Consider the following 55,667-nt stretch of genomic DNA (forward strand, 5'->3'; position numbering starts at 1 on the left):
CGGGCGCGCGCCCTCGCGCACCAGCTTCATGCCGTTGTAGTCCATCGGGTTATGGCTGGCGGTCACTTCAATACCGCCGTCCACGCCAAGGTGGAACGTGGCGAAGTAAATCTCTTCGGTCCCGGACATCCCGATATCCAGCACGTCGACGCCCGCATCCTGTAACCCTTTCGCCAGCGCCAGCTTCAGGGATTCGCTGGTCAGACGCACGTCGCCGCCCAGCACGATGGTTTTCGGTTTTAAATATTCGCCGTAGGCGCGGCCAATCCGCCACACGATATCTTCATTGAGCTCTTCGCCCAGCCTGCCGCGAATGTCGTAGGCCTTGAAACAGGTTAATTTTGTCATGTTCTTACCCTTCTTCAGGCAACAGTTAGCCCTGGCCGTAAATGGCCAAAATCGTTATTGTTGTTCATTGCCGGACGGCGCGTTGCGCTTACCGGGCATAATTTAAGGCGTCAGACCCGCCCGTAACGGTCCTCGAACCGCACCACGTCGTCCTCTTCGAGATACGAACCAGAACGCACTTCAATTAAATCGAGCGGTATTTTTCCCGGATTTTCCAGGCAGTGGGTCGCCCCCAGCGGAATATAGATGGACTCGTTTTCACCGAGCAGCTTAACCTCGCCGTTGATGGTGACTCTGGCGGTACCCGCCACCACCACCCAGTGCTCGGCGCGGTGATGGTGCATCTGCACCGACAGTCCTTCCCCCGGCTTGACGGTAATACGCTTCACCTGATAGCGCTCGCCCGCGTCGATGGAGTCGTATTTGCCCCACGGACGGTAAACCTCGCGGTGCATGTGGTGCTCATGGCGTCCGTCGGCCTTGATCTTCTCCACCACCTTTTTTACGTCCTGCACCGCGTGGCGATCGGCAATCAGCACCGCGTCTTTGGTCTGCACCACCACCAGATCCTTCACGCCGACGGTGGTCACCAGGCCGGATTCGGCGTAAACGTAGCTATTTTCCGTTTTATGGCTGATGACGTCGCCGTGATGGACGTTTCCCTCCGGGGTGTGGGCGCTGATTTCCCATAGCGAGGACCACGAGCCGACATCGCTCCAGCCCGCGTCCATCGGCATCACCACCGCGTCCGCCGTCCGCTCCATCACAGCATAGTCAATGGACTCTTGCGGACAGGCGAGGAAGGCCTCTTCATCCACGCGAATGAAGTCAAGATCCGGATCGACGCCGCGCATCGCCTGTTCACAGGCGGCCAGAATATCGGGGCGGAACTTTTTCAGCTCTTCCAGATAGCGTCCGGCGCGGAACAGAAACATGCCGCTGTTCCAGTAGTAATCGCCGCTGGCGACGTAGGCCTGGGCGGTTTCCAGCCCCGGCTTCTCAACGAACTGCGCCACCTCAAAAGCCACCGCATCCGTCGCGCCCGGCACGACATCGCCGCGCCGGATATAGCCATAGCCGGTTTCCGGCAGATCCGGCACGATACCGAAGGTTACCAGTTTGCCCGCGTCGGCATAGGGCATGGCGCTGCGCACCGCGTCGCGGAAGGCCCCTTCATTGGCGATCGCATGATCCGCCGCCAGTACCAGCATCAGCGGATCGCAGTCCGTATGCTGGCGCGTCGCCGCCAGCGCCGCCAGCGCAATCGCCGGCGCGGTATTGCGCCCGGCGGGCTCAAGAATAATGTTCTCCGTCAGCTTATTGAGCTGGCGGAGCTGTTCGGCGACGATAAAACGGTGCTGTTCGTTGCAGATAACCACCGGGCTTTCGCACTCCACGCCGTTCAGACGGCAAATGGTGGTTTGCAGCATGGTGAGATCGCCTTTCAGGCACAGAAACTGTTTTGGGTAAAGCACGCGAGAGAGCGGCCACAACCGGCTACCGGAGCCTCCGGCCATCACAACCGGGTAAAGTTTTGTCTGACGCATTATCATCCCCGAATATCTGCAATAAATTGGCTTAGTACATTCTCTTTATTGAGCGTGCGTTCGGCGTATTCACGTGCCGTCGTGTTGTTTTTCGGCATGGCGAGCACCTGGCTAATCCCGTCGACCAGCGCGTCGGCCGATTCCGGTTCCACGCAAACGGCGATGCCCGGATAGCGCGCGCAAAGTTGTCCTAATTCGGTGTGCGGCTCAGCGGTAATCACCGCGTTGCCGCCGACCGCCAGAATGTTCGTCAGCTTGGAGGGCAGTACCGCGTCCGCCGCGCCGCGCTTTTGCACCACCAGATGACAATCGCCCATTTTCAGCAACGCGGGCAAGGCGTCGTAAGGCTGAAGCGGGAGGAATTTAATATTTGCCAGGCCGCGTTCGCGGGCCATGTTCTCCAGCCGCGCCTTGCCGCCCCCCTGGCCGACAATCGCAAAAATCAGTGGTCGATCGCGTAATCGCTCTGCGGCGTCAATCACCTTTTCCAGTCCTTGCTTTTCGCCGATATTGCCGGAATAGAGCACGATTTTGTTGCCCTCTGGCAAACCAAGCTGCTGACGCAAAGCCGTCACGTCAGCGTCATTAACGTCCTGAAAGCGCGCCACTTCCGACCAGTTCGGGAAAAAGAGGATTTTTTCCGCCGCGACGCCCTTTTCCCGAGCTTTATTCATCATGGAGCGAGAGATGGTCGAGACGTTATCAACGTTACGCAGCGCGCTGCGTTCAAAGGCCGCCGCTAACCGCGCTACGCTGCCGCGCTTGCCTTTTCCCGCCATCCCTAAGCCGAGCATGGCGTCCACTTCGTAATCCTGAATATGCAGTACGGTACGCGCGCCGGAGAGTGTCGCCAGCAGGCGCATTCCCGGCGTACAAAAGAGCGTCGGTACAACGCCGATAATCCGATCCGGCTTCCAGCGACGCTGCGCCATCAGCGGGAAAAAACTGCTCAATGCAAAGCTCCCCAGATGAAGCAGCCGTTTTAAGGTGGAGGGCTGTTTCGGCACATACAGCGGGCAGCGCCAGACGGTAGCCTCGCCCTCTTCCCGGCAATAGCGCCAGGCGGAATAGCGCTCGCCAACCTTCCACTGCGGGTAGTACGGCGGCGCAGTGATTACCCGCACTTCATGGCCTTCCCGCGCCATCCACGCCACCATTTCGCCGGTATATTTGCCGGTACCGGTCAGTTCCGGCGAATAGTTAATGCCATAGACCAGGATCTTCACAGTCCCACCGCCGGCGCGTCAGGAAAGAAGTAGGCTCGACTGTTCTCATGAACATTATCGCCTGCCAGAAGCTGTTCCGGCGTCAGCCAGCGGTAACCGCCATGCTGGGCGTCAGGCAGGTGTAAATCGCTCTCCGCCATGCGCAGACGAAAGCCGAGCACGATGTAGTGAGTTGAAAAATCCTCTCCGGAAAAGTTGTCGTCATAGAAGTGTTGCCACACGCCATAAAACGTCCCTGCCGCCAGCGGCAGACGCACGCCCAGTTCCGCCTGCGTCAGGCGTTCGAAGGCAGCCTCCAGCGTTTCGTCTTTGCACACCCGTCCCCCCGGCACAAACCAGTAGCCCTGCGCCGGACGGTTGAGACGCTGGCCCAGCAGGATTTCCCCCTGGTCGTTTTCCACGATGAAATCGAGGGCAATAAGGGGCGTGGTACGCACCACTGCGGCGAAATCTTCCTTGCGTAAAAACATTGTCACCCCCGGAACCGCTGCTGATTATCAAGGAACCACTGGTAAGTACCGGCAAGCCCTGCCTCCAGTGAAATTTCGTGATACCAGCCAAGCTGGTGCAGGCGCGTGACGTCGAGCAATTTACGCGGCGTGCCGTCCGGCTTCGCGGCGTCGAACACCACCCGGCCTTTGTAACCCACCACCTTCGCGATGGTCTGCGCCAGCTCGCGGATAGTGCAGTCCACACCGGTGCCGACGTTAATGTGTGACAGCATCGGGTCGGTGTTCTCCTGCCACACTTCGCGCGCCAGCTCCATCACGTGAATGCTGGCCGCCGCCATATCATCAACGTGCAGAAATTCGCGCATCGGCGTTCCGCTGCCCCACACCACCACTTCCGGCGCGTGGCTCTGCGCGGCCTCATGAAAGCGACGCAGCAGCGCCGGGATCACATGTGAATTGTCCGGATGGAAATTGTCATGCGGGCCGTACAGGTTGGTCGGCATCACCGAACGGTAGTCGCGACCGTACTGGCGATTACACGATTCACACAACTTGATACCGGCAATTTTGGCGATCGCATACGGCTCGTTAGTGGGTTCAAGCACCCCTTGCAGCAGCTCACTCTCCGCCATCGGTTGCGTTGCCAACTGGGGATAAATGCAGGAAGAACCGAGGAACAGCAGCTTGTTCACGTTATTGCAATGTGCTGCATGAATTACATTGCTCTCAATCATCATATTTTCGTAAATAAAATCGGCAGGATAAGTGTTATTTGCCACAATCCCGCCCACTTTTGCTGCCGCCAGGTACACCTGATCAATACGTTCAGTAGAGAAGAACTGACGCACCGCACTTGCGTCCAGCAGGTTAAGCTCATTACGGGTACGCAGCACCAGTTCAACATTATCTCGATGCACCAGTTGTCTAACGATGGCGGCCCCTACCATCCCACGATGGCCCGCCACAAAAATACGTTGTTTCATCATTTTCAATATTCCTGAGCAATAGCAATTTCGTAACCGTGAGATTTCAGCAGTGAGTGTTTTTTCGCGGCCTCCAGATCGTTCGCCACCATCTCGGAGACCATCTCCGACAGGGTGATTTCCGGTTTCCAGCCCAGTTTCTCATGCGCTTTAGACGGGTCGCCCAGCAGGGTTTCCACTTCCGCCGGACGGAAATAGCGCGGATCAACGGCCACAATCACATCGCCCGGTTTCACGCCCGGCGCATCGTGTCCGGACACGGATACCACGATCCCTTTCTCATCAATGCCTTCGCCTTCAAAGCGCAGTTTTATCCCCAGTTGCGCTGCCGCCAGCTCCACAAACTGGCGTACGGAATACTGCACGCCGGTGGCAATCACGAAATCTTCCGGCTGCTCCTGCTGTAACATCATCCACTGCATCCGCACGTAATCTTTCGCATGGCCCCAGTCGCGCAGCGAGTCCATGTTGCCGAGATACAGACAGGACTCCAGTCCCTGGGCGATATTGGCGATGGCGCGGGTGATCTTACGGGTGACGAAGGTTTCGCCGCGACGCGGAGATTCGTGGTTAAACAGAATGCCGTTACAGGCGTAAATACCGTAGGATTCACGGTAGTTGACAGTGATCCAGTAGGCGTACAGTTTCGCCACCGCATAGGGGGAACGCGGGTAGAACGGCGTGGTCTCTTTCTGCGGGATCTCCTGCACCAGGCCGTACAGTTCAGAGGTGGAAGCCTGATAGAAACGCGTTTTCTTTTCAAGACCGAGGAAGCGGATCGCCTCCAGCAGGCGCAGCGTGCCCATCGCATCCACATCGGCGGTATATTCCGGCGACTCAAACGACACCGCCACGTGGCTCATCGCGCCCAGGTTGTAAACCTCATCCGGCTGCACTTCCTGTAAAATGCGGGTCAGGTTGGAGGCGTCGGTCAGGTCGCCATAATGCAGATGAAATTTCGGGTTGCTGCTGTGCGGGTCCTGATAAATATGGTCCACGCGCTCGGTATTAAACGATGACGCGCGGCGCTTGATACCATGCACCTCATAGCCTTTTTCCAGCAGAAATTCTGCCAGGTAAGACCCATCCTGTCCGGTTACGCCAGTAATGAGTGCGACTTTTGACATTTTCATTTCCTCAAATAGTCCCGTTAGGGAGTAACTTTCTGAACGCGCTGGCGCGTTACCACTGCGGGATTGCCCCGACAAATCGCATTTGCCGGTAATGATTTAAATACGCTGCTACGCGCGCCGACGACGGTGCCATAACCTATCGTCACGCCGGGCGCGACAAAAACATCGGTCGCCAGCCAACATTTTTCGCCAATAACAATCGGCGCGGCGTTAATATCGAAATGGGCGCTGGTATAATCATGGCTACCGGTACACAAATAACCTTTTTGTGAAATGACCGCATGCGCGCCAATATTAATTTCACCCAACGTATATAACACAGCGTCGTCGCCTACCCAGGCATAATCGCCGACGGTTAATTTCCACGGATAGGTAATTTTTACTGACGGTCGAATAACCACTTTTTTTCCGATTTTGGCGCCAAACAGACGCAGTAAAAAGGCTCGCCAGCGATATAATATTTGCGGCGACCCTGCGAATAATGTCGCCTGTACCACCCACCATAATTGTACTTTTAGCGCATTAGCGCCGCGGAACCCCTTCGGCACCGTAAAGCCGCTAAGATCCTGCATAATAACTCCTGGTGATTAGACTTTGTTATACCGCGCTTTTGTTTTACCCGTCGTTTTCAGACGTAATAAATAGGATAATTGCGCCCAAAAGCCTGGCACACGTAATATTTTTCGCTGTACGTTTTTTGCATCCTGACATAATTCCAGATTATTCGAGGTTGACACGCCGCCCATCGAAAATTCAGACACCAGTCCATTAATTCGCCGGAAAGGATAACCTGTTTTATAGAGACGGGCCGCCAGCGCATAATCTGAAGAGACATTATATTGCAGATCATAGGGATGCTTTTTTAACCCTGCCGTCGGGAAAAATATCGCCTGATGGCTGGCTGGCAAACTATGGTAGATATAACACCCGGGTTTAGCCTTCCGGCGTATTTTATGTCCGCCGCCAAAATCCAGCAGCGCGTCGCCAATATACATCGCCTCGCCCGTTTGCCGCACCAGTTGGCGGACAAACAGCGCAACATCATCATGAAACGTATCACCGGAATTAAGAAACAGGGTATAGCGCCCCTGCGCCAGCGCTATGCCTTTGTTCATAGCATCATAAATACCGCGATCTTTTTCACTGACAAAACGCAGGTTAAACTCACCGTGACGTTTTTGCAGAAATTCGCGCGTGCCGTCCTCCGAACCGCCATCCACTACGATCCATTCAAATGACAGACCCGGATCGCGCGCCAGATTGCGCAGCGAGCGCCAGGTTTTTACCACCCCTTCGTAATTGCGAAAGGCGACGGTAACGACGCTTAAAAACATACAACCACCCCGTTATGAAATTTTTAACGCCTTGCGCAAAATGAACGGACAGACGATTAAAAAAGCATATTCCGGGCTAAATATTGAACCGGTAAAAAACAGCGACACCGGCATAAAAAGATAGAGCTGCACCCGAAAATTGCGATTATCGCCAAACGCATTTAGCGCCATTTTTAAAACTTTCCCCATATACCACAGCGTCATCAGCACTGCGAACCAGGAAAAATAAATAATCAGCAGATACAATCCATTGTCTATGGTTTTCCCGACATCCGCACCGTTAAAGATTCCGAATGATGCAACATATTCATAAAGTGAGCCAAATCTGACTACACCATCAATATGGGTCAAGGAATATCCGACCATGACTAATGGTCCCACAATACGATAATAAGAAGATGAGCCTTCCGTCCCTAAATCACCAAGTCGTGTCGCAATATAAGGAAATGCAATAATTACCCCAACCAAAAACAGGGTTAATGAGACCAGCGCCAGTGGAAGTTTTTTCTTTATCGCATCCTTATTCAAATATTGGAACGCCCACTCCAGAAGGTAAAACAGGATAAAAGTCATGACCCCTGAAAATGATCCTGATAATATTATTCCTGCCAGAATCATAGCATCGCTTTTCGGTGTTTTGATACCAAACTGTTTGATGCTCAGCCAAATTGAGATTAGTGCCAAAGCAAAAAATGCCGGTTCAAAATAAAGTGCAGTAGTACGCTTACCGCCAAATTTTATGAAGTTCAGTACATAGCTATTACTGTAAATAAGATATTTCGAAATTCCTTCCATAATACTGCTGCCGCCGGTGAGGATAATTTGCGCCATCTCAACCGCGGCGAGCGTTACTACGACACCCACTACCAGATAAAAAAAACGCAAAACCTTTCGGTGGTTATGCGCGGAAATGGTTTTGAAGCGAATACTCCAGACCATCCCGATAATGATCACAATATAGACAAACAGCATTGTGGACGTGACATATTTACCGGCATTCAGCGACTGGCCGAACAGGAAGTTAAATGCCGTAAGCCCCGCGCCGATGCCTAAGGCGATCATCAATTTTTTTACGCTGATGCGTTCCACAAATAACAGCAGCAACAGCGGTAAAAAAGTGACGATGGTAATGGGAAAGCTTTCCCCCAGTTGGGCGATTTTGACGTTGACCAGTAAGTAGATTAGCGGCAGCAGCAGGTAGCTACAGATTCTGATAGAACGAGACATATTCCTCCAGCATCTGTTGACCGCTGTACGCGGCACGGCTACGCACGCGAAAGGCGTCCAGCGTTGCGCCAAATACCGCCTGAGCAATCTCCGGCTTACGCCGCTGCGCCAGGCGTAGTACATCTGTAGCGGCAAAGGTTTGACCGCCGGATTTCGCCAGCACCTCCTGCGCCGCCTCGCTGTGGGTAGCGATCACCGGTACGCCGATCGAGAGTGCTTCACACAAGATCAGCGGATAGTTATCGACCCGCGAGCTAAAGACCAGCGCATCCATCTCATTGAGCGCACTCATTAATTTACGCTTATCGGTTTCAAAACCGTGATTAACGACGTTCTTTCCGGTAAAAGGCGAAAATTTACCGAAGGTGTGCAGTTCAATTTTTTCGCCCAGCGCCATCATGTCGTGTACCAGACGCTGGTCGGTTTTACCGTCGTAACGTAAGTCATGTGCCACAATGGCGATCCGCGGTTTGTCCGCGATCTGCGGCGCAGGCGAGAGTTCCGCGAGAATCGCCTCGGTCGCCAGATCGATACCGTTGTTAATAATCCGGCAGCGCCCCGCGCCATAAACGCTGTTAAAGGCCTCGGCCACGTGCTGGCTCGGCGAAATAAACCGGCAGTCCAGCCGCAGCATGTCACGAAAGCGCTGACGTTTTCCGTCAACAAGCTGGTGCGCCCGATCCACCTTGACCGGCGGATAATTGCTTAGGGTCGGGCATTTTTGGCAGCCGCTTTTCCAGCCCTCGCAACCGTCGGTGAAGGCGCAACGCCCGGTGACGCTCCAGTGATCGTGCAGCGTCCAGACCAGCGTGACGTCCGTTTTTTGCATTTTGACTTTTTCGCAAAACGTCACGATGTCCGCCAGGTTTAGCCAGTAACTGTGGAGAACATGAAAATGCAGCACCAGCGGGCCGGATGTCTGGATAACCGTGCGGTAAAGATTATCGAGATTGCCAAACAAGTCGCGATTCACGAAACGAAACAACGCAATATTAGCGATTGCCGTGCCGCGCGGCGTCTGTTTTATCACCTGCGGATAGCGGTGGTGACTGACGCTTTTTTTTCCGCCTTTGCCATAACCATAGACAAAATGCGACGTCAGTCCTTTTTGCAACGCCCGCAGATGAAGATCCAACGCTACTCCCGCTGCGCCGCCTTCCGCCAGCCGTACATTAAATTGCAGAATATTCATGTATTGACCTTCACCCGTGCTTTTTCTCCCACCACCAGCGCATGGTCCGGAATACTGTCAAGCACCACGCTGCCAGCGCCAATCGTGACGTGATTACCGATAGTAATATCGCCAAGCAGGATGACATTCGCCCCCAGCTCGACGCTGTGGCCAATTACCGGACAAGCCAGACTGTCCGCGCCGCGATTGCCGATGGTGACGCCGTGGCGAATGGTAAAATCGTCGCCTGCGACGACATGTTTGTTGATCACTACCGCGTAACCATGATGGATAGTGAACCGCCGACCAATGGTCGCCGCGGCCTGGATTTCATACCCGAACAGGCACTCCGTGATCACGCGATACAGCACCAGCACCGGCGCGGCCCACAGATTATTCAGCACATTCTTTTTGCGCCAGACGGAACAAAAATGAGCGATACGATAGGCCAGCACCATGCAACAGGGTCGTAAGCTCCAGCTATTCGCGCGTAAGTCTTCCAGCATCGTTATCGCCCCCGCAGCCCGGCCGCCAGACGTTTGCTATTACGCACGGAGAGCAACGTCAGCAACGTGCGCCAGGTCATTCGCTTATTGCGAATTTGATACAGCGTAAAAAGCTGGTATTTTTTGCTGGCGCGATCGAATTTATCTTTGTGCTTACGATAAAAATGGAAATAGCCGGAGAATTTTTTCGGCGAAGAGGTAATCTGCATCTCGCCGTGGTTGATATGTAAAATTTGCGTCGCCTCTTCGACTTTCCACGGTTCGCCATACTCCACCACCATGCGCAGAAAAATGTCGTAATCCTGCGCCGCCTTGAGTTCGGTATCGAACAAACACGCTTTGAAACGCCAGGCCCAGGTAAAAACCTGATTACCAATAATATTGCGCTTGTAGAACAAGCGGCGTGAATAAGGGGATTTCGGATACAGCGGCAGACTGGCAGGCTGAGAGTAGACCTCGCCCTCGCACACATAGTCGTTGGCATACAAAAAGGCGTGCGTAGTCAACTGATGCTTATGGGCCAGAAACACGCTCAGACGGTTTGGCGTCCATTCATCGTCATCATCAATACCGGTAATGTAGTGGCCTTGCGCCTGCATAATGGCCTGGTTGCGTACCGCGCAGGCGCCGGTATTCCTGGCGTTATGGGTATAACGGACGCGCGAGTCGTTCAGCTCCTCAACAAATTGTTGTAGCTGCTGATAAGACGAAGAGCAATCATCCACGATGATCATCTCCCAGTGGCGGTAGTCCTGACGTAGTACTGATTTAATCGCCCGGATAGCCAACTGCTGCCTGTTCCAGGTTGGCATATAAATTGAGATCAGCGGATTGTCTGTTGTCATGCTTGTTCCCCAGATAGTTTTGCCGCATGGCGCTGTGCTTATCCGGCCTACAGTCGCAGGCCGCGCCATCCGGCACGCCTTATTTTTTATTTGGAATCTGACTGGTATTCATACTCGTAATAGCCATAATCCTGGTAGCCCGTCGCCCGGCGGAAAATGGAGTTGAGGATCACGCCTTTAACCTGAATGCCATTCTGTTCAAAACGGCTCAGACTGGTTTCCACCTCTTTTAAGGTGTTGACGGCATAACGCGCCACCATCAGCGTCGTCCCGACGTGACGACCCACAATCGCGGCGTCCGTCACAGCCAGAATCGGCGGCGTGTCGATTAATACCAGGTCGTAGTGGCTGCTTGCCCAGGCGATCAGCTCGCCGAAGCGCTCGCTCATCAGCAATTCCGATGGATTAGGCGGTACCTGGCCGCGCGGAATAAGATCAAAATTAGCGATCGCCGTGGGTTTCGCGCAGGAGGCTATCTCGCCTTTGCCCGCCAGAATGTCAGATAAGCCGTCCACGTTATTGGTGCCGAGCAGTTCATGGGTGTAGCCCTTGCGCATATCGCAGTCGATCAGTAATACCCGTTTATGCGTCTGGCTGATGACTGCCGCCAGGTTGGCGCAAACAAAGGTTTTACCGATAGAGGGGCTGACGCCTGTGAGCATGAGTACATTATTTTGCGCCTGCATCATGGCGAAATGCAGGCTGGTGCGCAGGCTGCGAATCGCCTCAATCGCCAGATCGGTCGGATTGCCCACCGCCAGCAGTTGGCTCTGCTTGTAACGCTTAATCCCTTTAATGGTTTTGACGCTATCGCGCGCTTTTTGCCATTCCGACAGCGGAATACTGGCATAGACGCTGATCCCATGCTCCTCCAGCGCCTGCGGGCTTTCGATACCACGATTAAACAGCGAGCGCAGCAGCACGCCGACAATCGATAACATTAATCCCAGAATAATGCTGCCGAGAATAATCAACGCCTTTTTCGGCTTCAGCACACCCGGCTGGGTAATCGCCGGGTCAACGATGCGCACGTCGCCAACGGTGCTGGCTTCGGTGATTTTCAGCTCCTGCTGTTTATTAAGCAGTTGCATATAGACCTGCTGGCCAGACTCCACATCGCGGGTCAAACGCACAATCTCCTGCTGGGTTTTCGGCATCGCCGTCACCCGCCCGTTCAGTTTGGCTTTTTCATCTTCCAGCGCTTTACGTTTTTCCAGCAGGGTGCGGTAAGCCGGATGCGCTTTGGTAAAGAGCTTGGAAATTTCCGCCTCTTTAAACGTCAACTCATTCAACTGGGCGTCGATATTAACCATCGAATCGAGCACCGCCTTCGCTTCCAGCGGCAAATCCACCGAGTCTTTATCCTGGCGGAAAGCGTTTAGCTTGTTTTCCGCCACATCCAGACGGCTGCGGACTTCCGGCAACTGTTTTGCCAGAAACGCCAGGCTCTTCCCCGCCTCTTCAGATTTCCGCGCAATATCCTGTTGCAGATAGTTACGGGTAATACTGTTGAGAATTTCACGAATTTGGTCGCGATCCTCTCCCGTGAACGTCAAACTCAGAACCCCGGTGTCTTTGCCGGTTTCCGTCACGGTGAGGTTATTTTGCAGATTATTAATCATGCCGAGCGTTGAGAATTTACTCACCGTAAATTCCGTATCAGGTCGGGCGTCAATCGCCTCTACCCGCATCGTCACACCGTCTTTATTGAGAGTCTGGCCCACAACGCTCTGCGCGCTAAATCCGCCGTCGCTGACCAACTGATAACGTTTGTCGCCCAGCACCTTAAGGGTGAAAATCTGTCCGCTCATCGTCTCTGGCCGGGTGAATGTTGTGACTTTCACCATTTCATTCTGACGCCCCATCAGCCGTTCCCACCCGGCGCCGAACAGCGGAAAGGTGTTCTTGGCTACGGCAATATCCAGATCCAGATCGTCAACCGTCTTTCCCAACACCAGACGCGATCGGATTAACTGAATTTCCGCATCGGAAGCCGGCGGCTTATTCGCTAATGCGCTGTTGATATCCTGTACCAACGAATTACCGGTGTTTTGTTCAATCTGCACCAGCGCATCGGCGCTATAAATGGGCGTGGCGAAGAGCGTATAAGTCATCGCGCACAGCGCAAATATGGCCGTCGTTCCCAATACCCACCAACGCGCTTCAACCACCGTTCCGACCAGACGCCCGATATCGATTTCATCGCTACCCGTTGCCGCCGCAGATTGTTTTACTTTTTCTGTCATGGTTTTCCCTGCTCTGCATTCAGTACCTGCGCCCACTGGCGGGCAGACCTTTCCAGTAATGTGTACACCGCCTCAAACGCATCGCGGCTTTTGCGATACGGGTCCGGTATTTCACGCTCGCTGTCCCAGTGACCAAACAGCATTACCTTGCCGCGCATTTCCGGCGCAATGTCGCACAGGGCGGCGATGTGACGTTTCTCCATCGTCAGAATCAGGTCATATTCCCGGCACAGACGCGCGGAAATTTGCCTTGCGCAGTGTTTTTCCAAAGACAGATCGTGGGCGCTCGCCACGCTCGCCGCCGCAGGATCGGCTCCTTTGCCGACCAGCGCGCCTAACCCGGCGGATGCAACCGTCAGCGAGGGATGAAAGCGCTTTAGCAAACGTTCAGCCGTCGGGGAACGGCAAACGTTCCCCACACAGACCACTAAAATTTTGTTAAACATAACGATTACCAGGAATGAATGTCGCTGGCCGTATCCGTCATATAACGGACACCGCTAATGGTCGGCAGCAACTGATTGATCAGACGGTTCCAGCGAGCAACCGGCGCGGTCGTGACGTACACCACATCGTAAGGCTGAAGTCGGAATTCCGTCGCCATCACCAATGAAGTGGCGTCAGACATATCAAGCTGGTAGATATTGGCGATCTTGCCGCCACGCCCACCCTCGCCTTTCAACGGACGAATCACAAAGATGCCGCTGGCGTTGGAGGTGGTCAGATCGATGCCTTCCGCATTGCCTAATGCTTCGGTGAGCGTCATGCCGCTGAAGTCCATTTTGAGGGTGCTCTGTTTTTTCACTTCGCCCATGACAAAGACTTTCAGATCGTCATTGCGCGGCACATACAGGATGTCGCCAGGGTAGAGCAAGCGGTTCTGGCTAAGATCGCCATTTTGCATTAGCGCCTGTAGCGAAATGCGCTGTTCTTTGCCGTTATGCGTCAATACTACGTTGCGCCAGTCCGCCATATCGGTCAGGCCGCCCGCAGCGTTAATCGCATCCAGGACGGTTAGCGGTACGTTAGTAATGGCCTGCTGGCCGGATTTATTCACCTGGCCGGAGATATACGCTTTTTGCGAACGGAAAGCGGCAATATTGACATCCACCTGCGGGTCCGCGATGTACTTCGCTAAACGCCCGGTAATATCGCTGCGAATCTCTGACAAAGTTTTACCGACGACGCTAACCTTGCCGATGTAGGGATAAAACATGGTGCCGTCCGGCTGTACCCAGTTGCCGGTATCGCTTGAGCTACGGTACTGGCCTGCTGGCGTGGTCAATTCAGGGTGATCCCAGACGGTGACATTCAGCACATCGCCAGGCCCAACGCGATACTGATAACTGGCGATCTCCTGGTCCAGCGACATATTCGGTTGCGCGACATTGGGCCGCGGGCGTAATTGCTCAACCAGCCGTGGCGTCAGCGGATACACATTGACCATCCGGTCGAGATCAAAATCAGCGTCTTGCTGTTTGATCACATCTTTCCCCATCGTAGACATATTGCTGCCCGGAAGTACTGTGCAGCCACTTATCAAGCTGAGTGACGCCAATAATGGCATCAATTTCATTTTGGATTTCATCATTGATTATTTATCACTTTGGCAGAGTAATTATCCTGTGCAATTTAAATAGCGGCTTCGTCCGTGCACATTTACCTTGCAGTTAATGGAAGCGAAAATTAACTGGCATCATTCTGAAAAAAAATCAATTCATCCGCAGGCTATTGACAGAATAACAAAGGCTTATATTCAGGCTTTCAGGCACGCTACCGCCCCTGGCTTCTTAGCTACCAATGCACTGATTATTTTAAATTTTTGCACTTCCCTCCGATTTCATCCTCATTCAGATAAAAATCTTCAGCGAAATAAAGGTTACGTATTAATAGTTTTCTTGATGTCGTGACAGGATATTTAAGAGCGCTACCTTAATCCTGCAAGAATTGTTGCAGCTAACCTAATGACAGGCAAGGTAACAAACCGCCATTCTATATTTTTAAGATTAATATTAAATGAATTAACAGATAATTTTAGGATTTTATTGATGTTGACAATATTTATTTGCCTCACCCTACCTGCGATATTTCCTAAATATATTTTTAATATTATTTAGTTTCTGACAGAAACATTACGGCTATTTTAAAGTTATTTTATAGCCCCATAACAAAGAGAAATTGCTCTGCGGCATTGCATTTTCCCGCCGTATTATCCATGATCGAATTGTGACAATTGTCATATTACAGAAGGTATTGCTCTTACTATGGAATGGATTGCCGATCCGTCAATCTGGGCCGGACTAGTAACGTTAATCGTTATCGAACTTGTTCTCGGCATTGATAACCTGGTCTTTATTGCCATCCTCGCTGAAAAACTACCCCCGGGGCAGCGCGACCGCGCGCGCATTACCGGCCTGATACTGGCGATGATCATGCGCCTGCTGCTGCTGGCGTCAATCTCGTGGCTGGTCACCTTGACTAAGCCGCTCTTTAGCGTACAGGCGTTAAGCTTCAGCGCCCGCGATCTGATTATGCTGTTCGGCGGCTTCTTCCTGCTCTTTAAAGCCACCATGGAGCTCAACGAACGGCTGGAAGGGAAAGATAGTGCTAACCCTACCCAGCGTAAGGGGGCGAAATTCTGGGCGGTGGTCGCGCAAATCGTGGTGCTGGACGCTATCTTTTCTCTCGACTCCGTGATTACCGCCGTGGGGATGGTCGATCACCTGGCTGTCATGATGGCGGCAGTGATAATCGCCATTAGCCTGATGCTGCTCGCCAGCAAGTCACTGACCCGGTTTGTGAACAACCATCCGACCATTGTGATTTTGTGTCTTAGCTTCCTGCTGATGATCGGCTTTAGTCTGGTGGCGGAAGGGTTTGGCTTCCATATTCCGAAAGGGTATCTGTACGCCGCTATCGGCTTCTCGGTGATGATCGAGGCGCTCAACCAATTGGCTATTTTTAACCGCCGCCGTTTTCTTTCCGCTAACCATACGCTGCGCCAGCGCACAGCGGAAGCCGTGATGCGTCTGATTAGCGGTAAAAAAGAGGATGCCGAACTGGATGCGGAAACCGCCGCGATGCTGGCAGACCATGACGACAGCCAGATTTTTAATCCGCAGGAGCGCAGGATGATTGAGCGGGTGCTGAATCTCAACCAGCGCACCGTGAGTAGCATCATGACATCACGTCACGATATCGAGCATATCGATCTCAACGCGCCGGAAGCGGAAATCCGCGCTCTGCTGGAAAAGAACCAGCATACGCGTCTGGTCGTGACCGGTGAAAATGACCAGGAAGATTTACTCGGCGTCGTCCACGTCATCGATCTGTTGCAACAATCGCTGCGCGGCGAACCGCTCAACCTGCGGGCTCTGATTCGCCAACCGCTGGTTTTCCCGGAAGTATTGCCTCTGCTGCCTGCGCTGGAGCAGTTCCGTAACGCCAGAACCCATTTTGCCTTTGTCGTAGATGAGTTTGGCTCGGTTGAAGGCATTGTGACATTAAGCGATGTCATGGAGACTATCGCCGGTAATTTGCCGAATGAAGCCGAGGAAATTGACGCCCGCCACGATATTCAGAAGAACCCGGATGGTTCCTGGACGGCAAACGGCCATATGCCGCTGGAGGATTTGGTGCAGTACGTGCCGCTACCGCTGGATGAAAAACGGGAATATCATACGATTGCCGGGTTATTAATGGAATATTTGCAGCGCATACCGAAAACCGGTGAAGAGGTTCAGGTGGGCAATTATTTGCTGAAAACATTGCAGGTAGAAAGCCATCGTGTGCAGAAAGTGCAGTTAATTCCGCTGCATAACGATGAGCCAGAATACGAGGTGTAACGCCTGTTCACCTGTCCCGGCCTACTTGCCAGGTAGGCCGGAAGCGCGTTAGCGTCGACATCCGGCACTCCCCTTTGGCCAAAAACTACAGCTTATCCAGCAGCTTCTTCACATCTTTACCGTTGCGGGTATCTTTATTGCGATCCGCCCAGTCGCTGAGCCGACGCTTCGCTTCATCCTGCAAATGCTTACGTAATAACTGATCAACTTGCAGGGTGTAGTTCAGTTCCTGCCACTTGCCATAGACGCGCAACGGCACCGGCGTCTCTTTCAGGAAGGTGATCAGGTTGCTATCGCCGTTCCAGCCGCCCAGCACACGCAGATTAAATTGCGTATCGCAGCTCTGCTTAACCAGGTCCAGAGTTCCACTGCCGGTTAACGCCAGCATAGAAGATTGCCCGGACATATCGTCGAGCCTCAGCGTGCCCTTGTTTAGCATCAGATTGGTCGTGAAGCGGTCCAGTCGGGTCGCGTTGTCCATATTTTCCTGCGACTGCTGCGCGTCGCCGCCGCTTCGCTCTACGGCCTGCTGCACCAGTTGCTGGAAATTCATTCCTTCGAGTCGCGTATTGCTCATATCAACATGCGCTTTTCCCTTCCAGTTGTGGCGAAATGCCTCCGCGTCAATATCTGCCCCGGAGAAATCGCCAACCAGCGACATTTTACCGGTCAGGCTAATCGGATAATTAAAGGCTTTCAGGATAGTTCCAATCTCAACATGGTTGAGGCGAGGATGGAATATGATGCGCGGACTGGCGGTGCGGGCATCCAGCGTGCCGGGCAGCGACATCTGTCCGTCGGCCAGCTTCCCCTGTAACTCGGTGATATCCAGCAATCCGGCCTGATTAGACATCTTCGTCGAAACCTGGGTAAAGTCCATTCCCCGCCAGCGAACTGAATCCGCCTGCAAAGAAATCACCGCCGTAAAGCTTTGCAACCCCTGATAAGGCGGCGCATCAACACGCGATGCGATAACTGGCCTGGTCAGGGGGAGCGTATTTTGCCCCTGCGACGTCGCGCCGTTCGTCTGTGCCACGGTGTTATGATGCGGCAACAGGTTATCCAGATTAAGTCTGCCGGACTGGAGGTCAATTTGCCATTCCGGCCGCTCCGCCAGCGTCACCTGAACGTGCCCGGTCAGAGAACTGTCATTCGCCGTTAAATTTAAGTGATTAAATGAAAGGCGTTTTTGCGCCTCCTGCCACTGCGCCTGAAATTGTCCTTGCCCCTCAATCCCCTGCGCCGGTAGATCCGCGCCCTGCAATTGCCAGCGCAGTTGTTCAATACCGGCGGTTAAATTATGCGGATAATCGGAAGCATCCACCGTTCCGCTGAACGATAACGCAAGATCCCGCTGATCGCGATTCACGCGTCCCGAAAAATCAAACGTGCCGCGATGTTCGGCATCTTGTTCCATATTCAGATGAATATCGCGCACCGTGACCTGTTCATCATTTTCATGCTGAAAAACCAGCACGCTGTCGGCAACACGCAGGCTACGAATATCAAACGACCAGCCGCGATCTTCCGCTACGTCCGGCAATGTATTGTCTTTCGGCGCGACTGGCGCATCATCACTGCGTACCGCTTCCGTTTGCGGCGTCAGTTGTATCACCCCGCCTTTCAGCATAACCTGCTTAACATGAAGCTGATGGCTCAATAGCGGCCATAAAGCGACGTCCAGGCGCATATTGTCAGCCCGCACCAGCGGTTCGCTGGCACCTTGCGCCGTCAGCGTCATTCGCCCGGAAAGGATGCTGAGCTGCGGCCATACGTGCCAGCGCAACGGCCCGTCCAGTTGCAACTGATACCCACTACGCGCGGCAACCTGCTGCACCATGTAGGCGCGGAAATCATTCGGATTGACCAACAATACCAACGCAGAAAATCCGGCCACCAGCACGACCAGGAGAATCATCAGCGTCGTCAGAAATCGTCTCATGCTACCCTCAATGGACCGGCAGTATTGCGCCGAATGGCTCAGTCTTTATCAATCCGGCTGGCAACGGCGCCCTGCTGATCGCGATATTTGGCATCCTGACGGCGGTTATAAGGCCGCGCCGCCGGGCCGGACAGCGGCTCAAAGCTCAACGCGCCGATGAGCATACCCGGACGCAATGCCAGCGGCAATTTCCCGGAGTTGTAAAACTCAAGCACAATGCAGCCCGACCAGCCTGGATCGATACGGTGCGCCGTCACATGCACCATCAGCCCCAGACGCGCCAGCGAGGAACGACCATCCAGCCAGCCCACTAAATCCGGCGGCAGGGTAACAGACTCATAGGTTACGGCCAGCGCCAATTCGCCCGGATGCAGATAAAATGCCTCGCCGTCCGGCAAAACGATTTCATCGCTCATCACGCGATCCAGCGCCGCGCTCACTTCATCTTTCGGCCCGCTCAGATCGATAAACGCCGCCGTATGACCACGGAAGGTTCGAAATTTATTGCCAAGACGTACATCGACCGTCGCGCCGTTAATGCGCTCTACGGGAGGTCGCGGGGTGATAGACAAACGGCCTTCATCCAGCCAGGCTTCAATATCTCGGTCGCATAAACGCATGGCACTTTCTCCTTTCGCGCATCAAGCCCTTAAATCAAGCACATCAAGGGCTAACCAGGTTATCACTGAACGGTACACAATTCGCCAGATTTATTCAAAGAACTGGCTGATTTTCGCTTTCAGAATATCAATAGCGATGCGGTTTTTACCGCCGCGCGGCACGATAATATCCGCATATTGTTTGGAAGGCTCAATAAATTGCAGGAACATCGGACGCACCGTTTTCTGATATTGTGCCATCACCGAATCCATTGAGCGACCACGCTCGTTCACATCGCGTTTGATACGGCGCATCAAACAGATATCCAGCGGCGTATCGACAAAAATAGAGAAGTTCATCTCTTCACGCAAACGCGCGTCGGTCAGTAACAGAATACCTTCAAGAATAATCACTTTCTTCGGTTCTACGCGAACCGTTTCCTGCATACGGGTATGCTCAACATAACTGTATACCGGTAATTCAATCGCCGAACCGCGCTTGAGCGCCTGGAGATGCTGAAATAGCAGGCTGTGATCCATCGCATTCGGATGGTCATAGTTGGTTTTTACGCGTTCTTCCATCGACAGATGGCTTTGATCTTTGTAATAACTGTCTTCGGGAATAACGCCAATATGTTCGTCACCCACTTGTTCACGCAATTCGCGGTAAAGGGTACTGGCAATAAGACTTTTGCCGGAAGCCGATGCGCCAGCGATACCGATAATGACGCACTGATGAGACTGATCAGTCATAAATTTAGCGACCTGATTAACCTGGATGTAAGGAAGGGGGGCGCCGAAACGCCAAACGCGGCAATTATAGGGATTTCAGCGGCGCGATACCAGTCCGGCGCTATACCACGGTTAATTTGTTGGCGGTGCATTCGACGTTGCGACGTAAAAGCGTTCAGTTTTAACGCGGACAGCGGATTTATCGACCCGTCTGGAGGAGTAATACGCCGGGAACCACAATTTATATCCAGCCAGCGTATAAATCATTACGCGTTTATACTAGCATAATCACAGAGTAAACTGACGCGTCCGGTATTCCGCGACGTTACCGGCGATTCGGATAGAGTGGTAATGAGTAAACCATCCCAACATGTTTTCGTTACCGTCCCCCACCCGCTGCTGCGTCTGGTCAGTTTAGGCCTGGTCGCGTTTGTCTTTACGCTCTTTTCGCTCGCGTTATCGCGTTTCGGCGCCCAACTCGCGCCGCTGTGGTTCCCCACCTCCATTATGATGGTAGCGTTTTACCGCCATGCGGGCCGTCTGTGGCCAGGGATCGCCGTCGCCTGCTCGCTCGGCAGCATCGGCGCCTCACTGACTTTATTTCCTGCCGCCTCGCTTAACTTTAGCTGGACGGCAATAAATATTATCGAGGCGGCCACTGGCGCGATACTGCTGCTAAAACTGCTCCCCCGGTATAACCCCTTACAAAATTTGAATGACTGGTTCCGTCTGGCTATCGGCAGCGCCGTGATTCCGCCGCTACTCGGCGGCCTGTTATTTTGGCTGATAGCGCCGGAAGCGGTCGCCTCGAAAGCGTTTCTGATTTGGGTATTATCGGAAGCCATCGGCGCGCTGGCGCTGGTGCCGTTAGGTTTACTGTTTAAACCACACTATCTGTTGCGTCATCGCGACCCGCATCTGTTGCTGGAAACGCTATTGACGCTGGTCATTACGCTGGCGCTAAGCTGGCTCGCTATGCGCTATATCCCGTGGCCGTTTACGTGCGTTATCGTCCTGCTGATGTGGAGTGCGGTGCGCCTGCCGCGAATGGAGGCGTTTTTAATTTTTTTAGCTACCGTTATCGTGGTCTCGCTCATGCTAGCCAATGATCCCACGCTGCTCGCCACGCCGAAAACCGACGTGATGGTCAATATGCCGTGGCTGCCTTTTTTAATGATCCTGCTGCCCGCTAATATGATGACGATGGTGATGTACGCGTTTCGCACGGAGCGCAAACATATCACCGAGAGCGAATCCCGCTTTCGCAACGCGATGGAGTATTCCGCCATTGGCATGGCGCTGGTCGGTACGGAGGGCCAGTGGCTACAGGTCAATAAATCCCTGAGCCATTTTCTTGGCTATAGCCAGGATGAATTACGCGCGATGACATTTCAGCAACTGACCTGGCCGGAAGACTTGAATAACGACCTTGAACAGCTAAACATGCTGGTGCGCGGCGACATCAACAGCTATTCCATGGAAAAACGTTACTACACCCGCAACGGCGATGTCGTCTGGGCGCTGCTGGCCGTCTCGCTGGTTCGTCATAAAGACAATCAACCTCTCTATTTTATTGCTCAGATTGAAGATATTAACGATCTCAAGCAAAGCGAGCAGGAAAACCAGCGGTTGATGGAGCGCATTACGCAAGCGAACGAAGCGCTGTTTCAGGAAAAAGAACGGTTGCACATCACTCTTGACTCTATCGGAGAAGCGGTGGTGTGTATCGATGTCGCTATGAATATCACCTTTATGAACCCGATCGCCGAAAAGATGAGCGGCTGGCGGCAAGAGGATGCTTTAGGCGCGCCATTATTAACGGTTCTGCGCATTACGTCAGGTGATAAAGGGCCGCTGCTGGAGGATATTTATCGCGCCGACAGGTCACGATCGGACATGGAACAGGAGGTAGTGCTCCATTGTCATAACGGCGGCAGCTACGATATTCATTACAATATCACGCCGCTCAGCACGCTTGACGGCGATAAGATTGGTTCGGTTCTGGTTATCCAGGATGTCACCGAATCACGAAAAATGTTACGCCAGCTCAGCTACAGCGCAACCCATGACGCCCTCACCCATCTCGCCAACCGCGCCAGTTTTGAAAAACGGCTTCAACAACGCCTGCAAACAATACAGGAATCGCCTCAACATCATGCGTTGGTGTTTATCGATCTGGACCGTTTTAAAGCGGTTAACGACAGCGCGGGTCATGCCGCCGGCGACGCCTTGTTGCGCGAGCTCGCGTCGCTGATGCTCAGTATGCTTCGCTCCGGCGATCTCTTAGCCCGTCTGGGCGGTGACGAGTTTGGGCTGTTTCTGCCGGATAGTAATAGTGACAGCGCGCGCTTTATCGCGACGCGGCTTATCAACGCCATTAATGAGTATCATTTTATGTGGGAAGGACGCCTGCATCGGATCGGCGCCAGCGCCGGGATCACGATGATAAATGAACATAACTGCCAGCTTACAGAGGTCATGTCTCAGGCAGATATTGCCTGCTACGCCGCGAAAAATAGCGGCCGCGGCCGTCTGACCGTGTACGAACCGCAGCACGCATTATCCCCCTCAACGGGAAAGATGCCGCTGGAAGAACAGTGGCATATGATTAAAAATAACCACCTGCTGATGCTTGCCAGAAACGTCGCACCGCCGCGTACGCCGGAGGCCACCAGCTTTTGGCTGGTCTCACTCAGGCTGTGGACCAGCGAAGGGGATGTTCTGGAAGAACGTGCATTCCGGGCAGGATTAGTCGACTCCGCGCTGCATCATGCGCTCGACCGACGGGTATTCCATGAGTTTTTCCATCATGCGGCGACCGCCGTCGCCAGCAAAGGATTAAGCGTCGCGCTGCCGCTGTCCGCCGCGGGATTATGCAGCGCTACCCTTATTGATGAACTGCTGGAACAACTGGAACATAGCCCGCTGCCGCCACAGTTGTTACACCTGATTATTCCGGCTGACATTATCGTTAAGCAGGCACAGACCGCCATTGCGACTCTGCAAAAACTGCGGTTACGCGGCTGCCAGGTTATTCTCAGCCATGTCGGGCGCGATTTACATCTGTTTAATTTACTGCCCCCGGATATCGCCGATTATTTACTGCTGGATAGCGACCTTATCGCCAACGTTCATGAGAGTTTAATGGATGAAATGCTGGCCTCGATTATTCAGGGACACGCCCAGCGTCTGGACATCAAAACGCTCGCCGGACCGGTACAAAACCCACAGGTGCTGGATACGCTCTCCCGTATTGGCGTGGATCTGATTTATGGCGACACCATCGCCGAAGCGCAACCGCTGGATTTGTTACTGAATACCAGCTATTTCGCTATCCATTGACGGTTGCCAGCCGTGGGTATACCAGATATGCAGTAGCGCGTAGGAACGCCACGGTTTCCAGCGCTCCGCGTAGCGGCGGATTTGCGCGGGTGTCATCCCGACGAAGCGCTGCTTAATTAAGTAATCATCGGGCAAAAAGATATCTTTTGCCTGCCAGCCGCGCAGGGCGAAATAGTTCGCCGTCCAGCGGCCAATTCCCGGAAACGTTTGTAAATTTTTAACACCCTGCTCAATGTCCGGCGGCGCGGTGAGCGCCAGTTTTCCCGCAAGCGTCGCCTGCGCCAGATGAATCAGCGCTTCGGCGCGCCGGAGCGGCATCCCCAGAGCTTTCAGCGCCAGCGGATCGGCCAACGCCAGCGTTACCGGACCGGGAAAACAGACATAATCGGGCGCATCCGGCAACGCCTCGCCATAGCGGCGCGCCACTTTCGCCGTCAACCTTGCCGCCATCGCGACGCTCACCAGTTGCCCCAGTATCGCCCGCACGCCTTGTTCAAACGTATCAACTGATCCCGGTAAACGCAGCCCCGGTCTGGCCTCGCCCAGTGGCCCCAGCACGGCGGCAACCTGCGCAGGCTGACAGTCAAGATCAAACAGACGCGAAACCTTCGCCAGACACGCCGGCGCGACGGGAAGTAATCCGGCGCTCACGCTAACCCGCACAGTGTGGGTGGACAGATTGGGCCTCACGCTGACCAGCCCGCGATGCTCGCCCACAACCAGGCTGCGCGCATAAAAGCCCTCGCCTACCGTTTCCACGCCGTCCACCGCACGCGCGGCAAGAAAACCCAATATCCACGACCAGTCGTAAGGCGGCTGCCAGCTCAGGATAAACATGCTTTTCTCCTTTATTTGACCTTTCAGCATAAACGCTAATCGCACGTAACGCCTTGCTTTCATATTCCAGTTGTCGCCGCGACGACATTTCGCTAAAGTCACGCCCCTTCTTCACTGGCATGGGGATTTTAAGGTGTTTATAGGATTTGATTACGGTACGGCAAATTGCTCGGTCGCTATTATGCGCAACGGACGTCCACAGTTGCTGACAATGGAAAATAACAGCACATTGCTGCCGTCTATGCTGTGCGCGCCGACGCGCGAAGCGGTGAGCGAGTGGCTGTACCGCCATCATGATGTGCCGACAACGGACGAAGAAACCCAGGCGCTGCTACGCCGCGCGATACGCTACAACCGCGAGGAAGATATTGAAGTTCGCGCGCAAAGCGTACAGTTTGGTCTGGCGTCGCTGGCGCACTATATTGACGATCCTCAGGAGGTTTGGTTCGTCAAATCGCCGAAATCCTTTTTAGGCGCCAGCGGCCTGAAGCCGCAGCAGGTTGCGCTGTTTGAAGATTTGGTCTGCGCCATGATGGTACATATTCGTAATACGGCGCACAGCCAGTTACCGGAGGCCATTACCCAGGCGGTGATCGGTCGCCCGATTAACTTTCAGGGACTGGGCGGCGATGACGCAAACCGCCAGGCGCAGGGTATTCTGGAGCGGGCGGCAAAACGCGCCGGTTTTCAGGAGGTGGTATTCCAGTACGAACCGGTCGCGGCGGGCCTGGACTACGAGGCTACGCTGCGGGAAGAGAAGCGTGTGCTGGTCGTGGATATTGGCGGCGGCACCACCGACTGTTCTATGCTGCTGATGGGGCCGCAGTGGCGTCAGCGCGCCGATCGTGAAAACAGCCTGTTGGGGCACAGCGGTTGCCGCGTGGGCGGAAACGATCTGGATATCGCGCTGGCCTTTAAAAATCTGATGCCTTTGCTGGGCATGGGCGGCGAAACCGAAAAAGGCATCGCCCTGCCGGTGCTGCCGTGGTGGAACGCCGTCGCGATTAACGACGTCCCGGCGCAAAGCGATTTTTACAGTAGCGCGAATGGTCGTCTGTTGAACGATTTGGTTCGCAACGCGCGTGAAGCAGACAAGGTCGCGTTGCTGCTCAAGGTCTGGCGTCAGCGGCTTAGCTACCGCCTGGTACGCTGCGCGGAAGAGAGCAAGATTGCCCTTTCCGGACAAACGGATGTTACGGCGAGGCTGCCATTTATCAGTGATGAACTGGCGGTCGCTATCAGCCAGCAAGGACTGGAAGCGGCGCTGGATCAGCCGCTGGCGCGTATTCTGGAACAGGTGCAACTGGCGCTGGACAGCGCGCAGGAAAAACCGGATGTCATCTATCTGACCGGCGGCAGCGCCCGTTCGCCATTGATTAAAAAAGCGCTTTCCGAACAGCTACCGGGCATACCCATCGCTGGCGGCGATGATTTCGGCTCCGTCACCGCAGGACTGGCACGCTGGGCGGAGGTTGTTTTCCGCTAAGCGCCTCGCAAGCTCAGCGCTGATGGATTGACATTATTCTTGATGTGGCTTAACGTCAGGAATGAGGGTAAGGGAGGATTCCTCCTCCTAAATACACTCTTTAAAATCAGTATGTTATAAAAACATCAGTCAGTTAATGCCCAGCCTGATAGCAATAATCAGAGTGTTATTGCTACAGTTTGGGCAAAAACTGGACACTTTAAAAGGCGGTCAAGGGGTTGTATTTCACGGCGTCGATCAAGTGATCGGGGCTGAAATGGGCGTATACCATCGTTTGTAAAATATTGGAGTGGCCTAGTATTCGTTGCAGGGTAAGAATGTTTCCGCCGTTCATCATAAAGTGACTAGCAAAGGTGTGACGCAGCGAATGTGTTGCTTGCCCGGATGGTAAATGCGGAACAACAATTTTAATCGTTTCCCTGGCAAGATCGTAATCAGCATCAGGGAAAAGCCGCCCACTCCTGCCCTCCAGAACTTCAGCTATAAGTGCAGGCTCTACCGGAATCGTGCGATTTTTCCCATTCTTAGTTTTGACGAATGTCACGCGATCTTTCATAACATGCGTTGCCATCAGCATTGCCGCTTCATTCCATCGAGCACCAGTAGAAAGGCACAATTTGGCAATCAGCAAGTTATCGCCCTTCATCACCTCAAGCAATCGCGCGATATCGTCATGCGTCAAATAACCCATTTCGCTTTTGGTCAGACGGATAAGCGCCAGGCCTTTCAGCGGATTAGGTGACGGATAGTGACCCAACGAATACAGGGAATTAAACATCGCGGCAAGATGCTCCTGTTCCGTGTTAAGCGTTTTGGGTTTGATGCCTGCCGTCGTTCGCCGGGCGCGGTAATCAGAAAAAAGTTTTGGCGTTACATCGCACGCCAGTGGATGACCGAGTGCGCGATCGAGCACCAGTAACTTATTGTGCGTACGCTCCCCGTCCCGCATCATCTGCCCTTTAACTTTCCACCAGATTTCTATCAACTCCAGCAGATAACGATCATCGACAACAGGCGCTTTCCACTCTTTGGTGTTATAGCGAGCCATCGCCCACCGCTCATAGTCTTTAGCCTCCCCGCGTGTGGTAAATTTTTTGCGTATACGCTTTCCATCGCTTCCGCTGGGACGAAGATCCATCAGGTAACGGCCATCGGGTAGTTTACTGATACTCATGGGCGCTACTCACTACTGCCGTCTTTCAGGTCGTCTTTGTTTAAGTTAGCCTGCGCGAACGCAGCGCTAACCGCCTGCATATTTAACCGCGCCGCCTCATTCATGGCGCGATAGTTTTCGAGCAGGGCTTTTTCTTCCTGGTTTTCTGTCAACCGCACTTCCCCAAGCAAGATATATTGAATGTCTGCCCCCGCCTCAGCAAAAGAGAATAATACTTCCCCTCCTGGTACCGCTTGGCCCCTCTCATACTTCCCCCACATTTCGCGAGAAACACCACAAATCATGGCTGCTTGAGCTTGCGTAAGGCTTAGCCGGGTTCTTTCTAATTTGATGCGCTCAGCGCAAAGAGAATTAAAATTCACATTCACCTCTTGACAGTGATAACTTGAGTTCTCATAATGAATTTAACAACCAGATAGAGAGAGCAAATATATCACTATGGAGCAATCAGCACACGAAGACCGCTCTCGTCTACCGAAAGCGGATGCACCAAGAAGGCAGATTTCCCTGCGTCTAACGGAAGGCGAACGGGAGGAACTAGAGGCTTTGGCAAAAAAAGATGGTCGTTCACGTTCAGGAATGGCTCATCGGTTATATATGCGTGGCCTGGCAGAAATTAAAAACGAAATGCAGAAGGGGGAGTAATGGCAGACAGACAATCACGCGCCCCGAAATACGAAATGACCGTAAGCGACATCAGGCGTAAAGAAGCCCATGAGCGCGAAATTATGGTTGTGGAGGCCGTGGCAAAGGTATTTATTCAGGAAAAGATAGAGCCGCAAATGACCCTTAAAAAATTTGCCGAGCGTTACCGTAACGGCGATTTTCAAAGTGTGATTGACGATGCGAATAGGGGAGAATTGACGCTCATCAAAACTGAAAAGAATAAATTACGCAAGGTTGACATGATCGCCTATTTCGCTGACGGGCTACTGAATTTTTTCAATAACCAAAGTCAGAGAATAAAAGCATGACCGACTTAAAAAGCCTGTGCATAGATATTTTAATGATTATTGCTATTGCCTGTTTAGGTACGGTTTTAATGGCTGCAACCATTAAATTTATTATCACTTACCTTTTTTAACGAGGTACAAAATGAAAACTATTCTTAGCGATGTACAACTGGCAGTGACAGGAGAGGGAAAAGACGGACGCGTTATCGGCGCTGATATGTTGCGTAATATTGCCAGTAACTTTAATGGTAATCACTATCCTGGAATATTTAAGAACTCACCGAATAAATCACAAATACACGAATTAATCGGGTACGTAACACACGTATATTTAGTGGAATCAAATTCCGGAGTGGAATTGTACGGTTGTCTTGAGTTTACTGAATATTATGATATGGCAACATTAAAAGACACTCTTGATAACAGAGTTTATATTGCTATAGAAGTGCTGCCAGTACAGCCAGGATATGAATCACTGAAAAGTATATGGTTCATTGACGGTAAATTCACAGAACAACAGCAGCCGGTTAACTTCCGCAAATGCGAATGTATCGGGCGTGAAGAGCGAGTACAAAAAAGACTGGAACCAGAAATAGCCGCATCATTCAGCAAGAAATACAACAATGCAAATAGCGGGTATGTTAGCACCGTTACACCCAAGAGCGATAAGAAAATCCATTTCAATGAAAACGATACTTTGGAAATAGAAAAAGGCTATCTGATTTTTAATACAAAGGACACTGTAACAGCGGTTAAAATCAGTGAAATAGAAGCAATAGAATCGATAAAAAACAAAGATAAAACAGAAAAAGTTTTCATGCGTACAGCGTCCGGCACCTACGCGGAAATGAGAAACAGTAATATAAGCGTCAGGGATTTGATAGAAATTCTAGAACAATACAAAGAAAGCCAATTGCTCGCGCTAAAAGCATCCTAACCATGAGGTAAGTATGCTTATTCAAGCTTTACTAGTCCTGTTAATTTTAATTCTGGCTATTGGGCTTTTTAGACTTTCTTTTGAAATGCTTCCAGCCGGTCATTACCTGGAAGATATACAGCTAGCCAGCAAGAGAAAAAGTAAACCGAATTCCCAACCAACGCGACCAAAGAAAGAGGAAAGCGAAATGAAAGAAGAAAATGAAATGAAATTCAAAGAACCAGAACACCATCCCTACTATGGCGATGATTTGAGAAATATCTTTATTGAGATTAAAGATAAATATTCACCATGTGGCGATCTTTTGTTCAGGCTTGATCACCTGACAGCAGTCAAGCGCACTGGTGAGCAGGCGTATTTCTCCGTTTTATACATAAAAAACGACACCTATGAAGGAAATGTCCCATACGATGCATTTATGTTTTTCCTTAAAAGGAAATTTGACGAGATTGCAGCAATGCCCATTGAGCCGGGTAAGCCAGTAATTCTTACATTCACGGTGACAAAAGAAATGGCAACCTCAAAGATAAGGTTACCACAAGAAGGATAGATTAATGGAAGCAGAAATTACTTAGGAAGCACCCATGTGCTTTTGTGCGGTGATACCTCAATCTCGGAGTGGCAACCATGACATTCAAAATATTTTCTGTACCCCTGACCTCTAAGATAGAGTGTTTTTACTTTGTTATCTTCCGCGCAATCTGGACAAATGTATCTGATTGTCTTATTTCCCTTAACGATTACCTCATTGCTAAGTACGAGCACGCCGGGTGCTACCTCAGTAAGTTCATACTTAGCAATCTCATTACGTTTATCCATAAGCTCATCAAGTTTTCGTTGCAAAGAATGGCGGGACTTATCGGACTCGGCATAAAGGTTAGATAATTCTATGGCTTGTTGATTCATGTTGAGTATCTCGCTGAGAAGCGCCTTTATTTCTTTAGTGTGCTCATTGTCTTTTTTAGCATCCCTGGCTTCTAAAAGAGTCTCGCACGTAGTTTTTGCAAGAGAGTAGCTACCTGATATGGAGGAAAGAATATCCGATACCTTAGCCATAACTGGCCTCCTGATTGTGTGTAGATAGTCTGCGCCCGTCATGCCTTCGAAAACGTAACGGGCGTAGACAACATAACACAAGCTGCTCGCCGTTCGCAGCCTAAACCACGGCACCCAACCGGGCGGGCAATCACGGTATTTTTTCACACTGCGAGGATGATGTTATGAGGAAAAACACGGCAGAACAGGTAAACGAGTTCTTACAGGGATACTACTTCGATAACGAAGCCAATCCCCGCCAGAAAGGGACACATTTTGACGTTATGAAGCACGGTATCTTGAGTGTCCGTAACACACTTTTTTATTCAAAAGACACAAGCGCCAGTAAAGACCTAAAAGAACTTAACTGGATGGCGAAACAGCTAACTGACGGAGTCGTACCCGAACCCGCCAGAATTACGGAGTGACAGAAATGAATATTAGTTATTCATTCACTATACCGGAATCAATAGCCGTTATATCACTGGCCGCATTAGTTATGTTTCTGGCCGTATGGATATTAATGTTCATTGATACATGGAGACAAAAACGAAAATATTCGCAACTAAAAAAACAAATAAATTCAACCGAAGAAAGGAAAACGAAATGGACACCACCGCAAGGCAAAGAATTGTAGCAGCCGGAATTATCGCGAAAGCGGCGGAAACGCTGCAAATTGCCAATATGAGGCTTGCAAATTATGAATATCTGGTTGTCTCCGCAGAACTGATGGAAACCGCCAGGAGTTTAAAAACAGTGGCTCGACAGTTAAGGGAATTACACGACCTGACTGAATAACAGATTAATTGACCTGATTCATTTAAACACCGCTCACGCGGCGGGATTCGTACAACCTGAATAAAGGAAAACACAATGATTAACCCAAATAAAAGCCTTGCCCAAAAAGCCTTAGCCGGTGCGCAAATTTTGCGTATACACGCCGAAGCAAGCGCTGCCGACGCCGATTTTTTTATCGCGCTAATGTCTGAGCCTTACACCATCGCCGCCAGCGCCATCGAGCAGCTCGTTGAAGAAAACGAAAAACTCCGCGCCCAGCTCGTCGCTTTCCAGAGGACGGCCAACGCCGCTGTTGCCGTTGACCCAGCAAGCGGCCCGGACACTACAGCCTATTACACATCTCTCTTAAAAGGCACTCGCGTACGCCTGAAGACAGCCCCTTACACGCGCGGAACGGCGGGCCTAACAAAAGTTAATGAACGCGGCATCCCGTTCTGTTCTGTGCATTTTGAAGCCCCGTATGAAGACACCCGATGGGTAAAGGCAGAGCGCCTGGAATCAATCCCCGACGAATGAAGCTGATTATCCCCGGACGTTACCGCCAGAGCAGAAACAAGCCACGGGGAAAGCTTGAGAAGAAAGCACGGGCGGCATTTGACCGCCTGAAAAAAAACGACTGGTCACATGTGCGACGGCTGGAACGAGTACCCCGCGCCCGCGTGATCAACGTGGACAGTTACCGACTGTTAAGCCTGAACGAGGGCCGGACATGGGAACTACTCAACCACAACGAATACGTGAAGAGGATTAGACGATGCTACAGATGAAATTTCACCCCCGCTTCATTGAAGCATTCCACAGCGGGCAGAAGATAACCTCACTGCGCATGCTGGATTTTAAATGCCGTTACTACGAAGAAACAGACGATCAGCAGGCTGTTTATTCCCATGACAGTAAACTGAAACACAACACGTATGTAGATTCTATTGGCGGCATAACTGTACACCTTTTATCAGGAACAACCGTTACCCAATTAAGCGACCTTGCCGGACTTCTGGAAAGACAGCCCTACAAGCCCGGCGCCGAAATCGAACTGGTCACAGAAGCCGTAGGCGGCGAATGGGTTCCGTTCGCCACCGCTATTGTTGCTGACGTTTCCGTTATCAAGGGCGACAAAATAGAAAACATTGACGCCATTCATGACGGCTTTAACCCTGACCGTGACCCGCTAGCCGAACTCCATGCATTCATGCGGGATGTTTACCACACCGCAGACCCCGCTAAAGAGATGTACTGGCTGTACACCTTCACCAACGTGCAGATGTTGCCGCAGTGGGGAGGTGAAGCATGAAACTCGGTGCTATCTGGATTTCCTACATCAACGATATCGACGGAAAGCGCTATCGCACGCGTGAGCAGAATATCAATTTAGACCGCTCACTACTGGACGATATCAGGGGCCAGGACGAAAAACGCTTCATCTTTTTCAATGACGGATCGCAGGTATCTGCCCGCAATATCTGCCGTGAAATCATTCTGGAACCCAACACCTACACCCCGAAAAAACAACGAGGGGGCCGCTCATGAAAAAGCCATCTCTCATCCGTTCCCCGCTCAAATGGGCGGGTGGTAAACGCGAAGTTGTGCCGGAGCTGCGCAAGCATTTACCCAAAGCGAAGTGCCTGATTGAGCCGTTCGTTGGCGGCGGTTCCGTGTTCATGAATACGGACTATGACCGCTACGTATTGTGTGACAGCAACGCCGCGCTGATGAATTTCTACCGGCACATGACGTATAACACGGCGGCGTTAATCGATCTCGCGTGGAAACTCTTCAAGGATGACGGAAACCAGGAAGCCTACAAGCGCAACCGCCAGGCGTTTAACACGATATCCACTGCCTATAACAGATCACGCCGTACCTCGCTGGTTTGGGCGGCGCTGTTCCTGTACCTGAACCGCCACGGCTTCAACGGCGTGTACCGTACCAATCTGAAGGGTGAATTTAACGTCCCGTTCGGCAAGTACGATCAGCCGTACTTCCCCTATGTGGAAATGCGCCTGTTTGCCGAAAAAGCCCGCGATACCGGAACCCGCTTTGTTTGTTCGGATTTCCGCACAACGATTAGAGCGCTTACGGGTATCTGTCCCGATATCTCATTCCATGCCAATAAAGTAAGCGATGCGGTTATTTACTGCGATCCGCCCTATCTGCCACTCAGCGATAAAGACAGCTTCACCCACTACAACGGCAAATCGTTTACCGAAAACGACCACCGGGCGCTTGTCGCGCACCTGATAGAGGTCGAACGGCTTTACGGCGTTAAGTCCGTTATTTCCAACAGCGACACCGAAGCGACCCGCGCGATCTATTCGCCGTTCAGGCTCCACAAACTGGACGTTAAACGGTCTGTCAGTGCCAGCACCGAAGGCCGCAAAAAAGCCCCTGAAGTGATCGGCGTGCTGGATGGCCGGGAAAGGTATGTAAGCGCACCACGCCAGGAGGGAAAGGCATTCGCCGCCGCAATGGAGGCCGCATCATGATTCTGAAACCTATGGGAACGCCGGGGAAATGCCCGGCACATGAACGAGCATGGGCACCGGAAGAAGAAGAGTTGGTGCTAAGTCTGTACAGGAAAAAAAGCCTGACAGAAATCGCCGCGCTTCTGCCAGCACCAGGCAGATCAGCCGACGCTGTTGCACACAAGCTTCAATTTTTACGTGAGCGTTTTCCGGATCAAATCGGTTACATGAGACCCCGATATACACAAGAACAAGACAACTTCATCCGCAAAAATTGCCACACGATGACCGCAGAAGAAATTGGCAATCAACTGACACCACGACGGACGATAAGCTCAGTAATGCACAGAGCAAGACGTCTGGGTATCAGTCTCTATAAATGCGGTGATAATTCCCCTCATACCAAGTACGAGGACGAAGATGTTGAACTCATCCGCGGGTTACGTGACAGCTCCGATCTGACATTCCGGGAGATTGGCGGAAAGTTTGCCATCGATAAAGACACAACCAGATGGCTGTATTACCACCGCCATACCGCAATTGACGCCATCGCAAGGGAGTACCTGCCGCGATGACCGCCACCGCCTACTACAACGAAATCGATCCCTTTGCCGCCGCCTGGCTGCAAAACCTTATTGACGCTGGTTGTGTTGCTCCCGGCGTCATTGATACGCGCTCAATTGAGGAAGTTACCGCCAATGACCTTAAAGGCTTCACGCAATGCCATTTCTTCGCCGGGATCGGCGTCTGGTCTTACGCCCTGCGACGTGCCGGATGGCCTGACAGCCGCCCCGTCTGGACGGGTTCCTGCCCCTGCCAGCCGTTCAGCCAGTCGGGAAAACGCCGGGGATTCAACGACCCCCGCCACCTGTGGCCCGCATGGTTTTACCTTGTATCGCAGTGCCGCCCTCACGTTATCTTTGGTGAACAAGTTGCAAGCAAGGACGGCCTCACATGGTTCGACGCTGTACAATTTGACCTGGAAAAGGCGGAATACGCCGTCGCAGTTGTCGATCTTTGCGCTGCGGGCTTCGGTGCGCCGCACATCCGACAGCGCCTCTTCTGGGTGGCCTACGCCAACAACGATAGACAACAATCAGGTTGCAGGGGTGGGAGCAGCAGCAAATCACCCATCAAGAGGAACAACCCTGGGAGGTGCGGCGAGGCTGTCTTCTCCAGTCCGGTTAACGGCTACTGGCGAGATGCTGACTGGCTGTTCTGCCGGGATGGAAAGTGGAGGCCAGTTAAACCCGGACTTAAGCCGCTGGTTAATGGGACTCCCGGACGAGTGGGCCAGTTGCGCGCCTACGGCAACGCCATCGTTGCGCCGGTCGCGGAAGCGTTCATAAGGGCATACATGGAGGCGGTCACACAATGACCACCTCCCACGGACGCTACGCACCCACACCCCCGCCGCCGTATCCGGGCAAAGCCCCGGACACGACCGATTACCCGTATCCGTGGAATAAACCCCGCGAGGCAATCGGCGTTGACCGTTCGTCATTAGAAGATATCGCGGCAGCAGCACGCGAGAAGGAAGCCCGCGAAAAACTCGACGAGAGTATCAGGCGGGCAACTCACCCCCTGCCGCTGTTCATGCGTATGCGTATCGAGGCCCGCATTGATGAACACTGCCAGCAAAAAGGCGTTTACATCGCCGGTCTTAAATTCCGTGATTTCGTTCGCCGCGAACTGCCGTTACTCAACGCGGTAAACAATAAATACCGCATCGAAATCGATAAGCCCATGCCGCCCGTCTGGTCATGGCTGGAAAGTAGCACCACAACCGCCCACCACTTCGCCGATCTCCAGGGGTTAACGGAACGGTTTAACCGCCTGCCGGAATACACCGAAGAAGATATAGAGTTGTTGGCGCAAGACATTGCTATATACATCCGGGGCGAAATCGCCGATATGGTCGACGCAACCGCCGATCTGGACGATATGACCTGCGCCCGCCAGTTATACACGTGCGCCCTGAATGTGGCGGAACGCTTCAACATGCCCCCGGCCAACGCTGAAAAATTCCGGCGCTACAAACTCGATCTTCTGGATACGTCTGTCACGGTTCAGAAGATGATGGATGAAAAAATCTGGAAACGCCGCTTAAAGCGCCTGGCCTACCGCTGGCGGGAGCACCTGCAAATCACCTACGGCGACGTGGGCCGCGCGGCGTCAGTGTATTGCAGCAAAAAGCAAATCAGCCTTTGGGAAGAACAGCGCCGCCGTAACCGTCTCATCATGAGCAATCTGGAGCTGGAAGACGAGGACAGCGGCGATCGCATATCGCTCGCTGACACTATCGACGCTTCCGTTTCTAACCCGGCCCTGCGTCGTGTTGAACTTATGACCCGTATCAGGGGATTCCGTGATATTGCCAGAGACGCGGGATTTGAAGCCCGTTTCTATACAATTACCGCGCCGTCAAAGTACCACGCCCGCCATAACTACGGCCCGCGTAACAGCAAATGGAACCACGCCAGCCCGAAACAGACCCAGGACTACCTCAACAACATCTGGAAGCTGATCCGCGCCGACCTTGCCCGCGATGGCATACAGGTTTTCGGTCTGCGCGTGGCGGAACCACACCACGACGGCACCCCGCACTTGCACATGATGTTATTTGTACGCCCTGAACAGGTGGACGCGCTCACTAATACCCTGGAAACCTACGCCATCCGTGAAGACCGCGACGAACTCAACACCAAAGAGGGCATCAAACCCCGCTTTGACGTGATCGATATCGACGCGGAAAAAGGCGACGCCGTCGCGTACATCGCCAAATACATTTCCAAAAATATCGATGGTTACGCGCTGGATGACGAAGTAGACGACGAATCCGGCAAGCCCTGCAAACTGACCGCCAAACACGCCACCGCGTGGGCCTCATTGTGGGGTATCCGGCAATTTCAGTTTGTGGGCGGTGCGCCCGTTTCGGTCTGGCGCGAGCTGCGCCGTATGCGCGACGAGGAACTGGCGGCGAAATTTGGCACCACCTTTGCCGAAATGCACCAGGCCGCATCCGTGGATGGGGACTGGGGAGCCTACATCACATTACAGGGTGGCCCCCTGGTTGCCCGTAAGGATCTGATCCTGCGCCCTTACTACGGCATGTCGAAAAAAGCCGACAAATACGGAAGGGAAACCCCGATTATTAAAGGGGTATATCTCCAGCATGAGCCAAAAGAGTTCCCCATCATCACCCACGTCAAACAGTGGAAAATGGTCAAAAAACAGCCGACGCCGGATACGGCGTCGGAGCTAACAGGGTGTTCATCTTTTGACCTTACGGTCGCGTCCGCGACCGCTAGGACTCGTGTCAATAACTGTACTTTGTACAAAAAACAACCAACAAACGGCGATAAATCGAACAGTAACACCGAGCCAATTCAGCAGACAATTGACCAGCAAATAATCAGTACGCTGGCCAGAGACCAGGAACCAGACCAGAACGCCGCGCCAGACAGTCGCAGCGCGGATCACCTTTCCCTTTTGCGGGTTATTCCGCCGCGCAAACACGAACAAAAACCCGTCGCCGACGATAAAAACGCGGTTCTGCGCCTCATTACCGAGCTGCGCACGCGCGGTATCGACAGCGACGACGAGATCGGGCACGTGCTGAAAGGCCGGATGATCAGCTACGGCCCTGACGCCTGCCTGCAGGTCAGACACGGCAACATCGTGATCATTAAGCGCCAGCGCTGGTGCGGACACCGCGAATGTCACAACCCACTGAATGAAGAAGACCTGCGCTACGGCGACGAGGCCCGTTGCCTGGCACATTCCGATCCTGACCGGGTGGCAGAACGCCGCAAACAACAGGTCACTGAGCAGCAAAAACAACAACAGCAGAAACGCGACAGCATTTTGTCGCGAGTGAACAAACTGAGGGGGTTAAAATGAGAAAATACACCGCCTACCGTCCGGGCGAAGAGCGCTTTGACGGGCAGTTATACAGGACAATGGTACGCGCGGAACGCCGGGCGCGGGAAAATCCCCGCGTGAACATGCCGCCGTCACCACCGCCAGTGCCGGAAGTTCAGGAGGTGAAGCAGGAAACACCGCCCGTGATTTGCCCTTTGCGCCAGGTCATGAACATCTACAGGGAACTGGAAGCGGAAAAAGAGCGAGCGAAGCTGGACAAAGCCCGCCAGCGCCTCGCTTCAAAGGCGAGGATAGCGGAACTATACCTGAGCAATAAAAAAGGCTGATTACTGGCGGCGTTTTCCTGGCGACATGTGGGAGATGTCGCTACCGGGAGGAACTGAGCAACGTTTTAATTTTTTAGACAACCAGTAGCGATCGTACCCAAGCACATCGGCGGCGCGGGGAATATCCATTTTTTCGCCATTAACGATGTAAAAAGCTTTACCCAGATGGGAAATATCACTGCCTTCAGGAAGGGAAAGAGAGGCTATTTTTCTTGAAAGCGTTGACTGGTCATAACCGAGAATATGGGCGGCGGCAGTGATGTTTACTTCCTGCCCGTTCACAATAAATATTTTACTCCTGCACGTATGTAAATGAGAAATATCACCACCTTCAGGAATACCATTAGATTTTATTCTGTACATCAGCCCTGTAGAATTTTTATACCCCAGCATTAAAGCCGCCTTGCTTGTGTTCATCCTCTCGCCGTTCACGATATAAAATTGCGTCATTTTATATACCCCCGATACTTTAATCAGACCGTTAATTTTTATTAATATTTACTCCACTTGCGGGCGATTGAATCCAGATCTGACAGCCAGGTATCGGCGCAAACAGCGTTGTTAATTTCGTCAAAAGCGGCCTTTTTATATTGCTCGTCGGAGTATTCATACCCGTCAATGATATTGCTGATAATATCGACGTCAACATCATCACCGCTCATTTTGTCGCTATTTATAATCTCAATAGCTGATTTAAGTTTTTCTGTTTTTTGCTCCAGTGCTTCCTTCAGGCGCGAAGAAAGATGGTTGATTTCTCGCTCCCCTTTCAGGGCATAGCGGATGGTGCGGCTGTCCACGCCAATATCGCGGGAGATCGGGGACTGCCAGTTATCGCCGTATACAAGTTTTCCGACAGCCATCAATTTTTCGGTGTTGTTCATATTTTATCTCCAGAAAGCCCCGCCGCAGCGGGGCGGAATTATTATGCAGCCAGGGCGGCGGCTTTCAGTGCACGAACAACGCTAATCAGGCTAAGGTCGCGGCACTCGTCGCCACGTGCATGAATTTTATTATCCGCCGTATCGAACCAGAATTTACCGAAACAAATCATCGTGCGAACGCTGTTAGCTCTCCCGTTCGCCAGGGAATTACCACCCAGGCAGGCCCATTTGATGTTGCCGGTTTTGTACGTGTCGTATTCAAAACCAACGGCAGCGGCAACAACATCACTGTTAAAATAAACGCGACACATCCCGTTTTTTTCCCAAAGTTTGCCGCCAATTTTCAGGCAGGCTTCAGGCGTGACCACACGTGTACGGGAGTAAGCCAGTTTCAGGGATTCAGCGAAATAAGATTTTACTGAGCCACCGAATTTAGCGGCTGCGTCGCGGGATATGTTCCAGGCGGTGATAAAAAGCGTTGACTTGTTCATGGTGAAGCTCCTTTCAGCTATCAGCAGGGCCATCCCCTTACTGTGAGAACAGTATATTGCGTCCTAGAAATTAGGGCAAGAGTTTTTTTTGAGAAAAAGATAAACCCGCTCGCCGCAAGCCCTGATTAGGGAGCCGCACGGCGGCGAGTCTGTCAGGGCGAGGAAGCGGAATTACTGAGGACTGACAGAACGGCACTTACGCACCGTCGCTAAGGAGAATATCCAGCGCCATTTGCTTTTCGTCCGGCTTGAGGCGCTGAAGCAATGCTTTAACGACGCCGTCAGTTTGCAGGTCGCTTGGTGAAGTCACGCGAAGATCGGAAAGATTGAGCGTAAACCGCATATTGCAGTCGTGATTAGTGCAGGTGCAATAGACTACCGCCAGCGTCTTTGCGTCGTCCTGCCATGCCGTTTTGCGTATCGCTGATCGGCAATGACACGCCGGACATTCAATTTTCATTACACCCGCCATAAAACCCCCGCAATCTGGCTGTTTACGGGAGTAATATAGTCTTTTTCGCGCTATTTTTCATCAGACGGCACAGACGCCGCATTTTCCCCATCTTCCAGCGTAAAATTAAGGTGTAGCGCTCGCGGTATTTCGGGGTCGCTGTTCACGGCTTGCATGATTTTACGGCGTACAGGCGTCACTTCATCCCGTCCATAGATAGTCCGTGCCTTGTCGGGGTCGCCAAGTCCCGTTGCGTTTTGTGGGATAATGCCCGCAAGGCCAGCCGGGAAGCGGTGCGCCGTGAGAACATCCTGCGCACTGATATTCTTCACGTTCGAAAACTCATCCTTTTGCTGAATATCACCGACCGGAATGATTTTAATGCCTTCCGGCGTCCCTTTCGGGATACTGACGAACAGGTTTTTGAAGTTCCCCAGCCCGTTCCCGCTTTCCACTTTTTTACGGATCGCTTCTTCAGCTTCAACCGACATATTCGGGTCAGAGGCATACAGAATAAAGCCCAGATGCCCCCCGTTATGGTAATAGCGGCGCCTGAAGATCGTCGCCTCACTGTTCAGCAGCGCCGAATGAATACCACCGATATAGTCCGGCAGCCCGTAAATCTGTTGGCGCGGGTCGTGCATACGTAAAAACACCACATCTGACGGCTTATAGACCAGCGGATCACCCTCCTGCAACACAATAAAATCAAGCTGCTTATTGCGTCGCAGATATAAAGACGGCAGCGGAGCCAGCGCCACCACCCGCCCCCATCCGTTACGCACCTTCAGGAAAGCCACGTCGCCAAACAACAGGTAATCAAAAACGGCCATTTCCATCTGATCGGTCGTCAATCCGCCGCCCTGGTATCCGGCGCACACCATATTTTTACGTGCATACAGTACGCCGCCATGCTGGGCGTTGAGGTTTGGCAACTGCGCGAGCGCCAGCCGGTCTATTGGCAACATCCAGTAGTCATAGCTGCCATTATACCAGACGTTGATATACTCCGTGCCGGTCGTCAGTACCGGTTCCGGCTCCCCGAAGGTGATAATGTTCCCGCGTCCGGGGGTAAAATTTTCTGTCTGCGCCTTTTTACGCAGGCGCGCGCCTTTATGTTTACTCATGCGGCCTCACTGAATCCCCACACTGAAGGGCGATCATATTCATAGTCCAGCGGTTCATTACAGACCGCGTGCGATATGGCAAAAAATACGTCTGCGTGGCCGGTCGTTTCGCTGCGCTCGGCGGCGAACGTCATCGCATTCTGGCTGGCCGTCATCACGCGACGGATGGCCATAAACGCCAGCGGGATATCAACGCGCTCTTTTGCCACCTCATCAACGGCGTCTTTCACCCACTGGATGCGCCGCCGTTCAACAAGGTCAATCATCTTAAGCACCAGTTTATTTTTGTTATCCACGCTGTAGTTAATCCCCATCACCTCACGCGGCGCGGAGCGTATCAGTTGATCATGTACGCCCCGACCAATACCCGTTATATCGATACCGATATGCGTGAACCGGTAGCGCTTCATTAACTCTTCTATCTGCTTCACCTGCCAGGTGAAGTTAAGCCCCACCCACTGATACACGGCCAGCACGCGGAATTTTTCTTTAGGGTCAACAGGCGGGGCCACGATAACAAACGTTGAGTTGTCGCCCGTTCGTGACGGGTCGAAGCCGCCCCACACCTCACGATTGCCAAATGGCCGTAACGCGGTCGGGTCGAAGTCCTGCCAGATACCGAACTCAACTTCACATTTTTCAAGGTCGGAAAATTTGAACACCGCGTCACGGGAGTCGGTAAACTCGCACATGTACAGCATGGCAAACGCCGTGGCGCTGTAGCGGTTACGCAGCTTCTCAATGTTGACTTTGGCACTGAGTCCCTTAGCGCACGCATCTTCCATCGTGATGACATAGCGCCAGATCCCATCCGGGCAGACCTGCCCGCCTTTACGCAACTCTTTGTTGGTCGGGAACTCCGCCGCCTTACGTTTCGGATCGTCGCCTTTCCATTCGTCACCCGTCCACAGCTTGTAGGCCTGGTGCGTTTTGGCGCTGGGCGTAGAGAAATAGGTGATGCGAAACTCGTCATGCGTCGCCATCGCTGACGCCACTTCGTGCAGCCTGGCGAATTTCGGTATCCAGAAAACTTCATCCCCGTACAGGTCGCCACTGTAGGACTGCGCCGTGTTGGGGTTAGTTGCCAGAAAACGCAGTATTGCGCCGTTGCTGAGGCGTATCGGGTTTCCTTTCAGCTCAATACCGAAGAATTGTTGCGCAATGCTGAGGATATAAAAGCGGAAGACTTCCGCCTGGGGTTTACTGGCGGAAAAGAAGATCTGGTTTTTACCCGTGAGAACGGCCTTTTCAAACCCCTCCCATGCGAAATAGTAGGTAAACCCTTCCTGTCGTCCTTTCAGAATGAAACGGAACAGCTCGTCGCTGTGTTCACGCACATATTGCTGATATTCGAACAGATGCCCGGCTGCTTTTTCGTCGAAAATCTCTTTCGTCAGTTCGCTGACGTCATTTTTACGCGGTCGCTTCCTTTTTTTACCGCCTTCGCCGTCACCCTCTTCGCCACCACCCTGCCAGCCGTCATTTGCCGCCCCGCCTGTATTCACCATCGCCCGGATCTCTTCCATCCGTTCGGCGTGCTTGTTCTTCTGCGCCATCAGCTTGACATGCTGGGATACCAGAAAACGCAGTTCTTCAAGCTCCAGCTCATTTTTACCGTCCTTGTTGGTCAGTCGCTCAACGCGCCGGGCAATAGCCACTTCCACCGACTCGGCGGGCAACATTTCGTTCCATTTACCCCGGATAGCCCAGTTGTAAACGGTACGCACAGGAAGGCCCAGCGAGGCCGCTATCTCTTTTGGCGTGTTGAATTTCAGGTAAAGGGCGCGCGCGGCGTCCCTGACTTCTTCGGCGTATTTCATGCGCCCATAATAAAGAGCCGGAATCGCCCGAAATATGGCTAAATTTCGATGATTTTCGTACATGGCGTCATGTACGAAAAGCCCCGAACTCCGCCAGATGAAACCCGTAAAAACTGCCGTAATAATGCCGCCAGACACATCAAAAAGCGGTAATGAAATGGCAAAGCAGAAATACACCACTGACTGGATATGTGTGGCAACCGAGGGTTACGCCATCGACGGTCGCCCCATTACCCGCGAAATGATCCAGCAGGCCGCTGACAGCTACAGCACCGCCGAATACACGGCGATGATCTGGCCTAATCACCCTGTACACAGCCTCCAGGAACGCGAATTTACTTTCAATCTGGGGCTTGTTTCCGATCTGGCGGCGAAAGAAGACGCCGGAAGGCTGCGTCTTATGGCGAAGCTGGAGCCTAACCAGGCACTGGTTAATCTCAACGAGCGCGGCCAGAAGCTCTTTACCTCGTGCGAGTTCTGGGAGAACTACGCCAACACCGGAAAAACGTATCTGTACGGACTGGCGGCAACCGACAGCCCGGCAAGTCTGGGAACCCAGCGCATGGAAATCAAATCAGCGCAAACCAGTACACCAGGCTCACGTCCGCAGTATGCCGCGGCCGGGAATATTGAAATGTTCAGTCTTGGGCGTCTGGCGCCGGTCGCTGACACCACAACAAATCATCATGAGGAAGAATCCATGACCAAAGAACAGGCGAACCAGTTGTTAGCCCAGATTGTCACCCTGACGGCGAAAATTGACGCACAGGCGAACACGCAACCACAGGCACAACAACCCGCACCGGCACAGGCCACTACATCCGCAGCAGCAGGCGCACAATCAGCAACCCAGGATTTCAGCGCTCACGCTAACCACGTTGCCGATCTGGGCGAAAAGCTTTCCGCTGCCACTGACGCACTCGCCGCTAACCCGGAAGACGCCACGGCACGCCAGAACTACACCGCCGCCGTGACGGAGCTACAGACCGCGCTTAACACCTTTGCCGTGCAGCCGCAGGACGCCGAAACCGCAAAACTTCAGGCGCGTATCGCCGCCCGCAATGGTGGACAGCAGCCAGCGCCAGCCGCAGCGCCGAATTTCAGCGCCCAGACGACCGCAAAAGATGATGAGGCCGACGCCACCACACTGACAACGCTTACCAGCGCGATCGAAAACCTCAGTCAGCGCTTTTCGGTCATTGAAGGCCAGCGCACGCAGACGCCGGGCGCCGCACCCAGCGGTCAACCCGCGCAGTTTGAGCCGCTGTAAGCGGCCATTGAGAAAAAACAGGCACACCAACCGGAGAAAAAACCGATGGCCGCACAGATGTTATCACCACAGGCGCAAAAGTTTCTGCGTAATTACGCTCTTTCGATGGCAAAAGCGAACGGCGTATTTACGGCGCAACAGTTTTTCACCATCAGCCCACCGCGTGAAACCCTGCTACGCGATGCCCTGATTGAGAATGCCGACCCGTTCATGGGGCAAATTACCGTCATGCTGGTCGAACAGCTTGTCGGCCAGGTCGTGAGCACCGGGATTCCGGGGCTGTATACCGGGCGCAAGAAAGACGGACGCTTCAATAAAGCGCTGGGCATTGAAGGCAACGAGTACAAGCTTTACGAAGTGGATTCAGGTTCATTTCTGGACTATACCACCCTGACCAACTGGGCAAACGCAGGCACCGAAAACGAGTTCTATAACCGTCTTCAGGCCTTCTTTTACAAGTCAATCACCAACGACCTGTTACGCGTGGCCCTGAACGGTACACATGCTGCGGATGAAACCAATCCTGTCGCCTGCCCGAACGGGGAAGACATCCACCCCGGATGGCACCAGATCGTCAAAGAACGTACACCAAAACAGATTATCACCGACAAGGTTGTATTGAACCGTATCGGCACCGGGGCTGATTTCACATCTGTTGATGCTATTGCCGCCGATGCAATCAATACCTGTATTCCGCCCGAGTTCCGTAAACACCCGGATCTGGTTGTACTGGTATCGCAGAACGTTATCGCGGCGGATACGGTCAGTATGCTTAACCGCATCGACCGCCCAAGTGAAAAAGTCGCCGCCCAGCTCATCAATCGTGAGATTGCCGGCCGCAAGTCATTCAGCCCGCCGTTTATGCCGGATAACCGCCTGATTGTTACCACGCTTTGGAATCTGCATATGTACTTCCAGCGAGGAACTCAGCAACGCCGCGCCGAGTGGATTGATGACCGCAAGCGCTTCGAAAATAACTGGCTGCGTATGCAGGGTTGCGCCGTGGAGTATGACGAACTCTACGGATCGTTCGATAACATCGAACTGGCGGGATTGCCATCACCGGAACATACCCAGCCGCAACCGGCAGCGTAACGGACTGACGTATGCAGACCCCGGCGCAACGATTCAGGGCAAGGATAGCCGCACAACAGGCGATGGAGCGCCGGGACGCGCTACCTGACGGCGGTAGCCTGCATCTGCAACTGGCACAACTGGAAATCGACTGTAAGGCCGTGAGCAGTTGCGCCACCAACGCCGATCGCGTGGCGTTAAAGCGTGAAACCCTGTTACCACGCTGGACGCCAACGATTGAAGCCTGGCTTCAGAACGGCGAGGTGTACAAATACACCCCGTTCGTCTGGTGCATTGTCTGGCTGTTTGATACCGGCGAAATGGATAAAGCCCTGGACTGGGCTGATATCGCCATTAAGCAAAATCAGCTCATGCCGCCACGCTTTGACCGTGATTTGCCAACGTTCGTTGTCGATGAGGTCATGCAGTGGGCACAGATTCAGTTTGATGAAGGCCTCTCCGTCGAGCCGTATTTCAGCCGCGTGCTGGGGCATATCGGCGAAGACTGGACGCTGCACGAAGGGATTGTTGCCAAATGGTACAAGTTCGCCGGGCTGAACCTGCTACGGGACAGCGACGGCAAGCCGACCAGCCCGGCCACTCTCCGCGACGTGAAAAGATTACGCGCCGCCGACGAATGGATGTCCCGCGCACAAAGCGCCACGCCCAAAGCAGGTGTACGCGCCATACGAAACAAGATAGCCGCCCGTTTACGTGCATTACATGCGGCATAAACGAAAGCCCCACGGCTTCAGGCGGGCACGGTGAGGATGACACGCGCAAGCGTCAATCATGCCGCGGAACCGTTCGCCCGACCTGACCTGTACAGAGAATCAGCCATGAACCTGAAACCAGGCTACAACGCAGACCAGGACACAGACGCCACCACCGGCGCACTGACCAATGACGGCTTCTGGCCGGATCTGGTCATGGCTGATTTTCGCAAAAGCCGCACTATTCCGCTGGATATCCCCGCGTCGCTGGCAGAACAGGCGTTGTTGTCTGCCGTCTATGAGGTAAACGCCGCACTGGCCGGGGTGAAATCCCGCTACGTGATGCAGGGTATTACGCAGGCGGCAGACGTGGAAGGCCCTCAGCTTAACGGCGAGAAGGCCCTTTGCGCACAGTACAAAAAAGCGGTATATGCCCGCGCCAAAGCTGACCTTCTCGGTGAGTTTACGGCGGTGAACACCCGCCACGCCGACAGCAATATCGACAGTAATGACACCCGCGAAACCCTGCTTGCCGAAGCGGCCTTTGTGCTGCGTGCTATTCAGGGCGCGGGCCGCGTGGGGGTGTACATCTTATGAGCCAGTTTGACAGCCTTTATGCATATCTGCGTCAGGTGTTTGACGCTTCCGTGTTTGATAACACGTATTTCGACACCTGGATGAGCGATATCCGCCTTATTCCCGCCATGAAAAACATGGGGCTTGGACAGATGCTAATGGGCATTCGCCAGTACAACGCCGTATTTGACTGGCAGCGCTGGCCGTGGCGTCAGATTGACCCGGATTTGTTGTTATGCGCACTGCTTATCTGGCGCGACGAACAGGCTAATGACCTCTACAGACAGCTTGAACTTGACGCGCCGGATATCAGTGTCGAACCCACGGATGACAACGTCGCCGAAGTAACGATCAGTATGCCGCTTGCCGACGCCATCATCCTGATCCCGGACGAGTCCGGCCCTGTCACCATGAACGGCAACCGTTATCGCCTGGATAAGCCCGAAATATGGATGGCAGAGGATATTACCGTTTCAGCCGTCAGAAGAGAGGGATAAGCAATGGATATATCCCTGCACGGTGAACTCAACAAAACGCAGTTTAAGCAGCTACGCGACATGATGACCGCAGGCGAATTACCCCCGGCAAAACGCCAGCGCCTGTTGCAGCGTATCGCAAAACGCGGCGTCATTCCGGCAGCAAAGCGCCACGTTCGCGAACAAAAGAACACAGACGGTAGCGGTTTTGCAAAGCGACGCTATGGCAAAAAGCCCCTGCTTAAAGGCATCCCTAAGTTCCTTAAGGTGCATGACATGCCGTCCATCGCGTCGGTGCGCATATATGCATCGGGCAAAAGCTACCGCCAGCCTTACAGCCACAAGGAAATCAGCGTGGGCGCGGTAGGTTATATCCAGAGCCACGGCGTCACGTTCACGGTGAACGCGTCGCAGTTAAAAACGAACGCCATGATGAAGGCCAACAAGGAGCCATGCACCCGCCGCCAGGCGATAAAGCTGCGCAAACTGGGCTACACGATCAGAGGCAAAAAAACAGGAACCCGCCGCAAACCATCAACAGCGGAGATTCAGACCTCACTACAAAAAGGCCAGGCGGGATTAATTATCCGCAGCATGGAAGGCAGGCCGTCAAAAAGCAACTGGACGATCACCATTCCGCCCCGTCAGTTTCTCGGCGTCAGTAACGAGGAATTTGCGCAAATACTGGCCCGCCAGTTACAGGGCATTAACTTTGGCTGGCAGACAAAACCCCAGGACATTAAGAGGAAATAACCTATGACATTTCCACAGGTCACGATTAACCAGCTCAATACCCGCAGCGGCGGCAAGCGCGATATTGCCCGCACCCTGCTGATGGTGGGCGAACATACCAAAGCTATTGCGCCTACGCCGGTTACCGCACAGACCGACCTTGACGCCCTGTTAGGGGCTAAAGACTCACCGTTACGCAGTAACCTTCAGGCGTTTTTAGATAACGCCGGGCAGAACGCCATGATCTGGCTGGCAACCGTACAGACACCGCAGCCCGCAGGCCAGACTAAAACGTGGGCCGATGTGGTCATGGACGCACAAAGCACCGTTTCAGCGGAAGGCGTTGTTGTGGTTCGCCCTGATGCCACCGCCGACGATATCAATCGCGCCCAACAGTTGCGTGAGGAACTCAACAACAACTATCAGCGCTGGACGTGGTTCATTCTGGCCGTTCGTGGGTGCGGTACAGGTGAGAAATGGGCCGAATACGTCACCACCATGACCACACTACAGAAAGGCATTGCCGCATACGCGGTGCAGCTTGCGCCGATGCTGTTCGGCAACGAGCCGGGGATTCTGGCCGGTCGCCTTTGCAATCCGTCAGTAACGATTGCCGACTCCCCCGCCCGCGTTGCCACCGGCGCACTGGTCAACATGGGCCGCAGCGATAAACCGCAGGACAGCGACAAGCGAGAACTGGACATTGCCACCATTAAGGCCCTGAACCGGGCGCGCTTCAGCGTACCAACCTGGTATCCGGACTACGAGGGTTACTACTGGGCCGATGGCGTCACGCTCGATGTTGACGGCGGCGACTATCAGGCTATTGAGTATTTGCGCGTTGCCGACGAAATGGCCCGCCAGGTACGTCTGATGGCTATCCCCAAAATTGCCGACCGCTCGCTGAACTCCACTCCGGCAAGCGTGGCCGCGCACCAACAGCTTTTCGCGAGACCCATGCGCGACGGCGCAAAGAGCCTGAAAATCAACGGCACGGTATTCCCCGGTCTTTGCATGTCACCGCGCGACGGCGACGTAAAAATTTCATGGCCGGAAAAAGACAAGGTGCAGATTGCGATCGTGGTTCGCCCGTACAACTGCCCAAAAGAAATCACTATCAGCATCATGCTGGACGAAAGCGGAGAGTAACCCATGAGCGGAGAACGCATTAGCGGCATGAGCTTTGACGTGTCATTCAATGGCCGGATTGTTCACGTCAAGACCGCCACCCTGGATATTACCGACAACACAAAGGCCATTCAGGAACGCGGTGTACCTAACGGCTGGGTACGTGGCGACGTGGAGGCCAGCGGAGAAATTGAGGTCGATACCGTCAACTTTCAGTTACTGGAAGAAGCCGCCCGCGAAGCGGGAAGCTGGCGCGATATCGAAGCCGCCGATTTTCTCTTCTTTGCGCAGGCTGCAAAGAGTGAACTCAAAATCGAAGCCTTCGGCTGCAAACTGGTGATCAGTAACCTGCTTAACCTGGACACCAAAGGCGGCGACACCATGAGCCACAAAATCAAGTTCATGGTGACGTCGCCGGACTTTGTGAAAATTGACGGCATCCCTGTTCTGTCACCGCGTGACGTTCGCGATCTGATGGAACAGTAAAATGAACGGCGAGGCGCACACCTGGGCAGACTGGTGGCTGATGGTGAAAAGCTGGCTACATGGTGATATTCCGCTGGACAGTCTGATGATGACTGCCGCTATTGCCGCGCTCAGGGTGTTTTATACCGGACGTAGCTGGCGTCGTCTTCTGCTGGAAGTGCCGTTGTGCTGCCTGCTCGCGGTCGCCGCCTTCACCATTATCAAACCGATCCCCGTCTCCTGGTTATCAGAAGACTGGCGCGTCGGGATTGGCGCCGCCATCGGCCTTATCGGCGTTGAGCATATCAGGGCGCTCGGCGTGATCATTACAAAGAAATTTGCAGGGAAAAATGACGAATGAAAATTTCAGACAGCGGCCTTGCCGCACTTAAACGCGAAGAAGGCTGCAAACTGACCGCCTACCCAGACTCGCGCGGTGTCTGGACTATCGGTACAGGTCACACAGGAAGGGTTGATGGCGTGGCGGTTCACAAGGGCATGATCATCACTCAGGACACCGCCGACAGACTGCTACGCGACGATCTGTCATGGGTGGAGCGCTGCATCGCCGAACGGGTAACGGTTCCCCTGAACCAGAACCAGCATGACGCGCTGTGTAGCCTGATTTTTAATATCGGCGCTAACGCCTTTATTGGTTCCAGCGTTCGTCGCTATCTGAATGCCGGTAACTACACCGCCGCCGCTGACGCTTTCCTGAAATGGAGCCGCGCAGGCAGTAACCCGACCATTCTTGCCCCGCGTCGTGGACGTGAGCGGGCGATGTTTCTTGGTCAGGGGTAAGACCGCATGAACCGCGTAACGACTGGCGTAATAATCTCGTTGCTGATAGTAGCCGCAGCGCTGGCATGGACTACCAGTCGCTATCACGATAACGCCGTGAAGTACAAAAGCCAGCGCGATACCGCCACTCATAGCCTGAATCTGGCAAACGAGACTATCAGTGATATGACGCAGCGCCAGCGCCAGAACGCCGCCCTGGACGCGAAATACACACAGGAAATCGCCGATGCAAAAGCCGAATCCGAAAAGTTACGCGCTGATCTTACTTCTGGCCGTCGCCGGTTGCAGCTCCACGCCGTCTGTATGCCCGCCACCGCGGGTAATACCGCCGCCACCGGCACAACTGATGCAACCGCCGCCCGACTTACTCCAGACGCTGAACGGGATTATCAGCGTCTCAGAACCGAAGCCAGATCCGTTACAGCACAAGTAAACGACCTGCAACAGTACATAAATGAACAATGCCATTAACAAAATGATCCTACTCAATAAGGAAAATGACATGAAAAACGAAAACGCCACCACCATCACCCTGACCATTGCGGGCGCTGATATTCGTTTCATCCCGACCGAAGCCATCTACAACAAGTTCGTGAACGAAATGGCGATGGATAACAAGGTCGCACCTGCCAAGAACTACCTGATGCGCTGCGTACACCCGGAAGACAAGGAAGCGCTGGAAAAGCTGATCCACCGCCCCGGCGCAGCGCTTCAGATTGCCGCAAAACTCAATGAAGATTTTGCCGTCGATCTGGATATCACCGTAAAAAAATAAAATCGGCACTGTCCGGCACTGAACGCAACGGCTACGCGCAATACCTGATATTGCGCCGCCACTATCTCCCGGAAGGTGAGGACACCCCGGAAGATATCGCCGCCGCGATCTGGCTGGATAACCGGTACTGGGAAAACATGAGCATCGCTATCTATAACGGTATTGCGAAAGCGTTTTAAAAGGTGAGTAAGTGGCCGCTGAACTTGATTTCACATTAAGCCTGGTTGATAAGCTGACAAAGCCCTTAAAACAGGCGCAGTCGGCCTTAACCGGCTTTGCTGATAAAACAGAGGCCAGCTTTAAACGCATCGGCGGGGGTGCGATTGCCCTTTGGGGTGTCAACAAGGCGCTGATGGGCATGATGCGCCCCGCCTACGATTTGCAGGATGCCTTAGATGATTCGGTCGGTTCAGGCTTCGCCGCCGCAGGCCTGAATAAACTCAGAAAAGCCGCAAATGATTTCGCTATCGACTATGGCCGCTCGTCGCTGGAGTTCGTCAAAAACAGCACCATTATCCGCCGCAGCATTGGCGGTATTACCGATAACGACCTGCCCGCCTACACCCACGCCGCAAGCGTGCTCGGCGTTGCCATGCGCACCGGCACAGAAGACGCCGTTAACTATCTGTCGCACATGACTAACCTCATGCCGCAGATGGTCAAAAAAATGGGTAGCGTCGATTTTGCGGGCGCGATGGCCGGACTGGCCACCCAGATGAAAAACAGCTTCAACAGTTCTCTCAGCGATATCAGCACCATGATTGAGCAGTCGAAAGGCACAGGGGCCGCATTTGGCGTGTCGCTGGCCGAGCAGCTCGGCACGATGGGAACAGCAAGCCAGGTGTTAGGAAGCGGAGCCAGCGCAGGCTACGATCAGTTATTGCGCCATCTCGGCAGCGGTGACGCCACCAAAGCCACCGGGATCAACTTCCGTGATGCTCAGGGGCAGATACTGCCGATCATGTCCATCCTGGACAAGCTCAAAGCCAAATACGGAGAGAATATCGACGGCAACGCCCGCGTACAGGCCGCAATGGAAAAAGCCTTTGGCAAGGGAGCGGCGGTTATCCGGGCGCTGTGGAACAATACGGACGGACTGAGCCAGAGCATTAACGCGCTGGGTAAAAATCCGGGGTTAAAGGCCGTCGAAGACCAGGCAAAAAAGACCGTCGTACCGTGGGAACAATTCAGCGCCATTCTGGAGGCGATACGCGCTGAAATCAGCCTGCGAATGCTACCGACATTCGGGCCGTTCTTTGACATGCTGGTAGATTGCGGCAAAGAGTTTGTTAACTGGCTTCAGACTTTCCCCAACCTTGCCCGCTGGATTGGCTATATATCGGTAAGCCTGCTGGGTATCGCCGCAGCCGGGGCAATAACTAACGTAGTAATGGGTCTGTTTGGCTTCATCATGACCGGACTTAGCGGGATTGCTGGCGTACTGAAAGGCGCATGGAAAGGACTCATCTTCACCCTGGATTTATTACGCCCTTCACTGCTTTCAACCCGTCTTGGCCTGATGGGGCTATGGATTCAGGAAAAGGCCGTCTGGGTATGGTCAAAACTGGTCGCCCTTTGGGCGGGGATCTGCAAAGTGGCGATCGCCGCCTGGAACGTGGTGTTACGCACCTGTACCGTTGCCATGCGTCTGTTTGGTATTGCCGCCAGGTTTGCAGGTATGGGGCTGGGCTTTTTACTCTCTCCGATTGGTTTAATTCTGCTCGCCATTGCCGCGCTGGCCGTGGGGATCTATTTCGCCATCAAATACTGGGACAACATTAAAGCCGCCATCATGGACACGGAAGCGTTTCATGTCCTGCAAAAAGTCATTAACGCCGTGGTGGGCTGGTTTGATGACGCCTGGAGCAGTATTAAGGCCGGATGGGACAAGCTGACCAACTGGTTTAAAAACTTCTCGCTGGCCGACACGTTCGGCAACATCACAGCCGGGATCGGCAAGCTGTTTGACGGTATCTGGAAATCCATTAAGAGCACTTTTACCGGAACGTGGAACTGGATAGTAGAGAAGCTGAACAAAATCCCCGGCGTCAATATCAGCACCGTACAACAGACCGTCGCCCCGACACCTGCCCCGGATCTTATCACCGGCAACCGTAGCGCCGCCATCCAGGGCGGGCCGGTCAGTCACCAGATAAGCAACAACCGGGGCGATAAAGTCACCAATAACAATGTTAAGCAGGATATCACGATGCACGTTGACACCCTGCCGACGCCGGGACAACTGGCCGAATATAACGAACTGGCGGCGGGGTAACGGATGAACGCTAAATCACTCTATATCGACCTTCTCGTGACTGACGGCGATCTTACGCTCAACTCCGCCAGTGAGCCGGTCTTGTGTGACAACCGTCAGAGCATCGGCCAGGACATGATCCACGCCCTGATTGAAAGCGGTCTGCCCTACCGCCTGATTGCGGAGAACAGCCCCACGCTCAGGGCCGACCTGTTTACACAGATGGTGATTTTGCTGGAAGAGGACGAGCGCCTGATACCCGGCACCGTGTTTATTGATGAAGAACGGCGCGGGCATTTGCTCGTCACCGCCGACACTTACGATTTCGGCCCGTTAAGCCGGGAGATAAGCTATGCAGAATAATATCGACTTTAAAAAAATACTGCGTGAAAGCGGAATGCCGGTTGATGAACAGACGGTAAGGGACACCCTGCAACAGGCGGCGGATGATGAAAAACTCGTCACCAACACGTCACGTATGTCGCCGTTCTGGCGTCTTATCCAGTTGCAGGTTATCAGGCCGTACATGTGGATAGTTGACACGCTGATTAACAATGTGCTGCGTAACCTGTTCCTGATGACTGCCGTTGGCCCGTTCGTTGACCTGTTCGCCGCCGCCCTCAAACTTACCCGCAAGGAAGCCACCCGCGCAGTCGGTAAAATCACCTTCACCAAAAACAACCCGGATAACAGCGTGACCGTACCGGCCGGAACGCTGATCCAGACAGAACGCATTAACGGCATTATTTACACCGTAGCGACCAGTGAACAGGTCATTATCCCGGCTGGCACGCAAAGCGCTCTTATCGATGTGACCGCCACCGACAGCGGCGCGGCGTTTAATCTGGCGCCGGGCTACTACCAGATACTCCCCAAAGCGATAGACGGGATAGCGTCTGTACGTAACGGCGATGACTGGCTGACCACTCCAGGCGCAGACCGTGAGAGTGACGATGAACTGAAAGACCGTTGCCGCAACCAGTTTAACCTTGCAGGCAGTTATCACACTGACGCGGTTTACCGCAGCCTTATTGCAGCGCAGGCGGGGTTAACTATCGATCGGATCTTCTTTTTACATGACGCGCCGCGCGGGCCGGGTACGGCTAACGCCTATCTGTTGCTCGATACCGGCGTTATTTCGCAGCCTTACGTTGACAGCGTAAACCAGTACATTACCGACCAGGGCCATCACGGCCACGGCGACGATATGCGCTGTTTCCCCATGCCGGAAACCCGTCACACGCTGGCGGTCACAGTGTATGTTGAAAACCTTTCCAATATCAGTAGCGACGATATCACCGCCCTGAAATCCGGCGTTGAAAATATGATCCGCTGTGCGTTTCGCGAGAACAATAACTATGACGTAACCCGCACATGGCCGTACAGCCGCTTTTCATTCTCACAACTGGGCCGCGAGCTACATAACGCATTCGCCCTGGTGGATTCAGTCACATTTTCTTTGGCAGATATTAAAAGCGATTTAACGATTCCCCGCCTGAACACGCTGACGGTTGAGGTGCAAAATGCCTGATAAATTCCCTGTCATTAAACTGCCATCATGGCTGGATCGCGGCGATGTGGTTCGCCTGAAAAATACCTTTATCCGCTTCTGGGGAAAGGTACATGGCTGGGTAACGTGGCCCCTGACGCAGACCGATCCGCTGACATGCGCAGAGTCCATCCTGAACCTGATAGCCTGGCAATATGACATTGCCCGTTTTGACGGCGAACCGCTGACGCTGTACCGAAAGCGCGTTAAATACGCGTTTATCAACGCGCAGGACGCGGGTAGCGTGGCGGGATTCAAAGCGATTTTTGAACGGCTGGGGATCGGCTACGTAGAGATCCAGGAACGCCAGCCGGATACCGACTGGGATATCGTTCTTTTGCGCCTGACAGACAACCAGATCTCAGAAAATACGGCGTTACTGAATCAGATAATCCGCCAGTATGGCCGCACCTGCCGCCGTTACCATCTCCAGATAATCACGACCACAAGTTTTGTTATCGGTCACGGATACTGGCATGGCAGCTACCACTATTTTTACGCATCGGAGATGAAAAATGGCCCAGAGCGTTATCACTTCAGCATTTGAGCACCTGAAAGCGCAGGAGGCCGCAGGTGGCAATCGCATCATCATTGACCAGTTTGTTTTTGCAAATATTCCCGGTCTGAACGTTACCGATACGCCACCGGAAAGCGAGCCATTACCCCCCGATGGGCAGATAGTTCACCGTCAGGCCGTTGATCGTAACGGGGTGGTAAACGAGAATACCGTTGCCTACTCCGTTACCCTGCCGGAGTCCACAGGTGATTTTACTTTTAACTGGCTGGGACTGGTGAGCAGCGCCACCAATACACTTTGTATGGCGGTATACCTGCACCCCCAGGAAAAAATAAAAACCGCAAATGGTAAACAGGGTAATACCCTGATTTATTCTGAAATCATGGAGTACGCCGGAGCCAGTGCCGCAACCGGTATTACCACCCCGGTAAGCACCTGGCAGATCGATTTTACGGCACGCCTTCACGGCATGGATGAAGCCACCCGCAAAGCGGCACTGGATATCTACGGGCCGGGCCTGTTCCTGGATGATGCATTTAAACTCACCGCGCAGGCTACCGGACAGGCAACTTTTGCGCCGGGTATTGCCTATCTGCGCGGATTACGTGTGGAACTGGGTGTACCAGGCACTTTGACATACTCCACCGGAATTTTACAAACTGTTTATATTGACGCGGCATTAACCGGCACACTGACCGGGGAAAATAAGGCCACATTCAGTCTGACGAGTCAGAAATCAGCCGACTATATCGACAGTCTGGGATTTGCACACTACGTTGAACCCGTCGCCACAATATCAGCCAGTGGCGAAATTACCGATATACGAAAAACCCGCAAGCCATTAAATGACCGCCTTGATGGGGAATACCTGACCCGCAACGGGAACCTGAAAGAAATCGCCGACAAAGGCGAACAGGCACAATCTGCCGCTCGCGAGCATGTAGGCCTCGGCAACAGCGCTACCCGCAATGTTGGCACCACGCCAGGAACAGTGGCCGCAGGAGACGACAGCCGCATCACTGGCGCAATGCAAAAAGACCAGAACGGCGCAGATATCCCGGACAAACCAGGCTTTATCAAAAACCTCGGTTTAGGAGAAACGGTAGATCAGGCCGCTGGCGCCATGCAAAAATTGCAGAACGGCGGTGATATTCCGGACAGGGGATTATTTGCACAGAATATCAGTGCGGCGCTGG

The 55,667-nt window shown here is 53.2% G+C and carries 63 protein-coding genes and 1 pseudogene; 36 read left to right on the plus strand and 28 right to left on the minus strand.

The genetic code is table 11. The features are described 5' to 3' along the window. The 15 genes and pseudogenes from cpsG to AC3G3F_RS23200 form a co-directional block, all read right to left on the minus strand. A pseudogene (cpsG, locus tag AC3G3F_RS23130) lies at nucleotides 1-348 on the minus strand (colanic acid biosynthesis phosphomannomutase CpsG); the annotation flags it as partial. A gap of 110 nt (nucleotides 349-458) precedes the next feature. Then, the gene (gene cpsB / locus AC3G3F_RS23135; RefSeq protein ID WP_072158769.1) at nucleotides 459-1,901 is read right to left on the minus strand and encodes a mannose-1-phosphate guanyltransferase; all 1,443 of its coding nucleotides are present in this window, start codon (nucleotides 1,899-1,901) and stop codon (nucleotides 459-461) included. Further along, nucleotides 1,898-3,121 (minus strand): colanic acid biosynthesis fucosyltransferase WcaI, encoded by a 1,224-nt coding sequence (gene wcaI, locus AC3G3F_RS23140; protein WP_488395845.1) that lies wholly within the window; start codon nucleotides 3,119-3,121, stop codon nucleotides 1,898-1,900. The genes cpsB and wcaI overlap by 4 nt, the downstream gene beginning before the upstream one ends. Beyond that, complete coding sequence (locus AC3G3F_RS23145) at nucleotides 3,118-3,591, minus strand: GDP-mannose mannosyl hydrolase (RefSeq protein WP_488395846.1); 474 nt, start codon at nucleotides 3,589-3,591, stop codon at nucleotides 3,118-3,120. Before AC3G3F_RS23145 ends, wcaI begins: the two co-directional genes overlap by 4 nt. Nucleotides 3,592-3,593: 2 nt before the next feature. After that, a complete protein-coding gene (gene fcl, locus AC3G3F_RS23150; RefSeq protein WP_079796799.1) occupies nucleotides 3,594-4,559 on the minus strand; it encodes a GDP-L-fucose synthase in 966 nt (321 codons plus the stop codon). Between the two features lie 2 nt (nucleotides 4,560-4,561). Next, complete coding sequence (gene gmd, locus AC3G3F_RS23155) at nucleotides 4,562-5,683, minus strand: GDP-mannose 4,6-dehydratase (RefSeq protein WP_085385551.1); 1,122 nt, start codon at nucleotides 5,681-5,683, stop codon at nucleotides 4,562-4,564. 23 nt (nucleotides 5,684-5,706) lie between these two features. Beyond that, nucleotides 5,707-6,261, minus strand: coding sequence for a colanic acid biosynthesis acetyltransferase WcaF (gene wcaF, locus AC3G3F_RS23160; RefSeq protein ID WP_079813463.1), 555 nt, complete (start codon nucleotides 6,259-6,261; stop codon nucleotides 5,707-5,709). A gap of 15 nt (nucleotides 6,262-6,276) precedes the next feature. Continuing rightward, on the minus strand, nucleotides 6,277-7,023 hold the full coding sequence (gene wcaE, locus AC3G3F_RS23165; RefSeq protein WP_023246965.1) for a colanic acid biosynthesis glycosyltransferase WcaE: 747 nt from the start codon (nucleotides 7,021-7,023) through the stop codon (nucleotides 6,277-6,279). 12 nt (nucleotides 7,024-7,035) lie between these two features. Continuing rightward, the gene (gene wcaD, locus AC3G3F_RS23170; RefSeq protein ID WP_053510404.1) at nucleotides 7,036-8,250 is read right to left on the minus strand and encodes a colanic acid polymerase WcaD; all 1,215 of its coding nucleotides are present in this window, start codon (nucleotides 8,248-8,250) and stop codon (nucleotides 7,036-7,038) included. Then, nucleotides 8,225-9,442 (minus strand): colanic acid biosynthesis glycosyltransferase WcaC, encoded by a 1,218-nt coding sequence (gene wcaC, locus AC3G3F_RS23175; RefSeq protein WP_079813464.1) that lies wholly within the window; start codon nucleotides 9,440-9,442, stop codon nucleotides 8,225-8,227. Before wcaC ends, wcaD begins: the two co-directional genes overlap by 26 nt. Next, a complete protein-coding gene (gene wcaB, locus AC3G3F_RS23180) occupies nucleotides 9,439-9,927 on the minus strand; it encodes a colanic acid biosynthesis acetyltransferase WcaB (protein WP_023246962.1) in 489 nt (162 codons plus the stop codon). The genes wcaC and wcaB overlap by 4 nt, the downstream gene beginning before the upstream one ends. 2 nt (nucleotides 9,928-9,929) lie before the next feature. After that, nucleotides 9,930-10,772 (minus strand): colanic acid biosynthesis glycosyltransferase WcaA, encoded by an 843-nt coding sequence (wcaA, locus tag AC3G3F_RS23185; RefSeq protein WP_023246961.1) that lies wholly within the window; start codon nucleotides 10,770-10,772, stop codon nucleotides 9,930-9,932. An 86-nt stretch (nucleotides 10,773-10,858) separates the two neighbouring features. Next, nucleotides 10,859-13,018 (minus strand): tyrosine-protein kinase Wzc, encoded by a 2,160-nt coding sequence (wzc, locus tag AC3G3F_RS23190; protein ID WP_136058201.1) that lies wholly within the window; start codon nucleotides 13,016-13,018, stop codon nucleotides 10,859-10,861. Then, on the minus strand, nucleotides 13,015-13,464 hold the full coding sequence (wzb, locus tag AC3G3F_RS23195) for a low molecular weight protein-tyrosine-phosphatase Wzb (protein WP_023246959.1): 450 nt from the start codon (nucleotides 13,462-13,464) through the stop codon (nucleotides 13,015-13,017). The genes wzc and wzb overlap by 4 nt, the downstream gene beginning before the upstream one ends. 5 nt (nucleotides 13,465-13,469) lie before the next feature. Continuing rightward, complete coding sequence (locus tag AC3G3F_RS23200; protein WP_000978077.1) at nucleotides 13,470-14,609, minus strand: polysaccharide export protein; 1,140 nt, start codon at nucleotides 14,607-14,609, stop codon at nucleotides 13,470-13,472. Nucleotides 14,610-15,282: 673 nt separating this feature from the next. Here AC3G3F_RS23200 and AC3G3F_RS23205 point away from each other — a divergent pair. Then, entirely contained in the window at nucleotides 15,283-16,863 is a 1,581-nt protein-coding gene (locus AC3G3F_RS23205) for a TerC family protein (protein WP_023246958.1), read from the plus strand. A gap of 85 nt (nucleotides 16,864-16,948) precedes the next feature. On the opposite strand, the gene asmA is transcribed toward AC3G3F_RS23205, so the two are convergent. The 3 genes from asmA to udk form a co-directional block, all read right to left on the minus strand. Beyond that, entirely contained in the window at nucleotides 16,949-18,805 is a 1,857-nt protein-coding gene (asmA, locus tag AC3G3F_RS23210) for an outer membrane assembly protein AsmA (protein WP_023246957.1), read from the minus strand. A gap of 38 nt (nucleotides 18,806-18,843) precedes the next feature. Continuing rightward, entirely contained in the window at nucleotides 18,844-19,425 is a 582-nt protein-coding gene (dcd, locus tag AC3G3F_RS23215; RefSeq protein WP_001234784.1) for a dCTP deaminase, read from the minus strand. Nucleotides 19,426-19,515: 90 nt separating this feature from the next. Further along, a complete protein-coding gene (gene udk / locus AC3G3F_RS23220) occupies nucleotides 19,516-20,157 on the minus strand; it encodes a uridine kinase (RefSeq protein WP_000132082.1) in 642 nt (213 codons plus the stop codon). Between the two features lie 330 nt (nucleotides 20,158-20,487). Here udk and AC3G3F_RS23225 point away from each other — a divergent pair, with 330 nt between their 5' ends. Beyond that, nucleotides 20,488-23,478 carry an MASE1 domain-containing protein gene (locus AC3G3F_RS23225; RefSeq protein ID WP_488395851.1) on the plus strand — a complete coding sequence of 997 codons (2,991 nt, stop codon included), beginning with the start codon at nucleotides 20,488-20,490 and terminating at the stop codon, nucleotides 23,476-23,478. Here AC3G3F_RS23225 and alkA read toward each other — a convergent pair. Next, nucleotides 23,446-24,315, minus strand: a complete 870-nt coding sequence (alkA, locus tag AC3G3F_RS23230) for a DNA-3-methyladenine glycosylase 2 (RefSeq protein ID WP_488395852.1) — start codon at nucleotides 24,313-24,315, stop codon at nucleotides 23,446-23,448. The genes AC3G3F_RS23225 and alkA overlap by 33 nt on opposite strands. 133 nt (nucleotides 24,316-24,448) lie before the next feature. On the opposite strand from alkA, the gene yegD reads away from it, so the two are divergent. Then, on the plus strand, nucleotides 24,449-25,801 hold the full coding sequence (gene yegD, locus AC3G3F_RS23235) for a molecular chaperone (RefSeq protein ID WP_488395854.1): 1,353 nt from the start codon (nucleotides 24,449-24,451) through the stop codon (nucleotides 25,799-25,801). A gap of 199 nt (nucleotides 25,802-26,000) precedes the next feature. Here the strand turns inward: yegD and AC3G3F_RS23240 are convergent, their stop codons facing one another. Both AC3G3F_RS23240 and AC3G3F_RS23245 read right to left on the minus strand, forming a co-directional pair. Next, nucleotides 26,001-26,975, minus strand: a complete 975-nt coding sequence (locus AC3G3F_RS23240; protein ID WP_488395856.1) for a phage integrase — start codon at nucleotides 26,973-26,975, stop codon at nucleotides 26,001-26,003. A 5-nt stretch (nucleotides 26,976-26,980) separates the two neighbouring features. Then, nucleotides 26,981-27,337, minus strand: coding sequence for a helix-turn-helix domain-containing protein (locus AC3G3F_RS23245; protein WP_267286384.1), 357 nt, complete (start codon nucleotides 27,335-27,337; stop codon nucleotides 26,981-26,983). Nucleotides 27,338-27,619: 282 nt separating this feature from the next. Between AC3G3F_RS23245 and AC3G3F_RS23250 the strand changes: the two genes are divergently transcribed. The 3 genes from AC3G3F_RS23250 to AC3G3F_RS23260 all read left to right on the plus strand — a co-directional run bounded on the left by AC3G3F_RS23250 (nucleotide 27,620) and on the right by AC3G3F_RS23260 (nucleotide 29,415). After that, the gene (locus tag AC3G3F_RS23250) at nucleotides 27,620-27,949 is read left to right on the plus strand and encodes a hypothetical protein (RefSeq protein WP_488395858.1); all 330 of its coding nucleotides are present in this window, start codon (nucleotides 27,620-27,622) and stop codon (nucleotides 27,947-27,949) included. A gap of 121 nt (nucleotides 27,950-28,070) precedes the next feature. Continuing rightward, complete coding sequence (locus tag AC3G3F_RS23255) at nucleotides 28,071-28,865, plus strand: hypothetical protein (protein WP_488395860.1); 795 nt, start codon at nucleotides 28,071-28,073, stop codon at nucleotides 28,863-28,865. 13 nt (nucleotides 28,866-28,878) lie between these two features. Continuing rightward, a complete protein-coding gene (locus AC3G3F_RS23260; RefSeq protein ID WP_488395861.1) occupies nucleotides 28,879-29,415 on the plus strand; it encodes a hypothetical protein in 537 nt (178 codons plus the stop codon). Between the two features lie 17 nt (nucleotides 29,416-29,432). Here the strand turns inward: AC3G3F_RS23260 and AC3G3F_RS23265 are convergent, their stop codons facing one another. Then, nucleotides 29,433-29,921: a hypothetical protein gene (locus AC3G3F_RS23265; protein WP_488395862.1), complete on the minus strand. Its 489-nt coding sequence runs from the start codon at nucleotides 29,919-29,921 to the stop codon at nucleotides 29,433-29,435. A 164-nt stretch (nucleotides 29,922-30,085) separates the two neighbouring features. Between AC3G3F_RS23265 and AC3G3F_RS23270 the strand changes: the two genes are divergently transcribed. From AC3G3F_RS23270 to AC3G3F_RS23325, 12 genes are all read left to right on the plus strand, one after another. Next, a complete protein-coding gene (locus AC3G3F_RS23270) occupies nucleotides 30,086-30,328 on the plus strand; it encodes a hypothetical protein (RefSeq protein WP_488395863.1) in 243 nt (80 codons plus the stop codon). Between the two features lie 5 nt (nucleotides 30,329-30,333). Next, nucleotides 30,334-30,537, plus strand: a complete 204-nt coding sequence (locus AC3G3F_RS23275; RefSeq protein ID WP_071786548.1) for a LapA family protein — start codon at nucleotides 30,334-30,336, stop codon at nucleotides 30,535-30,537. Next, on the plus strand, nucleotides 30,507-30,698 hold the full coding sequence (locus tag AC3G3F_RS23280; protein WP_023222000.1) for a hypothetical protein: 192 nt from the start codon (nucleotides 30,507-30,509) through the stop codon (nucleotides 30,696-30,698). Before AC3G3F_RS23275 ends, AC3G3F_RS23280 begins: the two co-directional genes overlap by 31 nt. A 75-nt stretch (nucleotides 30,699-30,773) precedes the next feature. After that, a complete protein-coding gene (locus AC3G3F_RS23285) occupies nucleotides 30,774-31,214 on the plus strand; it encodes a hypothetical protein (protein WP_488395864.1) in 441 nt (146 codons plus the stop codon). Further along, nucleotides 31,211-31,465: a ParE family toxin-like protein gene (locus tag AC3G3F_RS23290; RefSeq protein WP_023221998.1), complete on the plus strand. Its 255-nt coding sequence runs from the start codon at nucleotides 31,211-31,213 to the stop codon at nucleotides 31,463-31,465. The genes AC3G3F_RS23285 and AC3G3F_RS23290 overlap by 4 nt, the downstream gene beginning before the upstream one ends. Then, nucleotides 31,453-31,989 (plus strand): ASCH domain-containing protein, encoded by a 537-nt coding sequence (locus AC3G3F_RS23295; protein ID WP_070802227.1) that lies wholly within the window; start codon nucleotides 31,453-31,455, stop codon nucleotides 31,987-31,989. Before AC3G3F_RS23290 ends, AC3G3F_RS23295 begins: the two co-directional genes overlap by 13 nt. Beyond that, on the plus strand, nucleotides 31,986-32,225 hold the full coding sequence (locus AC3G3F_RS23300; RefSeq protein WP_070789109.1) for a hypothetical protein: 240 nt from the start codon (nucleotides 31,986-31,988) through the stop codon (nucleotides 32,223-32,225). Before AC3G3F_RS23295 ends, AC3G3F_RS23300 begins: the two co-directional genes overlap by 4 nt. Next, nucleotides 32,222-33,181 carry a DNA adenine methylase gene (locus tag AC3G3F_RS23305; RefSeq protein ID WP_488395866.1) on the plus strand — a complete coding sequence of 320 codons (960 nt, stop codon included), beginning with the start codon at nucleotides 32,222-32,224 and terminating at the stop codon, nucleotides 33,179-33,181. Before AC3G3F_RS23300 ends, AC3G3F_RS23305 begins: the two co-directional genes overlap by 4 nt. Continuing rightward, nucleotides 33,178-33,735, plus strand: coding sequence for an AsnC family protein (locus AC3G3F_RS23310; protein WP_488395868.1), 558 nt, complete (start codon nucleotides 33,178-33,180; stop codon nucleotides 33,733-33,735). The genes AC3G3F_RS23305 and AC3G3F_RS23310 overlap by 4 nt, the downstream gene beginning before the upstream one ends. Beyond that, the gene (locus AC3G3F_RS23315) at nucleotides 33,732-34,538 is read left to right on the plus strand and encodes a DNA cytosine methyltransferase (RefSeq protein WP_488395870.1); all 807 of its coding nucleotides are present in this window, start codon (nucleotides 33,732-33,734) and stop codon (nucleotides 34,536-34,538) included. Before AC3G3F_RS23310 ends, AC3G3F_RS23315 begins: the two co-directional genes overlap by 4 nt. Continuing rightward, nucleotides 34,535-37,063, plus strand: a complete 2,529-nt coding sequence (locus tag AC3G3F_RS23320) for a replication endonuclease (RefSeq protein WP_488395871.1) — start codon at nucleotides 34,535-34,537, stop codon at nucleotides 37,061-37,063. Before AC3G3F_RS23315 ends, AC3G3F_RS23320 begins: the two co-directional genes overlap by 4 nt. Continuing rightward, nucleotides 37,060-37,371 (plus strand): hypothetical protein, encoded by a 312-nt coding sequence (locus tag AC3G3F_RS23325; RefSeq protein WP_488395873.1) that lies wholly within the window; start codon nucleotides 37,060-37,062, stop codon nucleotides 37,369-37,371. Before AC3G3F_RS23320 ends, AC3G3F_RS23325 begins: the two co-directional genes overlap by 4 nt. Here the strand turns inward: AC3G3F_RS23325 and AC3G3F_RS23330 are convergent, their stop codons facing one another. The 6 genes from AC3G3F_RS23330 to AC3G3F_RS23355 form a co-directional block, all read right to left on the minus strand. After that, nucleotides 37,372-37,821 carry a helix-turn-helix domain-containing protein gene (locus tag AC3G3F_RS23330; protein ID WP_488395875.1) on the minus strand — a complete coding sequence of 150 codons (450 nt, stop codon included), beginning with the start codon at nucleotides 37,819-37,821 and terminating at the stop codon, nucleotides 37,372-37,374. 41 nt (nucleotides 37,822-37,862) lie between these two features. Then, nucleotides 37,863-38,252, minus strand: a complete 390-nt coding sequence (locus tag AC3G3F_RS23335) for a hypothetical protein (RefSeq protein ID WP_479627134.1) — start codon at nucleotides 38,250-38,252, stop codon at nucleotides 37,863-37,865. A 41-nt stretch (nucleotides 38,253-38,293) separates the two neighbouring features. After that, nucleotides 38,294-38,743: a hypothetical protein gene (locus tag AC3G3F_RS23340; RefSeq protein ID WP_488395877.1), complete on the minus strand. Its 450-nt coding sequence runs from the start codon at nucleotides 38,741-38,743 to the stop codon at nucleotides 38,294-38,296. A 196-nt stretch (nucleotides 38,744-38,939) separates the two neighbouring features. Next, nucleotides 38,940-39,203, minus strand: a complete 264-nt coding sequence (locus AC3G3F_RS23345; protein ID WP_243408269.1) for an Ogr/Delta-like zinc finger protein — start codon at nucleotides 39,201-39,203, stop codon at nucleotides 38,940-38,942. Nucleotides 39,204-39,265: 62 nt separating this feature from the next. Further along, nucleotides 39,266-40,321 carry a phage portal protein gene (locus AC3G3F_RS23350; RefSeq protein ID WP_116685023.1) on the minus strand — a complete coding sequence of 352 codons (1,056 nt, stop codon included), beginning with the start codon at nucleotides 40,319-40,321 and terminating at the stop codon, nucleotides 39,266-39,268. Then, entirely contained in the window at nucleotides 40,318-42,141 is a 1,824-nt protein-coding gene (locus AC3G3F_RS23355; RefSeq protein WP_488395879.1) for a terminase large subunit domain-containing protein, read from the minus strand. The genes AC3G3F_RS23350 and AC3G3F_RS23355 overlap by 4 nt, the downstream gene beginning before the upstream one ends. 157 nt (nucleotides 42,142-42,298) lie before the next feature. On the opposite strand from AC3G3F_RS23355, the gene AC3G3F_RS23360 reads away from it, so the two are divergent. From AC3G3F_RS23360 to AC3G3F_RS23445, 18 genes are all read left to right on the plus strand, one after another. Then, nucleotides 42,299-43,411 (plus strand): GPO family capsid scaffolding protein, encoded by a 1,113-nt coding sequence (locus tag AC3G3F_RS23360; protein ID WP_488395880.1) that lies wholly within the window; start codon nucleotides 42,299-42,301, stop codon nucleotides 43,409-43,411. Between the two features lie 45 nt (nucleotides 43,412-43,456). Further along, nucleotides 43,457-44,506, plus strand: coding sequence for a phage major capsid protein, P2 family (locus AC3G3F_RS23365; protein ID WP_116685024.1), 1,050 nt, complete (start codon nucleotides 43,457-43,459; stop codon nucleotides 44,504-44,506). An 11-nt stretch (nucleotides 44,507-44,517) separates the two neighbouring features. After that, entirely contained in the window at nucleotides 44,518-45,219 is a 702-nt protein-coding gene (gene gpM, locus AC3G3F_RS23370) for a phage terminase small subunit (RefSeq protein ID WP_488395882.1), read from the plus strand. A 36-nt stretch (nucleotides 45,220-45,255) separates the two neighbouring features. Next, on the plus strand, nucleotides 45,256-45,795 hold the full coding sequence (locus AC3G3F_RS23375) for a head completion/stabilization protein (protein ID WP_488395897.1): 540 nt from the start codon (nucleotides 45,256-45,258) through the stop codon (nucleotides 45,793-45,795). After that, nucleotides 45,792-46,271: a phage tail protein gene (locus tag AC3G3F_RS23380; protein WP_116685026.1), complete on the plus strand. Its 480-nt coding sequence runs from the start codon at nucleotides 45,792-45,794 to the stop codon at nucleotides 46,269-46,271. The genes AC3G3F_RS23375 and AC3G3F_RS23380 overlap by 4 nt, the downstream gene beginning before the upstream one ends. A gap of 3 nt (nucleotides 46,272-46,274) precedes the next feature. Then, nucleotides 46,275-47,003 (plus strand): hypothetical protein, encoded by a 729-nt coding sequence (locus AC3G3F_RS23385; protein WP_116685027.1) that lies wholly within the window; start codon nucleotides 46,275-46,277, stop codon nucleotides 47,001-47,003. 3 nt (nucleotides 47,004-47,006) lie between these two features. Further along, a complete protein-coding gene (locus AC3G3F_RS23390; protein WP_488395884.1) occupies nucleotides 47,007-48,131 on the plus strand; it encodes a DUF2586 domain-containing protein in 1,125 nt (374 codons plus the stop codon). Between the two features lie 3 nt (nucleotides 48,132-48,134). Continuing rightward, nucleotides 48,135-48,596: a phage protein gene (locus AC3G3F_RS23395; protein ID WP_488395886.1), complete on the plus strand. Its 462-nt coding sequence runs from the start codon at nucleotides 48,135-48,137 to the stop codon at nucleotides 48,594-48,596. A gap of 1 nt (nucleotide 48,597) precedes the next feature. Further along, the gene (locus AC3G3F_RS23400; RefSeq protein ID WP_116685030.1) at nucleotides 48,598-48,936 is read left to right on the plus strand and encodes a phage holin, lambda family; all 339 of its coding nucleotides are present in this window, start codon (nucleotides 48,598-48,600) and stop codon (nucleotides 48,934-48,936) included. Beyond that, nucleotides 48,933-49,376 carry a lysozyme gene (locus tag AC3G3F_RS23405; protein ID WP_488395887.1) on the plus strand — a complete coding sequence of 148 codons (444 nt, stop codon included), beginning with the start codon at nucleotides 48,933-48,935 and terminating at the stop codon, nucleotides 49,374-49,376. The genes AC3G3F_RS23400 and AC3G3F_RS23405 overlap by 4 nt, the downstream gene beginning before the upstream one ends. A 6-nt stretch (nucleotides 49,377-49,382) precedes the next feature. Continuing rightward, on the plus strand, nucleotides 49,383-49,847 hold the full coding sequence (locus tag AC3G3F_RS23410) for a lysis protein (protein WP_488395889.1): 465 nt from the start codon (nucleotides 49,383-49,385) through the stop codon (nucleotides 49,845-49,847). A gap of 31 nt (nucleotides 49,848-49,878) precedes the next feature. After that, entirely contained in the window at nucleotides 49,879-50,151 is a 273-nt protein-coding gene (locus tag AC3G3F_RS23415; RefSeq protein WP_070802011.1) for a putative phage tail assembly chaperone, read from the plus strand. A 50-nt stretch (nucleotides 50,152-50,201) separates the two neighbouring features. Next, a complete protein-coding gene (locus AC3G3F_RS23420; protein ID WP_259677827.1) occupies nucleotides 50,202-50,330 on the plus strand; it encodes a DUF6890 family protein in 129 nt (42 codons plus the stop codon). A gap of 11 nt (nucleotides 50,331-50,341) precedes the next feature. Further along, on the plus strand, nucleotides 50,342-52,426 hold the full coding sequence (locus AC3G3F_RS23425) for a phage tail tape measure protein (protein WP_488395891.1): 2,085 nt from the start codon (nucleotides 50,342-50,344) through the stop codon (nucleotides 52,424-52,426). A 3-nt stretch (nucleotides 52,427-52,429) separates the two neighbouring features. Next, nucleotides 52,430-52,768 (plus strand): DUF2590 family protein, encoded by a 339-nt coding sequence (locus AC3G3F_RS23430; protein ID WP_070802013.1) that lies wholly within the window; start codon nucleotides 52,430-52,432, stop codon nucleotides 52,766-52,768. Then, nucleotides 52,758-53,936 carry a baseplate J/gp47 family protein gene (locus AC3G3F_RS23435; protein ID WP_488395893.1) on the plus strand — a complete coding sequence of 393 codons (1,179 nt, stop codon included), beginning with the start codon at nucleotides 52,758-52,760 and terminating at the stop codon, nucleotides 53,934-53,936. Before AC3G3F_RS23430 ends, AC3G3F_RS23435 begins: the two co-directional genes overlap by 11 nt. Then, nucleotides 53,929-54,501 (plus strand): phage tail protein, encoded by a 573-nt coding sequence (locus tag AC3G3F_RS23440; protein ID WP_070802015.1) that lies wholly within the window; start codon nucleotides 53,929-53,931, stop codon nucleotides 54,499-54,501. The genes AC3G3F_RS23435 and AC3G3F_RS23440 overlap by 8 nt, the downstream gene beginning before the upstream one ends. Continuing rightward, the coding region (locus AC3G3F_RS23445; protein WP_488395895.1) for a phage tail-collar fiber domain-containing protein at nucleotides 54,470-55,667 on the plus strand (1,198 nt) is incomplete at its 3' end. The genes AC3G3F_RS23440 and AC3G3F_RS23445, both read left to right, overlap by 32 nt.

It is taken from the genome of Salmonella sp. FC25216 (assembly GCF_057751355.1).

Coding starts and splice junctions, on each gene's coding strand:
- cpsB (WP_072158769.1), bottom strand. CDS start 1,901: ATGATAATGCGTCAGACAAAACTTTACCCGGTTGTGATGGCCGGAGGC.
- AC3G3F_RS23145 (WP_488395846.1), bottom strand. CDS start 3,591: ATGTTTTTACGCAAGGAAGATTTCGCCGCAGTGGTGCGTACCACGCCC.
- fcl (WP_079796799.1), bottom strand. CDS start 4,559: ATGATGAAACAACGTATTTTTGTGGCGGGCCATCGTGGGATGGTAGGG.
- gmd (WP_085385551.1), bottom strand. CDS start 5,683: ATGTCAAAAGTCGCACTCATTACTGGCGTAACCGGACAGGATGGGTCT.
- wcaF (WP_079813463.1), bottom strand. CDS start 6,261: ATGCAGGATCTTAGCGGCTTTACGGTGCCGAAGGGGTTCCGCGGCGCT.
- wcaE (WP_023246965.1), bottom strand. CDS start 7,023: ATGTTTTTAAGCGTCGTTACCGTCGCCTTTCGCAATTACGAAGGGGTG.
- wcaD (WP_053510404.1), bottom strand. CDS start 8,250: ATGTCTCGTTCTATCAGAATCTGTAGCTACCTGCTGCTGCCGCTAATC.
- wcaC (WP_079813464.1), bottom strand. CDS start 9,442: ATGAATATTCTGCAATTTAATGTACGGCTGGCGGAAGGCGGCGCAGCG.
- wcaB (WP_023246962.1), bottom strand. CDS start 9,927: ATGCTGGAAGACTTACGCGCGAATAGCTGGAGCTTACGACCCTGTTGC.
- wcaA (WP_023246961.1), bottom strand. CDS start 10,772: ATGACAACAGACAATCCGCTGATCTCAATTTATATGCCAACCTGGAAC.
- wzc (WP_136058201.1), bottom strand. CDS start 13,018: ATGACAGAAAAAGTAAAACAATCTGCGGCGGCAACGGGTAGCGATGAA.
- wzb (WP_023246959.1), bottom strand. CDS start 13,464: ATGTTTAACAAAATTTTAGTGGTCTGTGTGGGGAACGTTTGCCGTTCC.
- AC3G3F_RS23200 (WP_000978077.1), bottom strand. CDS start 14,609: ATGATGAAATCCAAAATGAAATTGATGCCATTATTGGCGTCACTCAGC.
- AC3G3F_RS23205 (WP_023246958.1), top strand. CDS start 15,283: ATGGAATGGATTGCCGATCCGTCAATCTGGGCCGGACTAGTAACGTTA.
- asmA (WP_023246957.1), bottom strand. CDS start 18,805: ATGAGACGATTTCTGACGACGCTGATGATTCTCCTGGTCGTGCTGGTG.
- dcd (WP_001234784.1), bottom strand. CDS start 19,425: ATGCGTTTATGCGACCGAGATATTGAAGCCTGGCTGGATGAAGGCCGT.
- udk (WP_000132082.1), bottom strand. CDS start 20,157: ATGACTGATCAGTCTCATCAGTGCGTCATTATCGGTATCGCTGGCGCA.
- AC3G3F_RS23225 (WP_488395851.1), top strand. CDS start 20,488: ATGAGTAAACCATCCCAACATGTTTTCGTTACCGTCCCCCACCCGCTG.
- alkA (WP_488395852.1), bottom strand. CDS start 24,315: ATGTTTATCCTGAGCTGGCAGCCGCCTTACGACTGGTCGTGGATATTG.
- AC3G3F_RS23240 (WP_488395856.1), bottom strand. CDS start 26,975: ATGAGTATCAGTAAACTACCCGATGGCCGTTACCTGATGGATCTTCGT.
- AC3G3F_RS23250 (WP_488395858.1), top strand. CDS start 27,620: ATGGCAGACAGACAATCACGCGCCCCGAAATACGAAATGACCGTAAGC.
- AC3G3F_RS23255 (WP_488395860.1), top strand. CDS start 28,071: ATGAAAACTATTCTTAGCGATGTACAACTGGCAGTGACAGGAGAGGGA.
- AC3G3F_RS23260 (WP_488395861.1), top strand. CDS start 28,879: ATGCTTATTCAAGCTTTACTAGTCCTGTTAATTTTAATTCTGGCTATT.
- AC3G3F_RS23265 (WP_488395862.1), bottom strand. CDS start 29,921: ATGGCTAAGGTATCGGATATTCTTTCCTCCATATCAGGTAGCTACTCT.
- AC3G3F_RS23270 (WP_488395863.1), top strand. CDS start 30,086: ATGAGGAAAAACACGGCAGAACAGGTAAACGAGTTCTTACAGGGATAC.
- AC3G3F_RS23275 (WP_071786548.1), top strand. CDS start 30,334: ATGAATATTAGTTATTCATTCACTATACCGGAATCAATAGCCGTTATA.
- AC3G3F_RS23280 (WP_023222000.1), top strand. CDS start 30,507: ATGGACACCACCGCAAGGCAAAGAATTGTAGCAGCCGGAATTATCGCG.
- AC3G3F_RS23285 (WP_488395864.1), top strand. CDS start 30,774: ATGATTAACCCAAATAAAAGCCTTGCCCAAAAAGCCTTAGCCGGTGCG.
- AC3G3F_RS23290 (WP_023221998.1), top strand. CDS start 31,211: ATGAAGCTGATTATCCCCGGACGTTACCGCCAGAGCAGAAACAAGCCA.
- AC3G3F_RS23295 (WP_070802227.1), top strand. CDS start 31,453: ATGCTACAGATGAAATTTCACCCCCGCTTCATTGAAGCATTCCACAGC.
- AC3G3F_RS23300 (WP_070789109.1), top strand. CDS start 31,986: ATGAAACTCGGTGCTATCTGGATTTCCTACATCAACGATATCGACGGA.
- AC3G3F_RS23305 (WP_488395866.1), top strand. CDS start 32,222: ATGAAAAAGCCATCTCTCATCCGTTCCCCGCTCAAATGGGCGGGTGGT.
- AC3G3F_RS23310 (WP_488395868.1), top strand. CDS start 33,178: ATGATTCTGAAACCTATGGGAACGCCGGGGAAATGCCCGGCACATGAA.
- AC3G3F_RS23315 (WP_488395870.1), top strand. CDS start 33,732: ATGACCGCCACCGCCTACTACAACGAAATCGATCCCTTTGCCGCCGCC.
- AC3G3F_RS23320 (WP_488395871.1), top strand. CDS start 34,535: ATGACCACCTCCCACGGACGCTACGCACCCACACCCCCGCCGCCGTAT.
- AC3G3F_RS23325 (WP_488395873.1), top strand. CDS start 37,060: ATGAGAAAATACACCGCCTACCGTCCGGGCGAAGAGCGCTTTGACGGG.
- AC3G3F_RS23330 (WP_488395875.1), bottom strand. CDS start 37,821: ATGACGCAATTTTATATCGTGAACGGCGAGAGGATGAACACAAGCAAG.
- AC3G3F_RS23335 (WP_479627134.1), bottom strand. CDS start 38,252: ATGAACAACACCGAAAAATTGATGGCTGTCGGAAAACTTGTATACGGC.
- AC3G3F_RS23340 (WP_488395877.1), bottom strand. CDS start 38,743: ATGAACAAGTCAACGCTTTTTATCACCGCCTGGAACATATCCCGCGAC.
- AC3G3F_RS23345 (WP_243408269.1), bottom strand. CDS start 39,203: ATGAAAATTGAATGTCCGGCGTGTCATTGCCGATCAGCGATACGCAAA.
- AC3G3F_RS23350 (WP_116685023.1), bottom strand. CDS start 40,321: ATGAGTAAACATAAAGGCGCGCGCCTGCGTAAAAAGGCGCAGACAGAA.
- AC3G3F_RS23355 (WP_488395879.1), bottom strand. CDS start 42,141: ATGAAATACGCCGAAGAAGTCAGGGACGCCGCGCGCGCCCTTTACCTG.
- AC3G3F_RS23360 (WP_488395880.1), top strand. CDS start 42,299: ATGGCAAAGCAGAAATACACCACTGACTGGATATGTGTGGCAACCGAG.
- AC3G3F_RS23365 (WP_116685024.1), top strand. CDS start 43,457: ATGGCCGCACAGATGTTATCACCACAGGCGCAAAAGTTTCTGCGTAAT.
- gpM (WP_488395882.1), top strand. CDS start 44,518: ATGCAGACCCCGGCGCAACGATTCAGGGCAAGGATAGCCGCACAACAG.
- AC3G3F_RS23375 (WP_488395897.1), top strand. CDS start 45,256: ATGACACGCGCAAGCGTCAATCATGCCGCGGAACCGTTCGCCCGACCT.
- AC3G3F_RS23380 (WP_116685026.1), top strand. CDS start 45,792: ATGAGCCAGTTTGACAGCCTTTATGCATATCTGCGTCAGGTGTTTGAC.
- AC3G3F_RS23385 (WP_116685027.1), top strand. CDS start 46,275: ATGGATATATCCCTGCACGGTGAACTCAACAAAACGCAGTTTAAGCAG.
- AC3G3F_RS23390 (WP_488395884.1), top strand. CDS start 47,007: ATGACATTTCCACAGGTCACGATTAACCAGCTCAATACCCGCAGCGGC.
- AC3G3F_RS23395 (WP_488395886.1), top strand. CDS start 48,135: ATGAGCGGAGAACGCATTAGCGGCATGAGCTTTGACGTGTCATTCAAT.
- AC3G3F_RS23400 (WP_116685030.1), top strand. CDS start 48,598: ATGAACGGCGAGGCGCACACCTGGGCAGACTGGTGGCTGATGGTGAAA.
- AC3G3F_RS23405 (WP_488395887.1), top strand. CDS start 48,933: ATGAAAATTTCAGACAGCGGCCTTGCCGCACTTAAACGCGAAGAAGGC.
- AC3G3F_RS23410 (WP_488395889.1), top strand. CDS start 49,383: ATGAACCGCGTAACGACTGGCGTAATAATCTCGTTGCTGATAGTAGCC.
- AC3G3F_RS23415 (WP_070802011.1), top strand. CDS start 49,879: ATGAAAAACGAAAACGCCACCACCATCACCCTGACCATTGCGGGCGCT.
- AC3G3F_RS23430 (WP_070802013.1), top strand. CDS start 52,430: ATGAACGCTAAATCACTCTATATCGACCTTCTCGTGACTGACGGCGAT.
- AC3G3F_RS23435 (WP_488395893.1), top strand. CDS start 52,758: ATGCAGAATAATATCGACTTTAAAAAAATACTGCGTGAAAGCGGAATG.
- AC3G3F_RS23440 (WP_070802015.1), top strand. CDS start 53,929: ATGCCTGATAAATTCCCTGTCATTAAACTGCCATCATGGCTGGATCGC.